Source organism: Hyella patelloides LEGE 07179 (assembly GCF_900659865.1).
Taxonomy (GTDB): domain Bacteria; phylum Cyanobacteriota; class Cyanobacteriia; order Cyanobacteriales; family Xenococcaceae; genus Hyella; species Hyella patelloides.
In genome coordinates, this window is sequence record NZ_LR213781.1 from 1 (window position 1) to 56,294 (window position 56,294).

General features: G+C 36.9%; 47 protein-coding genes and 1 pseudogene. 23 read left to right on the forward strand and 25 right to left on the reverse strand.

Features of this window, described 5'->3' with window-relative positions; genetic code table 11:
- Window positions 1-144, forward strand: a pseudogene (locus tag H1P_RS39245) (IS701 family transposase); the annotation flags it as partial.
- 190 nt (window positions 145-334) lie between these two features.
- On the opposite strand, the gene H1P_RS04225 reads toward H1P_RS39245, so the two are convergent.
- Both H1P_RS04225 and H1P_RS04230 read right to left on the reverse strand, forming a co-directional pair.
- Complete coding sequence (locus tag H1P_RS04225) at window positions 335-1,546, reverse strand: glycosyltransferase family protein (protein WP_144864470.1); 1,212 nt, start codon at window positions 1,544-1,546, stop codon at window positions 335-337.
- Between the two features lie 39 nt (window positions 1,547-1,585).
- Window positions 1,586-2,386: an HAD-IIB family hydrolase gene (locus H1P_RS04230; RefSeq protein ID WP_144864472.1), complete on the reverse strand. Its 801-nt coding sequence runs from the start codon at window positions 2,384-2,386 to the stop codon at window positions 1,586-1,588.
- Between the two features lie 142 nt (window positions 2,387-2,528).
- Here H1P_RS04230 and alr point away from each other — a divergent pair, with 142 nt between their 5' ends.
- Window positions 2,529-3,728, forward strand: a complete 1,200-nt coding sequence (gene alr / locus H1P_RS04235; RefSeq protein ID WP_186375828.1) for an alanine racemase — start codon at window positions 2,529-2,531, stop codon at window positions 3,726-3,728.
- 81 nt (window positions 3,729-3,809) lie between these two features.
- Here alr and H1P_RS04240 read toward each other — a convergent pair whose 3' ends face one another.
- The 3 genes from H1P_RS04240 to H1P_RS04250 all read right to left on the reverse strand — a co-directional run bounded on the left by H1P_RS04240 (window position 3,810) and on the right by H1P_RS04250 (window position 6,408).
- On the reverse strand, window positions 3,810-5,033 hold the full coding sequence (locus H1P_RS04240; protein WP_186375829.1) for a DUF1517 domain-containing protein: 1,224 nt from the start codon (window positions 5,031-5,033) through the stop codon (window positions 3,810-3,812).
- A 262-nt stretch (window positions 5,034-5,295) separates the two neighbouring features.
- Entirely contained in the window at window positions 5,296-5,748 is a 453-nt protein-coding gene (locus H1P_RS04245) for a GNAT family N-acetyltransferase (protein WP_144864476.1), read from the reverse strand.
- 30 nt (window positions 5,749-5,778) lie between these two features.
- Window positions 5,779-6,408 carry a class I SAM-dependent methyltransferase gene (locus H1P_RS04250; RefSeq protein ID WP_144864478.1) on the reverse strand — a complete coding sequence of 210 codons (630 nt, stop codon included), beginning with the start codon at window positions 6,406-6,408 and terminating at the stop codon, window positions 5,779-5,781.
- A gap of 193 nt (window positions 6,409-6,601) precedes the next feature.
- On the opposite strand from H1P_RS04250, the gene H1P_RS04255 reads away from it, so the two are divergent.
- The gene (locus H1P_RS04255; protein ID WP_281291086.1) at window positions 6,602-6,790 is read left to right on the forward strand and encodes a DnaB-like helicase C-terminal domain-containing protein; all 189 of its coding nucleotides are present in this window, start codon (window positions 6,602-6,604) and stop codon (window positions 6,788-6,790) included.
- Here H1P_RS04255 and H1P_RS04260 read toward each other — a convergent pair.
- Window positions 6,787-7,311 (reverse strand): hypothetical protein, encoded by a 525-nt coding sequence (locus H1P_RS04260; protein WP_144864480.1) that lies wholly within the window; start codon window positions 7,309-7,311, stop codon window positions 6,787-6,789. The two genes, H1P_RS04255 and H1P_RS04260, sit on opposite strands and share 4 nt — an antisense overlap.
- Before the next feature lie 269 nt (window positions 7,312-7,580).
- On the opposite strand from H1P_RS04260, the gene H1P_RS04265 reads away from it, so the two are divergent.
- The 6 genes from H1P_RS04265 (at window position 7,581) to H1P_RS04285 (ending at window position 13,594) form a co-directional block, all read left to right on the forward strand.
- On the forward strand, window positions 7,581-9,170 hold the full coding sequence (locus H1P_RS04265; protein WP_144864482.1) for a type I restriction-modification system subunit M: 1,590 nt from the start codon (window positions 7,581-7,583) through the stop codon (window positions 9,168-9,170).
- Window positions 9,171-9,176: 6 nt separating this feature from the next.
- Window positions 9,177-10,367: a restriction endonuclease subunit S gene (locus tag H1P_RS04270; protein ID WP_144864484.1), complete on the forward strand. Its 1,191-nt coding sequence runs from the start codon at window positions 9,177-9,179 to the stop codon at window positions 10,365-10,367.
- Window positions 10,364-10,582, forward strand: coding sequence for a DUF433 domain-containing protein (locus tag H1P_RS04275; protein WP_144864486.1), 219 nt, complete (start codon window positions 10,364-10,366; stop codon window positions 10,580-10,582). Before H1P_RS04270 ends, H1P_RS04275 begins: the two co-directional genes overlap by 4 nt.
- A complete protein-coding gene (locus tag H1P_RS35750) occupies window positions 10,554-10,718 on the forward strand; it encodes a hypothetical protein (RefSeq protein WP_186375830.1) in 165 nt (54 codons plus the stop codon). Before H1P_RS04275 ends, H1P_RS35750 begins: the two co-directional genes overlap by 29 nt.
- 28 nt (window positions 10,719-10,746) lie before the next feature.
- On the forward strand, window positions 10,747-11,307 hold the full coding sequence (locus tag H1P_RS04280) for a transposase (RefSeq protein ID WP_144864488.1): 561 nt from the start codon (window positions 10,747-10,749) through the stop codon (window positions 11,305-11,307).
- Window positions 11,308-11,389: 82 nt separating this feature from the next.
- Window positions 11,390-13,594, forward strand: a complete 2,205-nt coding sequence (locus H1P_RS04285) for a type I restriction enzyme endonuclease domain-containing protein (RefSeq protein ID WP_144864490.1) — start codon at window positions 11,390-11,392, stop codon at window positions 13,592-13,594.
- Between the two features lie 189 nt (window positions 13,595-13,783).
- Here the strand turns inward: H1P_RS04285 and H1P_RS04290 are convergent, their stop codons facing one another.
- A complete protein-coding gene (locus tag H1P_RS04290; RefSeq protein ID WP_144864492.1) occupies window positions 13,784-14,344 on the reverse strand; it encodes a hypothetical protein in 561 nt (186 codons plus the stop codon).
- 106 nt (window positions 14,345-14,450) lie between these two features.
- Window positions 14,451-15,593 (reverse strand): alpha-D-ribose 1-methylphosphonate 5-triphosphate diphosphatase, encoded by a 1,143-nt coding sequence (locus H1P_RS04295; RefSeq protein ID WP_144864494.1) that lies wholly within the window; start codon window positions 15,591-15,593, stop codon window positions 14,451-14,453.
- A gap of 227 nt (window positions 15,594-15,820) precedes the next feature.
- Here H1P_RS04295 and H1P_RS04300 point away from each other — a divergent pair, with 227 nt between their 5' ends.
- Window positions 15,821-17,002 (forward strand): aldo/keto reductase, encoded by a 1,182-nt coding sequence (locus tag H1P_RS04300; protein ID WP_144864496.1) that lies wholly within the window; start codon window positions 15,821-15,823, stop codon window positions 17,000-17,002.
- Window positions 17,003-17,046: 44 nt separating this feature from the next.
- Here the strand turns inward: H1P_RS04300 and H1P_RS04305 are convergent, their stop codons facing one another.
- Window positions 17,047-17,466 (reverse strand): hypothetical protein, encoded by a 420-nt coding sequence (locus H1P_RS04305; RefSeq protein WP_144864498.1) that lies wholly within the window; start codon window positions 17,464-17,466, stop codon window positions 17,047-17,049.
- Between the two features lie 192 nt (window positions 17,467-17,658).
- Entirely contained in the window at window positions 17,659-18,213 is a 555-nt protein-coding gene (locus tag H1P_RS04310) for a hypothetical protein (RefSeq protein WP_144864500.1), read from the reverse strand.
- A 382-nt stretch (window positions 18,214-18,595) separates the two neighbouring features.
- On the opposite strand from H1P_RS04310, the gene H1P_RS04315 reads away from it, so the two are divergent.
- A complete protein-coding gene (locus tag H1P_RS04315) occupies window positions 18,596-20,794 on the forward strand; it encodes a phosphoketolase family protein (protein ID WP_144864502.1) in 2,199 nt (732 codons plus the stop codon).
- A 294-nt stretch (window positions 20,795-21,088) separates the two neighbouring features.
- Here the strand turns inward: H1P_RS04315 and H1P_RS04320 are convergent, their stop codons facing one another.
- The 9 genes from H1P_RS04320 to H1P_RS04360 all read right to left on the reverse strand — a co-directional run bounded on the left by H1P_RS04320 (window position 21,089) and on the right by H1P_RS04360 (window position 31,720).
- Complete coding sequence (locus tag H1P_RS04320; RefSeq protein ID WP_144864504.1) at window positions 21,089-21,277, reverse strand: hypothetical protein; 189 nt, start codon at window positions 21,275-21,277, stop codon at window positions 21,089-21,091.
- A gap of 194 nt (window positions 21,278-21,471) precedes the next feature.
- Window positions 21,472-24,441 carry a translation initiation factor IF-2 gene (gene infB, locus H1P_RS04325; RefSeq protein ID WP_144864506.1) on the reverse strand — a complete coding sequence of 990 codons (2,970 nt, stop codon included), beginning with the start codon at window positions 24,439-24,441 and terminating at the stop codon, window positions 21,472-21,474.
- Window positions 24,442-24,713: 272 nt separating this feature from the next.
- Window positions 24,714-24,971: a YlxR family protein gene (locus H1P_RS04330; protein ID WP_144864508.1), complete on the reverse strand. Its 258-nt coding sequence runs from the start codon at window positions 24,969-24,971 to the stop codon at window positions 24,714-24,716.
- Between the two features lie 130 nt (window positions 24,972-25,101).
- Complete coding sequence (gene nusA / locus H1P_RS04335) at window positions 25,102-26,469, reverse strand: transcription termination factor NusA (protein ID WP_144864510.1); 1,368 nt, start codon at window positions 26,467-26,469, stop codon at window positions 25,102-25,104.
- Window positions 26,470-26,544: 75 nt separating this feature from the next.
- Entirely contained in the window at window positions 26,545-27,006 is a 462-nt protein-coding gene (rimP, locus tag H1P_RS04340; protein WP_144864550.1) for a ribosome maturation factor RimP, read from the reverse strand.
- A gap of 365 nt (window positions 27,007-27,371) precedes the next feature.
- Window positions 27,372-28,310, reverse strand: coding sequence for a GDP-L-fucose synthase family protein (locus tag H1P_RS04345; protein ID WP_144864512.1), 939 nt, complete (start codon window positions 28,308-28,310; stop codon window positions 27,372-27,374).
- Between the two features lie 63 nt (window positions 28,311-28,373).
- A complete protein-coding gene (gene gmd, locus H1P_RS04350; protein WP_144864514.1) occupies window positions 28,374-29,453 on the reverse strand; it encodes a GDP-mannose 4,6-dehydratase in 1,080 nt (359 codons plus the stop codon).
- Window positions 29,454-29,704: 251 nt separating this feature from the next.
- The gene (locus H1P_RS04355; protein WP_144864516.1) at window positions 29,705-30,442 is read right to left on the reverse strand and encodes an undecaprenyl-phosphate galactose phosphotransferase family protein; all 738 of its coding nucleotides are present in this window, start codon (window positions 30,440-30,442) and stop codon (window positions 29,705-29,707) included.
- An 84-nt stretch (window positions 30,443-30,526) separates the two neighbouring features.
- The gene (locus tag H1P_RS04360) at window positions 30,527-31,720 is read right to left on the reverse strand and encodes a glycosyltransferase (protein ID WP_186375832.1); all 1,194 of its coding nucleotides are present in this window, start codon (window positions 31,718-31,720) and stop codon (window positions 30,527-30,529) included.
- Between the two features lie 690 nt (window positions 31,721-32,410).
- On the opposite strand from H1P_RS04360, the gene H1P_RS04365 reads away from it, so the two are divergent.
- Window positions 32,411-33,781 carry an alanine/glycine:cation symporter family protein gene (locus H1P_RS04365; protein ID WP_144864518.1) on the forward strand — a complete coding sequence of 457 codons (1,371 nt, stop codon included), beginning with the start codon at window positions 32,411-32,413 and terminating at the stop codon, window positions 33,779-33,781.
- A 124-nt stretch (window positions 33,782-33,905) separates the two neighbouring features.
- Here the strand turns inward: H1P_RS04365 and carB are convergent, their stop codons facing one another.
- Both carB and H1P_RS04375 read right to left on the reverse strand, forming a co-directional pair.
- On the reverse strand, window positions 33,906-37,166 hold the full coding sequence (gene carB / locus H1P_RS04370; protein WP_144864520.1) for a carbamoyl-phosphate synthase large subunit: 3,261 nt from the start codon (window positions 37,164-37,166) through the stop codon (window positions 33,906-33,908).
- Between the two features lie 464 nt (window positions 37,167-37,630).
- Window positions 37,631-38,404, reverse strand: coding sequence for a PFE-CTERM domain-containing protein (locus H1P_RS04375; RefSeq protein WP_144864522.1), 774 nt, complete (start codon window positions 38,402-38,404; stop codon window positions 37,631-37,633).
- A 374-nt stretch (window positions 38,405-38,778) separates the two neighbouring features.
- Between H1P_RS04375 and H1P_RS04380 the strand changes: the two genes are divergently transcribed.
- Entirely contained in the window at window positions 38,779-39,264 is a 486-nt protein-coding gene (locus H1P_RS04380) for a GNAT family N-acetyltransferase (protein WP_222426923.1), read from the forward strand.
- A 445-nt stretch (window positions 39,265-39,709) separates the two neighbouring features.
- Here the strand turns inward: H1P_RS04380 and H1P_RS04385 are convergent, their stop codons facing one another.
- Together H1P_RS04385 and H1P_RS04390 are read right to left on the reverse strand one after the other, a co-directional pair.
- Complete coding sequence (locus H1P_RS04385; RefSeq protein ID WP_144864524.1) at window positions 39,710-40,369, reverse strand: glycoside hydrolase family 24 protein; 660 nt, start codon at window positions 40,367-40,369, stop codon at window positions 39,710-39,712.
- A gap of 189 nt (window positions 40,370-40,558) precedes the next feature.
- Window positions 40,559-42,148: a TM0106 family RecB-like putative nuclease gene (locus H1P_RS04390; RefSeq protein WP_246141464.1), complete on the reverse strand. Its 1,590-nt coding sequence runs from the start codon at window positions 42,146-42,148 to the stop codon at window positions 40,559-40,561.
- Between the two features lie 151 nt (window positions 42,149-42,299).
- On the opposite strand from H1P_RS04390, the gene H1P_RS04395 reads away from it, so the two are divergent.
- The 4 genes from H1P_RS04395 to H1P_RS04410 all read left to right on the forward strand — a co-directional run bounded on the left by H1P_RS04395 (window position 42,300) and on the right by H1P_RS04410 (window position 46,800).
- Window positions 42,300-43,496, forward strand: coding sequence for an aminotransferase class V-fold PLP-dependent enzyme (locus tag H1P_RS04395; protein WP_144864526.1), 1,197 nt, complete (start codon window positions 42,300-42,302; stop codon window positions 43,494-43,496).
- 112 nt (window positions 43,497-43,608) lie between these two features.
- Window positions 43,609-44,202, forward strand: a complete 594-nt coding sequence (locus tag H1P_RS04400; RefSeq protein WP_144864528.1) for a GDSL-type esterase/lipase family protein — start codon at window positions 43,609-43,611, stop codon at window positions 44,200-44,202.
- A 250-nt stretch (window positions 44,203-44,452) separates the two neighbouring features.
- On the forward strand, window positions 44,453-45,304 hold the full coding sequence (gene recO, locus H1P_RS04405) for a DNA repair protein RecO (protein ID WP_144864530.1): 852 nt from the start codon (window positions 44,453-44,455) through the stop codon (window positions 45,302-45,304).
- A gap of 95 nt (window positions 45,305-45,399) precedes the next feature.
- Window positions 45,400-46,800, forward strand: coding sequence for an MFS transporter (locus H1P_RS04410; protein WP_144864532.1), 1,401 nt, complete (start codon window positions 45,400-45,402; stop codon window positions 46,798-46,800).
- A gap of 14 nt (window positions 46,801-46,814) precedes the next feature.
- Here the strand turns inward: H1P_RS04410 and miaA are convergent, their stop codons facing one another.
- Window positions 46,815-47,717, reverse strand: a complete 903-nt coding sequence (gene miaA / locus H1P_RS04415; RefSeq protein WP_144864534.1) for a tRNA (adenosine(37)-N6)-dimethylallyltransferase MiaA — start codon at window positions 47,715-47,717, stop codon at window positions 46,815-46,817.
- 76 nt (window positions 47,718-47,793) lie between these two features.
- Between miaA and H1P_RS04420 the strand changes: the two genes are divergently transcribed.
- From H1P_RS04420 to H1P_RS04430, 3 genes are all read left to right on the forward strand, one after another.
- A complete protein-coding gene (locus tag H1P_RS04420; RefSeq protein WP_144864536.1) occupies window positions 47,794-48,228 on the forward strand; it encodes a universal stress protein in 435 nt (144 codons plus the stop codon).
- A gap of 77 nt (window positions 48,229-48,305) precedes the next feature.
- Window positions 48,306-48,464 (forward strand): DUF2256 domain-containing protein, encoded by a 159-nt coding sequence (locus tag H1P_RS04425; protein WP_144864538.1) that lies wholly within the window; start codon window positions 48,306-48,308, stop codon window positions 48,462-48,464.
- 73 nt (window positions 48,465-48,537) lie between these two features.
- Window positions 48,538-50,073: a phosphomannomutase/phosphoglucomutase gene (locus tag H1P_RS04430; protein WP_144864540.1), complete on the forward strand. Its 1,536-nt coding sequence runs from the start codon at window positions 48,538-48,540 to the stop codon at window positions 50,071-50,073.
- A 90-nt stretch (window positions 50,074-50,163) separates the two neighbouring features.
- Here H1P_RS04430 and H1P_RS04435 read toward each other — a convergent pair whose 3' ends face one another.
- Window positions 50,164-51,099, reverse strand: a complete 936-nt coding sequence (locus tag H1P_RS04435) for an FTR1 family iron permease (RefSeq protein WP_144864542.1) — start codon at window positions 51,097-51,099, stop codon at window positions 50,164-50,166.
- Between the two features lie 820 nt (window positions 51,100-51,919).
- Here H1P_RS04435 and H1P_RS04440 point away from each other — a divergent pair.
- From H1P_RS04440 to H1P_RS04445, 3 genes are all read left to right on the forward strand, one after another.
- Entirely contained in the window at window positions 51,920-54,322 is a 2,403-nt protein-coding gene (locus tag H1P_RS04440; protein ID WP_144864544.1) for a response regulator, read from the forward strand.
- Window positions 54,323-54,522: 200 nt separating this feature from the next.
- On the forward strand, window positions 54,523-54,690 hold the full coding sequence (locus H1P_RS35755) for a hypothetical protein (RefSeq protein ID WP_186375831.1): 168 nt from the start codon (window positions 54,523-54,525) through the stop codon (window positions 54,688-54,690).
- 262 nt (window positions 54,691-54,952) lie between these two features.
- On the forward strand, window positions 54,953-56,294 hold a 1,342-nt coding region (locus H1P_RS04445; RefSeq protein WP_144864546.1), incomplete at its 3' end, for a HEAT repeat domain-containing protein.

Below are 56,294 nucleotides of genomic sequence, written 5' to 3' on the forward strand. Positions count from 1 at the left end.
TTTCGTTTAATTATTCAACCTGCTATTTTATTTTGGGCTATTATTCCCTGGTTAGACATCTTTCCTAACCGTTCTTTACTACTTGGTTTTCATCGATTGATTGCTGCAATGAATCAATTTTCTTTTTATTTGCCTGATGGATAAACTCTGTTTCTGCTACTCCTCTGTTTCGGAAAGTGACAAAAGAGGGTTAGCCAGAAGCATCGGGAAGCATTCCCTTGCGCCTTACGGCGACGCGGGGTCTTCCCTCATTTCCTCCCGTCAGTTCGGGTTCAGGCTATTTTGCTGCTCATTCGACTAAAGAATAGGGGTTGTAGCTTATCCCGAACTCAGGTTAACTATTATCTGCTTCTACTGCATCATAGATTTTCTGTAAAATATTAGAATCAGCACTCATAACTCGATTCCAACTAGGAATAACAGGAGTCATGTGAGGATTTTGCAAGAATGCATTACCAGCAAGAATAATGGATTGGGCAAAAAGTTCGATCGCTTTTTCTTCATTATGGCGATCTAAAGTTAAGCCATTCATTATTGCATCACTATGATAGCGTTCTATATAATCAAGAGCAGTGCGATAGTAAGTTGCTTTAATGGTTCTAAAAATTTCTTGAGAAAATACTTGACCACTAGCAGCCATTTTACGAAATAATGCTTTGCAAATATCAATGGACATTTTAGATAGACCTTGTTCGCGATTCTCAAGAGAAAGGTCTTGATGTTTATGATCGTAGGCATTAGCGATATCCGCCTGACAGATTTTATTCAAGTTATAGTTGCGGTAAACATCGTAAAGCACACCAACTTCCAAACCCCAATCATAGGGAATCCGAATTGTATTAACTACATCTACCATCATGGAAAATTCTCCTGATAGCGGGTAGCGAAAACTGTCAATATAATCTAAAAAGGTGTTATCTCGAACAACTTTTTTGAGCGACCGCAATAAAGGACTTACCAGTAATCGCGTCACTCGACCATTCAACTTATTATTCGCCTGGCGATAATAGTAGCCTTTGCAAAATTTGAACTCAAATGTGGGATTAGCTACAGGATAAAGCAATTTTGCGAGTAATCCTTTTTCATAGGTCAAAATATCGCAATCATGGAGAGCCAGAATCTGGGATGTGCCACAAGAGAGGAAGTAGCCCATACAATACCAGACATTGTATCCTTTACCTCGTTCGCTAGGAGCTAACCTTTCTTTTTTTAATAACTGATGAACGGTTTGCAGTCGATAGCCATCATTCCACAAGATTTTATGGTTTTGCGGTAAGCGAGCAAAGTATTTTTTGGCATATTCAAATTGCGCTTCCGATGCTCGATCTAAACCGATAATAATTTGGTCTAGATACTTGACCTGAGCTAGCTCATCGACAATTTTAGCCAAGGCTGAGCCTTCCAATTCTGAGAATAAGCAAGGAAGTATTAAGGTCATGGGAGAAGTTCGAGAAAAATCTAATAGTTCTTCTTCCAACGATTCCACGGTACGGTTGTGTAAATCGTGTAGGGTGGTTATTTCACCATTTTGAAAAAAGTCAGCTATTTTGCACCTCCTGATATTTCCTTATATTTATAAGTGTATTTAAAATGTAGTTTTTAAAAAATACTCGATTCCTTCTTGCCAACCATCGGGTGCAGTTTCAGTCGCAAAAAAGACATCATCACGATTAGGCTCGATTTTAATTCCTTTATCAGAGGGGATCACAATAGAAATGTCTGCTTCTTCTAACATCGGTAGATCGTTTTGACTATCTCCTAGAGCAACTATTCCTACTTCTTCTTGCCAACGAGAGGAGTAATATTCTTTCAATTTAGGGAAACAACTCGCCTTATTAAAAGTACCCATTACATGATGGAATCGCCCGCCTTTGACACACTGCAATTGCAAAGGTTGGAGTTTCCGCCTAAATTTATCTAATGCTTGTTCTGTATCGTGCCACAGTAAAGGTTCTGTAGCTTCTCGCTCCATTGCTTTTTGAGCATCTAAAGGAGCAAGTCCTGTCCATCTTACCACATCTTCCACTGTAGCATTTTCAAAGCTTTCGTAATTGAGATGCAATTCTTGTTTAAGCAAAAATAAACTCTCCAGAAATTGAACCCTGGGAGTACCTAAATATTCAATGTGTAACTGCTGGTTTTGCTGTGAGATATCTGGTGCGGAATTGAGAGTGCAAAGAACCCCGCCATTTTCACAAACAAAAGGCTCTTGATTATTTAATTGCTGCCGAATGTTTAAAATCTCTGCTTTAGTTTTACTGGAATTTAGAATAAGGGGAATCTCTCGCTTTTCGAGTTCTGAGATCGCACCTTGAGCAGCAGTATATTCGTAAGTTTGATGGTTTAGTAATGTTCCATCTAAATCAGTTACAACAATATACCTCATTGGGGAATTAGGGCTTAATTTCTTAAGGCAATTATAATATGAAAGCCATCATAAATATTATCTTCTGACATCACGACTCGGCGAAACTATGGCTATGGTGTAAGATAGAGCCGAAAATATGCATGGGTAAGGTGGGGAGATTATGGTGCGTTGGCAACAACAGAATCAAATATTGTCTCAAACAAAAACGATAGAGAATCAACCGTACTTAGCAACCAAGATTGACCGTCAACGAGCTTGGGTAGAAATTGATGTCAACGCCTTAGCTCATAATGTCAGAGAAATTAAAACACTACTGTCTCCCCAAACTGCTTTAATGGCAGTAGTCAAAGCAGATGCTTATGGTCATGGTGCAGAGATAGTCGCTAAAACTGTTTTAGAACATGGTGCAAGTTGGTTAGCAGTAGCTACGGTGACGGAAGGGATCGATTTACGCCAAGCGGGGATCGACTGCGGAATCTTGATTTTAGGGGCGATTAACTCCCCAGAAGAGATTATCGAGATTGCTAAATGGCAACTACAACCGACTATTTGTAACTCCCAACAAGCCCTGATTTTTTCTGATGTCCTCAGTAAAATGAGAACTACTTTACCCGTTCATCTTAAATTAGATACGGGAATGTCTCGTTTAGGTACTAATTGGCAAAATAGCTCAGAATTCGTCAAATTAGTGTACCAGTTACCTTATCTAAAAGTAAAAAGCATTTATTCTCATTTAGCTACCGCAGACGACCCCGACCCGACAATAATGCTACTTCAGCAACAAAGATTTGAGGATGCTATTAGCCATCTGAAAACCCAAGGTATTGTTTCTCCATGTTTGCATTTAGCTAATTCGGCTGCAACTTTGAGTGACGAATCTTTTCATTACGATTTAGTTAGGGTGGGTTTGGCTCTTTATGGCTTATATCCCGCACCTCATTTGAAATCTAAAATTAATCTCAAACCAGTTTTGCAAGTCAAAGCAAGGGTAACTCAAGTCAAAACTTTAGCACCTGGTACGGGAGTTAGCTATAGTCATAAGTATATCAGCGATCGCGATTTAACAGTGGCAGTAGTTAGCATTGGTTATGCTGATGGGGTAGTCAGAAATTTATCTAACAATTTGCCAGCAATAATTCGTGGTCAATTAGTACCTCAAATTGGGGCAATTACTATGGATCAATTAGTAGTAGATGTTAGTAGTATTTCTAACTTACAACCAGGAGAAATTGTTACTTTTTTAGGTCAAGATGGCGATCGATCTATTACCGCAGATGATTGGGCAGCTAGTTTAAATACTATTTCTTGGGAAATTCTTTGCGGTTTTAAACATCGTTTACCAAGAATTATTAAATGTTAGCTTTGAGTTTCTTGACTTGCATATTTTTTATATGGGTGAGGAATAAAATTTGTTACAGCAATGGAGAAGAAGTGATTGTTTCTAGACTAAAGGAATCATTTCTGTGTACTTCATTAACAGTTCTTCATCAGTAAGGTATATGCCTTCAGTTTGAGGACTCCAAAGTAATTCAAATTTAATTAAATAATCTGCTCTCATAGCAGCTAATTTTAGTAAAGTGGCTTCTAATTGTTGCTCATTATTAATTTTCTCAAATAATGGTTTATCATCAACAGTACCAAAAATGAGTGTAACTACTAGATAGTCGGCAAACTCATCTTGACCAACGGTCACAGCAGGCTCCGTCGTTTTATTTATCCTCGAATGGGGACGGCGGAGTAATCTGTGACTATTACTAACTTGCTCCCTAATTTTAATATTGCCATTAACATTACTCAGACTTTCTCCATCATATTTACTTCTTTCCGCTACCGACAATGAGTCAAAAGCTGATTCTGCTTTATTAATAGCCATCGATATAGAATTAGATAATACATGAGTCCAGGCTTGAGAGTGTCGTACAATTATTAATGAAGAATCACGCATCAATTCTAATAAGCCTTCTGGAGTATCAGTGTTGGCGGTTAAGCTTAATTCTGATAAGTCTTGTTGGATTTCTACAGCTTCAGAAGATAAGGCTATTTGTATTTTTGATACTGTTACCTTGTCGTTATTAATTTCTTTTTGAACTTGTCTAGTTTCTCTACTATCTTTGCTAAAATATTTGCTTAGGAATTTGAATAAAATAAATAGAGGAATAAAAATTATCGCGCCAACAATCGATAATAAAAGAGTTATAAGAATGAATCTGAAAATAGGATGCATTGGCTTCTGTTGTCTACTATAAGAAGACCCTCTAGTAGAAGTGCGATCATAATTTGGAGTGTAATTTTTTTGATTATTATAAGTAGGATTGGGTTCATAATCATCTCGATAGTCACGGCGAGGAGAATGGTTATTTGTGGAATCGCGCCGAGAATTAGAAGGGCGAGATTGATTTCTTATAGACCTTTTTTTACTACTAGAACCTGATGAACGAGATTTACTTTTACTTTTGAAAGAGCCTCCTCCGCTACGTCCTCCACTCTTCCTAGTTCTGCTAGTTTTACTTTTTTTAGCAACTAATTCACTACTATAGGTATTCTTTTGAATTGTTTCTTGGGCTGATACTTGAGAAGTAAAATAATTATTACTACTATGAATACCTGTAATAGTTAATAAAGTAGCTAAAAATAGTTTTAAGTAAATACTTTTAAGTTTAAACACGGTAGCAATGATAGATAACAAATAGAAAGTAAAAAAACTGTCTTTAATGATAAAGTTCCCTAAAATTGACTTCTAAATATCATTTACCTGCATATAATATAGCTTTTCTCATTCTACTGAGGTAGATTAATACCTTGATTTTTGTTGATTGTTCATCATTGATTGTTTATTGGGTGTAACTTATAGCTCTGGGAATTGCTATATTTGTCTTTTTTACAGCAGAAAAGTTTTGATTACTATAAATATTGATATATTTATGTTATTAAACTTGCTGAAGCTGATAACTAAAACTCCAACCATGTTGCTGAAAACCTAAATATTTATAGAAATTGTGAGTGCGTTTTCTAGTAATGTTAGAAGAAAGAGTTACCTTATAACAACCAGCATTGGTACTAAGATTTAAAGCTTCTTTAATCATTTTTGTTCCCCAACCCTGACTCCGATAAGCTGAAGCAATTGCCACAGAATCAAGAATAGCTGATTTATGAAAGCCTCGATGCATCATAGTCGGCACAAATAATAAACTAAAAGTACCGATCGCTTTATTTTCAAGATAAGCTAGATATATATAGTAGTTAGTAAATTGCTGTATTTCATTCCAAATTTCTGCTATTTTTTCCTCAGACATTAATTGTTTATTATCCATATCTGCGTATAAACAATTCAAAATAGGCAAGTCTTTGCTTGTCGCAATATCAATAGTAAGGTCATTCATCGTTATTATACTTACTTAACTTAGATACTTTTAAAAAGCTGTAATAGCCATTAATTCCCAAATGGTGCCAAAACGAGCTTTACTATTTTTGGTAACTTTAAAATCGCTAGCTATTAATAGTTGATTTAATTCTTTTTGCGTGTAGCATTTTTGATGGGCTGAATCGGTAATTTTTAACCACTTATTTAATATTTTACAAAAAATATAATCTCGACACCAATCAAGAATAATAACGTTTCCACCTAACTTAAGAACTCTTTTTATTTCGGTTAATGCTAGTTGAGGAAATTCAAAATAGTGAAAAGCATTCGCACAAATAACTATATCGAAAGATTTATCAGTAAAAGGTAATGATGTTACCGAAGTGTTGTGTAAATTAATATTAGGATAAGTCTGTAATTTATTTTTTGCTATTTCTAACATTTTCTCGGAAATATCAACCCCAGTAATGTGTTGTTGGGGATTTTTAGCTAGTAATAATTTGGCTAATTCTCCTGTACCACAAGCTAAATCTAAAATAGATGCTTCTGAGGAAATATCTGCCCAGTTTTGCAAAAAAGATAAACTATTATTAATGTAATTATACCAACGGCGATCGTAAATAGGCGCAAGTCGATTATATTCATTACGAGCTGCTGTTTCAATCCTAGATTGTGGCATACTTTAGATTAACGATTTACTAATGCGATCGCTATACCATCATAACCTTTTATACCAATAGTTTGAAGAATAGTTGCTATACTTACCTATTTTTATTAATAATTAATAATATAGGCAAATACTTTTGACAATATATAATCATTTGCTTTTATAGTTAAACTTATAACAACAAAATTAATTAGATTATTTCGACATTGAGCAAGATATGGATTTAAGGTTACTGCTTTATCGCGATGAATATTACAAGTTAGATACCAATGATAAAGGCATTATGGAGATTATTGTGGGTAAAAATCGTAATAGAGCTACTGGAACTTGTAAAGTGATGTTTGACCCTATTATTGGGAATTTCAACAGCTTAAACACTGAGAATGAAAGCTAAATCTTTAACCAAGATATAATGAAAAATCCTATCAGCAAACCAATAAGAGTTCCTATCATTATTTCCAATCTAGATATTCTTTTCTCCAGAGATTCTATTTTAATATTATGAACAGATTCACTGACTAAAGGTTTTTTATCTGCTATTGATTTATCAGTTTTTTCTTGAGCAGTTACTTGGTTATTTTGTGTTTGCCCTAAAACTAAAAGCTGTTTCTCTTCTATTAATTTATTATCTTTCTCTTTAGCAGTCAAAACACTATTTTGTGATTGCTCGAAAGCTCTATATTTTTTCAAATCATCTCGAACATTGCTAGTACTTAATTTAAAATATTTTAGATGTATAGATATGGGAGTAATTAATTCTAAATAAGTATCAGGATTATCTAGGTCAAAATTATCAGCAATCGATAGCCTCGATTCACAAACTTCTTTTAAAGTATTAAAGGCAAATTCCATTGAATTTAATGACTGATAAAGGTTCATGAAAAGCCTTTTCTTTTTAAGCTCTTGTTCTTCCATAGATTATTCAACTCATTTTAGAGCCATAACTAGCGTTGAAATTTCTTCTTTTTATTGTAGCTTTATATAGAACGCTTCAATTACTCAAGATTTTTCGTCAAACAAGACCAGATAAATTAATTATTGATGTTATTCAGAGATAAATCCTAAATCGGTAATGGAGGATAATAAGTTCATAACAGATTTCTAAAGTTCGTTGAAATATCTGATGTCATTAGCTTGAATAAGACATACAATTCATTAAGCTTGATGATTGTAGTAAATGCTTTATGCCAGCCAACACCACTGATTTAGAAAAACGTTTATGGGATGCTGCCGATGAGTTGAGGGCAAACTCAAAGCTAAAGTCTTCAGAGTATTCTGTACCCGTATTGGGGTTAATTTTCCTGCGCTACGCTGATTATCGGTTTACCAAAGCAGAACAGGAATTAAACCGTACAGACGTTCCGACGGAACGTCTCCACCAAAAATCGGAACGTCTCAGAAGACGCAAAATATCCAAAGCAGACTATCAAGCCAAAGGGGTAATGTATTTACCCGATATAGCTCGTTTTTCCTATCTAGTTAATCTCCCAGAGAGTGAGGATACAGGGAAAGCGATAAATGAATCAATGAAAGCTATTGAGGCTGAAAATGAGGAATTAAGTAATATTCTGCCTCAGACTTATAATCGCTTTGAGAACAGCTTATTAGTCGAACTGCTCAAAAGCTTTAACAAGATAGATATAGATACAGATTTAGAAGGTGATGCTTTCGGGAAAATATATGAATACTTCCTCGGTAAGTTTGCCATGAGTGAGGGGCAAAAGGGAGGAGAGTTTTTCACCCCCACTTCTATAGTTAAATTAATTGTAGAAATCCTAGAACCCTATCACGGACGTATTTATGACCCTGCCTGTGGTTCGGGTGGTATGTTTGTTCAAAGTGCTTCTTTTGTAGCTAGACATCAGAAGAATCCTAGTGCTGAGATAAGTATCTACAGACAGGAAAAGGTAAACGAGACTGTACGGCTTTGCAAGATGAACTTAGCAGTTAATGGTTTATCTGGAGATATCAGAGAAGGCAATAGTTACTACGAAGATATTCACAAGGGAATAAATAAGTTTGACTTTGTAATGGCAAATCCACCCTTCAATGTGGGCAAGGTGGATAAGGAAAAGATGAAGGGGGATTTACGGGTAGATAATTTTGGAATGCCCAGAGCCGATAATGCTAACTATCTCTGGATTCATTTTTTCTACAGTGCCTTAAATGATAAAGGTAGAGCGGGGTTTGTTATGGCTAACTCTGCTAGTGATGCCAGAAGTTCGGAGTTAGAAATCAGACAAAAGCTCATTGAAGCTGGCGTAGTCGATGTAATGATAGCGGTGGGTTCTAACTTCTTCTATACAGTTACCCTACCCTGTACTCTCTGGTTTTTGGATAAAGGTAAAACCGATACCATCAGGAAAAATAAGGTTTTATTTATTGATGCCAGACATATTTATAACCAGATAGATAGAGCGCATCGAGAGTTTACCCCAGAACAGATTGAGTTTATTTCTAATATTGTTAGGCTGTACCGAGGGGAAGCAGTAGAAACTGTTTATAATTCTCCTTTGCTTAAAGAGAATTTCCCAGAAGGTCAATATATAGATGTAGCTGGTTTATGTAATGTGGCTACAGTTGATGAGATTAAAGAGCAGGGATGGAGTCTGAACCCTGGAAGATATGTAGGGGTTGCGGAGAAAGAAGAGGAAGATTTTGATTTTGCTGAAAGGTTAGAAGAATTTAATGAAGAGTTGGAGATTTTGAATAGTGAGGCGAGGGAATTGGAAAAAAGAATTGCTGAGAATGTAGCGATGTTATTAGAGGAGTAACGCTTGATGAGTCGAACAAACAACTGGCAAGAATTTAAAATCAAAGACGTTCTTCAAAAAATTATTGGTGGAGGAACACCATCAAAATCTAAACCTGAATACTGGAATGGGTCAATTTCTTGGGCTAGCGTCAAAGATATGGCAGATGGTGTTTACAAATTAAATTCTACTGTTGATAAAATAACTGAACTTGGATTGAAAAAAAGTTCATCTAATCTTATAGAAAAAGGGAATGTTATTATCTCAACTAGAATGGGTCTAGGACGTTGCTTTATACCTAGTATTGATGTTGCCATAAATCAAGATTTAAAAGCTCTAATTCCTCAAGAAAAGCTTTTGGATAAAAAATATTTATTGTGGTTGATGGTTTTTTTATCAGAGAGAATAAAACTTTTGGGAACAGGAACAACAGTTAAAGGTATTACAGTTGATACTTTGAAAAACTTGGATGTTCATCTTCCTCATTTACTGACACAACATAAAATATCCTCAATACTCTCAGCCTATGATGACCTAATCGAAAACAACACCAGACGCATCAAAATATTAGAATCAATGGCACAAACTCTCTATCAAGAGTGGTTTGTTAAATTCCGTTTTCCTGGTCCCGAACAGGTAAAAATGGTTGAGTCTGATTTAGGTTTAATTCCTGAAGGTTGGGAAGTTATTGGATTTACAGATATTGCAGATATTTTAAATGGTGGAACTCCTAAAACAAAAATAGAAGAGTATTGGAATGGAAATATTCCGTTTTTCACTCCTAAAGACTCGCCTGATTCTTTCTATGTTACTCATACTGGCAAAAGTATTACAGAGTTGGGATTGAAGAAATGTAATAGTAAATTGTATTCCAGAAATACTATTTTCATAACAGCAAGAGGAAAAGAAAATATCTCTCAATATTTTGTTTTCTTAATGCTTAGAAGTTACGTAGAGCATTTGAGAAAAACTGCTACTGGAGCAACCTTTAATTCAATTGTTATGGATACCTTTAAGAGACTGCAAATTATAGAACCACCAGTTGCTTTGATAGATGAGTTCAGTAATTTAGTTTCACCAATATTTGAGCAAATGCTTAATCTTATCAATAAAAACATCAACCTCCGCAAAACCCGTGACTTACTATTACCCAAACTAATTTCAGGACAAATAGATGTAGAAAACCTAGATATAGATACAGGAGAACTAGCAGCATGACAAATTTAGATAGAATTACTTTCAATCCCGAAGTAATGGGTGGTAAACCCTGTATTAGAGGAATGCGAGTTACTGTAGGAACGATAGTAGGTTTAATGGCTTCAGGTCATACCCCAGAAGAAATCCTCAAAGCCTACCCCTACTTAGAAAAAGATGACATATATCAGGCTAGGGATTTTTCGGCGAGTGGAGACATTCCGTCGGAACGTCTCTAATGCTGCATGGCGTACAGAAGAAATTGACGATTTAATTCTGGCTGAAACAGCCGAAAAAATGCTATCTCAATCAAAAATGGTAGGCAATAAAATGTTTGCAGCTACTTTAGAAAAACTGGCAAATTGGGAAAACTAATGTATAGATAGCTATTTTTTCCTAATCAATGACCCTATACAAAAATAAATATCGTATCGAATCAGCACGTTGTCCAAATTGGGACTATACCTCGGATGGGTATTATTTCGTTACTATTTGTACCCATAAACGTCAATGTTTTTTCGGTAACGTAAATGCGGGAAAAATGGAACTGTCCGATATTGGATTCATAATTGCCCAGGAATGGCAGAAAACACCACAGATTCGATCTAACGTTCAATTAGATGAATGGGTTGTGATGCCAAATCATTTACACGGAATCATTATCATCAACAAACCCGTAGAGACGTTTCGCCGAAACGTCTCTACCATCAATGAAAACGTCCCCAACAATAATCAAAACAAATCGCGATTAAAACCTAATTCCCTGGGTTCAATTATCGGTCAATTCAAATCTGTCTGTACCAAACAAATTCGGAAAATGGGATTTACTGATTTTCGCTGGCAAACCAGATTTCACGACCATATTATTCGAGATGAAGAATCTTTATCTCGAATTCGACAATACATAATCAACAATCCTGCCAAATGGGAACTAGATAAAAATAATCCTAGAATATATTCGTAAAGACGTTGCGCCTAATTGTAAAGACGTTCCGACGGAACGTCTCTAACCCAATAAATAACTACAACACAATCATTATCGCTCCATGAAAAAACCTCATCCTGATTCTGAAGATGCCCTAGAACTACGTACAATTGAACTATTCAAAGAAATAGGGTGGAACAAAACAGCTAATTGTTACCACGAATGGCAAGACGACAAGAGTACGTTAGGCAGAAACAGCAGAAAAGAGGTTGTTTTAGTACCCCAGTTGAGAAAAGCATTAACTAGATTAAATCCTGATTTATCAACAGCAGCAATTGATTTAGCCATAGAAGAATTAACCCGCAGTCGCAGCACCTTAAGTTTAGAAAATGCTAACCGTGAGATATACAGGTTGCTTAAGGATGGAGTTAAGGTAAAGACGTTTCGGCGAAACGTCTCTCAAGATGCCAATGATGAAGAGGTATTAGAAACAGTTAAGGTCATTGACTGGAATAACCCTAGTAATAACGATTTCTTCCTTGCTTCCCAATTCTGGATATCAGGGGAAATATACACCAGACGGTACGAAAATCGCATTCCCGAACTACAGCTTACTAACGATGACCTAAACGAGAATGTACGGGACATCATTGAGAATGCCATGCTGGATGAATCACAAGAGAATAAATTAGAACGTCAATGTAGCAGGGAATATAACCTAATAGTTAGAGATGACCGTTTAGATAAAATTGCTGCGGATATAGTAACCCACTTCTTAGCTAGAGGATTTCAAGGTAAAGCAATGGTCATTTCTATCGATAGGTTTACCGCAATCAAGATGTACGACAAAGTACAGCATTACTGGCAACAACATTTAAACCAACTCAGAAGACAATTACAAGTATCTAGATTTACTGAATTTGGACTAAAGAAAATACAAAAGGAAATTCGGTATCTAGAATCAACAGACATGGCGGTAATTATTTCTTCTTCCCAGAATGAGGTAGAAGATTTTCAGAACAAAGGCTTAGATATTACTCACCACCGTCATAGATTAGCTAACGAGTCACCAGGACTAGATGAGAAGTTCAAAGATACTAATAACCCTTTAAGAATAGTATTTGTCTGTGCCATGTGGATAACTGGGTTTGATGCCCCTAGTTGCTCTACGGTGTACTTAGACAAACCGATGAAGAATCATACCCTGATGCAAACTATAGCTAGGGCTAACCGAGTCTTCAAAGAGAAAGTAAACGGGTTAATAGTTGACTACATCGGCGTATTCCGTAACTTACAGGAAGCCTTAGCTATCTATGGTTCGGCTTCTGGTGGTGGTGTGGAAGAGGGAGATACACCAGTTAATCCTAAAACGGTATTAGTTCAAGAATTAAGAGAAGCTATCACCGAAGCTAAAGACTTCTGTAAGCAAAAAGGAATTGATTTAAACAAACTGGATACAACCCAAGATGCTTTTGAACGAGCAAAAGTATGGGATGAAGCAGTAGAAGCTGTAGTAGTTAGAGAGGAAGTCAAAAAGCTTTATTTCGCTCTCTCAGCTAATGTTACCCGCCTGTACAAAGCCATCCTGCCAGATACTACTGCTAATGAGTTTTCTAAGACTCAGATGTTACTAGAGAAACTAGCAATTAAGATTCGTCAGGAATTACCAGAGACGGATATTTCAGAGGTAATGGAAGAGGTAGAGGAGTTACTAGACGAATCAATCATAGCGGGTGAATTTATCATTCCCGACACTCCCAGACAGCTAGTAGATTTAAGCCAGTTAGATTTAGAACAGCTAAAACAGAAATTCCAAACTGGCTACAAACATACAGAAGCAGAAAAACTGAAAGGCACAGTTCACCGTAAGCTACAGCAAATGGTGGAGTTCAACAAAACCCGTCTTAACTATTTTGAGAAGTACCAGAAGATGATAGAAGAATATAACTCTGGTTCTCGCAATGTAGATTGGTTCTTTACTGAGTTACTAGGATTTGCCCAAGAGTTAAACGAAGAAGAGAAAAGAGCCATATCCCAAAAGTTAACCGAAGAAGAGTTAGCTATATTTGACCTCTTAACCAAACCCAATATCAATCTCAGCAAGCAGGAAGAAAAAGAAGTAAAGCAGATAGCCCAAGAATTATTGGCAACCCTCAAACAAGAAAAGTTAGTAATTGATTGGCGTAAGCGTCAGCAGACTAGAGCCTCTGTTGAAGTGGCAATTAAGGATGTGTTGGATAGACTACCTCAGTCTTATTCTGATGAAATGTATGAAAGGAAGTGTAATGAGGTTTATCAGCACATTTATGATTCTTATGCTGGGTAAGAAAGATCGAGAAAAGCTAAAATATGTTTTCAAAGACTTACTTTGTGTAAGTTTAAATAATAAATCTATATTCAGCAGGCATTCCACATCGTAGAATCAACATAACTCAAATTACATATCAATGTTGGAAAACTCCAGATTTAACTGAAATTACTTTTACTACTAGGGAAAATATAACAGAACAACAATTTAAACTATTGACCAAGATTTTAAGCAATTCCATGTCCAATTGGGATTTTTTTGGTAAAAACGCAATTCCCAGTTTACACTAGCTTGTATATCAATTATTTCCGTGGCTAAATGCTTTAGTTTCTCTGCATCTTCGGAATTAAAACCATAAGCTAAACTGAGATGTAACCAATCTTTTAACCTTATTTTTTCTTGGCGAGTTGGAGATTTCTCTATTTGAGAAAAGTTAGTAATTATTTTTTTCAAGCCTTCTGCTTGTAATTCTAAACCATGCCAGTTTTTATTAAAAGTTAGTTTACTGATTTCTATATCTAGAGTTCTATTATTATTTTTTGCTTTAGTGTAAGCCTTATTTAAGGCTTTAATATAAAAAGAAACTGAACTTAATTCGTCTGTAAAAAATCCTGTCAAAGTGCAGTGAGGCATATAGTTATGGGCTTGGTTTTTGCCACACAATTCAATGGTTTTATTTAAATAATCTTCTATCTGGCTATTTAAGTCCCCAATTGGACAAGCATAAATTATGAATTGCTTTTGATTATTGATTGTTTCATGGTTCATTATTAACTTATATCTATTGATTTATTTGTGGTTATTGAGTTTAAATATGATCTTATCCAACCTCAGAAATTTGTTATTTGATTCTCCACCATCCATTATTCATTATTTAAGCTACTCTTTTACCTTCTTTAAATACCTCTAAAATTCTGGGAACGACACCATCATTATGTACGGTTATAAAGTCAGCTTTTTTGCCTACTTCTAAACTACCAATTTCGCTGTCTAAATTAATAGCTTTAGCTGAATTGAGGGTAACTAATTTAATTGCTTCGTGTAAAGGTTTATTAGCTTGTTGACTAACAATAAATACTGATTGCAATAAACTTCTAGGTACATAATCAGAAGAGATAATATCCACTAAATCTAATTTCACTAATTCCATCGCCGAAACATTACCAGAATGCGAACCTCCTAACACGATGTTGGGCGCGCCCATCAGCACTTGTAAACCATTATTATGGGCTTCTTTAGCAGCATCAATAGTAGTAGGAAACTCTGCTAAAATCACTCCTTCTGCGATCGCTTGTCTGATATGATTAATAGTGGCATCATCATGACTGGCTAAAGATATTGCTTTTTCTTGAGACATCTTCACTAATGCTTGACGGTTTTCTTCTGCGTGTTGTCGCTGGCTTTCTAAACGCATACTGATAAACTCTTCCATTTTGGATTTTGGTACGCCATGCTTTTCTATATAGTATTGTTTGTATTTCTCTGTATCGACAAACTGACGTTGACCAGGAGTATGATCCATTAAAGAGATTAACGCTAATAAAGAATGCTGTGAGTATGGTTCAACAATATCGTAAAGATGTTCGTAACCTAATTCGCAACGTAAATGTAGTAAATGATTTGTACTAAATCTTCCTGCTGCTTGTCCTTTCACAACCGCATCTATCATCGATGCATAATGGTGTAAACGCAAAAAATCTTCTTTTGGAGTAACATCTCCAATTGAGATCGCATCACAGACTGTAGTAATACCAGAACTTATTAAATCGCGGTCATGATTAACTGCTGCTGCATCGAGATTCCATCTTACCCCAGGACGAGGAGAGAAACATTTTTCCAGGTTGTCAGTGTGAAGTTCGATTAATCCTGGCAAAAGATAATTACCTTCGCCATCTTGCCCCCTAGATACGATTCCTGGTTGAATATCGGTTATGATGCCATTATAAGTTGCGATCGTGCCTAAGATCTCTTCCGTAGGTAACAGCAAGCGATAATTAGTATATATTCGTTCTTGCATCTGTCTGTAGTTTTTTTAATACTACTTCGCAGTTTATGACATTTGTTGCGAAATATAAATTAAGGAATATTTAGCTTTAAATTAAAAACTTGTTTCTAAAAGCAAGATTACAATCTGTATGACTCTGTATAACATAGTGCTATAAAATTCACGTTGTCCGAATTTAACCAAACGTTACATAATAATTTGTATAGTAACGTGAAATAATAAATAATTAAGCTTTGATTATGCAATATCGGCGGTTTGGTCGCACTGAATTACAAATGCCTGTGTTTTCCTGCGGAGGAATGAGGTATCAATATAAGTGGCAAGATGTACCACCATCGCAAATCCCTGAAGCTAATCAACGGAATTTAGAAGCCACAATTTTACGTTCTTTAGAATTGGGTATTAACCATATTGAAACAGCAAGGGGTTATGGTAGTTCGGAGATGCAATTGGGTAAAATTTTACCCACTATACCTAGAGAAAAACTGATCTTCCAAACTAAGATAGCACCCAAACCAGACCCGAAGGAATTTCGCCGTCAGTTTAAACAGTCTTTTCAATTTCTTGGTTTGGAGTACATTGATTTACTGGGTATTCACGGCATTAATAATGAAGAAACGCTACACAATACTATCAGACCTGGCGGTTGCTTGGATGAAGCGAGAAAGTTACAAAAAGAAGGAAAAGTACGCTTTATTGGTTTTTCTACCCACGGTTCAACGGAAATTATTACTAAAGCTATCAATACTGGAGAATTCGACTACGTAAATCTCCATTGGTACTATATCAATCAAGAAAATTGGTCAGCTATCGAAGCAGCTACAAAACAAGATATGGGAGTGTTTATTATTAGCCCTTCTGACAAAGGAGGAAAATTATATGAACCCCCGCAAAAGCTGGTAGATTTATGTCAGCCTCTCAGTCCGATGGTGTTTAACGATTTGTTTTGTTTATCCCATCCCCAAGTCCATACTCTCAGTTTAGGTGCTGCTAAACCATCAGACTTTGATGAGCATCTCAAGGTATTACCCTTGTTAGACAAAGCAGAGGAAATATTACCCCCAATTATAGAACGTTTAGAACAGGCTGCGATCGCTACTCTGGGAGAAAATTGGTTCAAAACTTGGCGTGAAGGTTTACCCAGCTATCAAAAAACTCCTGGTAACATCAATATTCCTGTTATTCTATGGCTACGAAATCTGGCTCTTGCTTACGATATGACCGAATATAGTCAAGGACGCTATAACCTATTGGAAAGTGGTGGACATTGGTTTCCTGGCGCAACAGCGAAAAATGTTAATCAGTATAATCTAAAAGACTGTTTAAAAAATAGCCCCCATAAAGATAAAATAACCGATCTCTTACAAGAAAGCGATCGGCTTTTAGGAGGCGCAGCAGTTAAAAGATTATCTCAAAGCTAGAGACGTTTTTTCATAAAGTCTGTACAATTGTTGATGGTTAACAGTTAATTTAATTCAGGGCAAAGATAATCTTTAGCAGTGTTATAAATCATTACTATTTGATCTTCTGTTAATGATTGTCCTTGCTGCTCAAGTATACTATTAGATACTTGAGCAATATTAGTAATTTCTTGGTCAATTAGAGTTTGACTACTTATACCTTCATTATTTGCCATTTTAATACCATCACAGATAGTGTAACCTCCAGTAAGCATTAGTTCAGTACTTGGAGATTTGATACTATATTGTTCTTCCAAATATTGGGCGACATCGGGAGTAACTGCACCATAAAAATTCTCAAAAGAAGCTTCTAAAAACTGAAGTTCTAAAGTTCTTGGTGCTTTAGGATAAGCCATTGTAGCTTGTGGAATTAAAACACTACCAATTACAATGGCTGAAGTTACTATAGACTTTAAAGTAAACATTATTATAGAAAGTAGATAATTTACTCTAAAGTTTAGTTTGATATGTTTTAATTACTTGTGATTTCGATCGTTATTGTAAGTGATTTGAGTAAGGTGCGATCGCTTTTTTAAGGTATTGATCGAACAATGTAGGGTGGGCATTGCCCACCTTACTAAAATCATATATATACAAAGCTTCTAGTTAATTTCATTTTAAGTCTCTGTAATCAATGTTTGAGCTTTTCTTATAGCAGATAAAGCTTGTTTTTTGAATTTTACACTATTGAATAAAGCCAATTTGAGAGCAAAATTGACAATGGTAGTACATAAGACACTAAAACCTATTCCGAAATAATCAGGAAAATTATCTATTATATCTTTGGTTGACATACCTAAAATGAATTGAAAATACCATAAAAATAACAAGAACAATAAAATAGATAAAGGAATGATTGCTATATTTCGCGAAGATTCATGCTCTTCTATATCTTTTTTTAAATCTTCTTCTTGAAATTTTAATTCTAGTAAATTATATTGTTCATCCAAATAAAGAGCAAATTCATTAATGGTTACAGATTTTTGATTGCTTTTTGGATTAAGATATTTATATAAATTAGATGCTTCTTTATTATTTTTAATAGTTCTATTTGATGATTTATCTTTATAGTATAGCGGTGCTGAAATTATACTTATTAGCGCAAATGTAATAGAATAAGAAGTAGATAATAAAAATAAACTTAGTAAGGCATCGGTAATAGTAGATGTCATACTTATTGGTTCTGGTTTTTGAGAAAAATGCCCTAATAACTTCAGAGAATATAGCGAAGAACTATATGAGATTGAAAAAACAAGAAAGCAAATTATAGTATATGCATTGAATAAAGCTTGTATTATATCTATAATTAATTTTTTAGATAAGCTAAAGAATTAAATTGCTTTTGATTTCTCAAAATAAAATTTTCAATATCTTCTTGTAATCGATATAAATTTTCTACTTTTATACTTTTAAAATCATTACTCATAATACATACTTTTAACTAACAATAAAATCTTTTAATAACAACCATAGATAGATCAATCGTTTTTAAACCACAGAAGATTGTAAGATTATCTTAACTATTGCAATTATTGAATTGAGGCATCTATATATATGACTGTTAGCACTAATGTTCCTGAATTTTGTCAAGGAATCGATTATTTTGCCGATAAATTGCCTAATTTTGCTGAATATGGACAAAAACCAGCCATTGCAGAAGGAGATAAAGCAATATCGTCCCCTACAGACAAAAATGCAGTTTATCAAACAATCTTAGCTGCGGATGCCTTACGTTATCTGACATTACAAATCACTGCAAGTAAACAGTCAGGACATCCAGGAGGTTTTGCTAGTATTGCCGATGGTATCGCCTCTTTAGTGATGCTGGGTTATAAAAATATTGTTACCGAAGTCGGACATCACGCACCAGGATTTTATAGTAATGTATTCTTGGATGGTTCTCTAGAAGCGATGGAAATTAAAAACGTGCAAAATATGCGCGATCGCTTTAGAGAAATGCATGGACTATTAGGACATCTTTCTGGTCAAATTCCAGGTTTACTTAGTCCCGCAGGGCCATTGGGACAGGGACAACACTTTGCAATGGCAGGTGCTAAACTTCATCCTGGGGTACTCTTTCCTGTAACTATCGGGGATGGTGGTTTAGGTGAACCCTACATCATGAGTAGTTTTGGTCACTTCAATACTGCCTATCCTAATGTGACTAACTTCTTACCTATCCTAGTGTGGAATGGCTACTCTCAAGAACACCACAGTATGGTGTCCACTAAAACCAACGAAGAGATGACAGCTTACTGGAAGGGTAATGGGTTTGCAGAAGTTATATTAGTCAATGCTAAAGACTACGACGACAGCAACCAAGAAGGACAATATGTAGATAGTACTAAATTCTCTTTTGAAGCTCGAATGAAGTTTACCCAAGCATTATTAGAAGCAACTGATAAAGCTGCTAAATCCGCATTAGGTGGTAAGCTAACAGTCTTAATCGTTAAACAACTTAAAGGCGCAGGAGTCCATAAACGGGGTTCTCAATCCCACAACCTCTATCCAGGAGATACCGTAGAAAAAGATTATATTGCTTCGGCACTGAAAGAAAGAGCCTTAACCCCCGAAGCTTGGGATTTGGTCAGAACCAATTATACTCGCGCCAACGGTGGTGCAGCAGCAGATACCGCAGTTACCGAAAAAGAATTACCTCTACCAGACTTAGGCAAAATTCCCCTAGAGGAATACAAAGTAGGAGGAGAGAAAAAAGTTGCGACTACCGCAATGGGTGAAATGGTTGCTTACGTAGGAAAACAAGATTCTAACTTTATAGTTGCTAATGCTGATGGGAATGCTGCATCGGGAGTCAACAACATCAATATCGCTTTAAAAATTCTGCACCCCACCACTGATGCTACCTACTACCAACAACCACAAGGACAAGTATACGAACCCCTTAGCGAAGATGCTTGTTCGGGTTTAGCAGCAGCACAGGCTTTATTTGGGGCGCGTAGTTTGTGGTGTTCTTACGAATCATTTGCAATCAATGGTTTACCAATCTGGCAAACTGTTACTCAAGCAATGGCAGAATTACGCCGTTCTACTCCTTCTACTATAACTCTCTTCACCGCAGGAGCATTAGAACAAGGACGTAACGGCTGGACACATCAACGTCCCGAAATTGAAAACTACTTTGCAGGAATGATGCGTAACGGTAATATTTTCCCCCTCTTTCCCTGCGATGCTAATAGTATTCAAGTTTGTTATGAATGGGCATTAGGAACTAAAAATAAAGGCGTTACTATTACTGCTAGTAAATCTCCTCTACCTATCCGTACCACTTTCGAGCAAACCAGAGAAGGTTTAGCAAAAGGCGCAGTAGTTTTACAAGAAACCCCTGGAGACAAACAAGTTGTCTTTGCTGTTATCGGTGATATGACTTTAATTCCTACTTTTGAGGCAGCAGAAACCCTAAAATCTCAAGGAATTGGCTCTAAAATTGTCTCTGTAATGAACCCTCGTCGTCTCTATCGTCCCTCTGATGTTGCTTGGGATACTTGTGCAGAAAAAGATGGTAAATTCCTCAGCGATGATGAGTTTGCGGATATCTTTGATGGTGATGCTTTAATTGGGGTAACTGGTGGCTCTAGCGCGATGTTAGAACCCATGATGTTACGTAGCAATAGCAAGCGAGATACCTTTGCTTGGAAGCGTGGCGAAACTGGCAATAGTGCTGGTCAAATCATGGAATTTAATGGAATTACCGCCAAAAATTTCGTTAACAGAGCGATGGAATTAATCGGTTAGTAAAATTCTGCAAGATCGATTAGCCACAAAAATACCGTAAATAACACTTGTAGGGGTGTTTTGCCCTAAAGGACTAGCTCCGCGTCGCAAAACGCCCTTCAACAGGTGTGCTAAACTATTTTTTCAAATTGATATCTTTTTAACGTCAGAAATTTATCGATTTTGACAAATAAAGTTGAAAAACCCAAAACAATGAGAGTAGAAATCAAGATACTTAAGTGCTAGTACTGTATCTTTACTTTTTACTCTCTTCATAGTATTTATCTATAGCCAAAGTTTTTGCTATTTGTTGCTCTAGTAAGCCAAAGTTTCTAAAGTTTCTTCTAAATAACGACGTACAGTTAAATCTAGATTAGTGACCGACTCCAGGTTTTGTTCTTTTTGCCAACGCTGGAAACCAGAGCTTTTTGCGATCGCTTGACGTAAATTGAGCCAGATGGCTCGATCTTGGCTTTCATCTTTAGCTATAGTTGAATTTGTCATATTTACTTTACTTAATTTTTTTGTGATCCTCATACTTTTAAGATAGCTTAACTACCAGATTACGTTGTAGTGGTAATTACACAACTTCCAAGAACGGGTCGAAAATCTCGATTATTCCCTAAAAAAAGTGTAGGACAAAAGATTTGCCCTACACTATTAATCTTGAAGAAAGAATCTTACCGATTTAATAATGTTTACTTAGTAGCTAAAGTGCGACGCTTGAAGACCATTTCGTAGGCTTCGATAATGTCACCTTCTTGCCAATCATTAAATTTAGCAGAGCCAATACCGCATTCATAACCAGCACTGACTTCTCTAGAATCTTCTTTCATCCGTTTGAGAGAGTCTAAATTACCTTCATAAATTACTTTATTGCCACGACGAACTCTCATTTGGCAATTACGAATGACCTTACCAGACTGGACATAACAACCAGCAACAGCACCACGACCCACATTAAAGACGGCTCTTACTTCTACCTGACCGAGAGCTTCTTCCACTTCTTCAGGATCGAGTAAACCTTCCATTGCACCTTGAATATCATCAAGGAGTTTGTAGATAATGTTGTACTGACGAATATCTACTCCTTCGTTGTCCGCAGCCTGACGAGAACCACTAGCCAAAGTAGTGTTAAACCCGATAATAACCGCACCACTAGCAGCAGCTAAATCGACATCTGTTTCTGTAACTTCCCCAGGAGAAGCGAGTAAGACTCTAATTTGGACTTCATTTTGAGGTAATTGTTGTAGAGAGCCTAAAATTGCTTCTACTGAGCCTTGAACATCCGCTTTGAGAATTAAGTTTAACTCTTTGAGTTCTCCTTCTTGAGCCTGAGCCGAAAGAGTACTCAAACTAACTCGGCGAGAAGACATCGCCTGTTGCAGACGAGAATCTCTTTGTATTTCAGCATTGGCATCGGCTACTGCACGAGCTTCTTTTTCACTGAGGTAAACATCAAACTCGTCTCCCGCTTCAGGTACTTCACCAAGACCCAAGATCTCCACTGCAAAAGAAGGACTAGCTGCTTCAACTTTATGCCCGCGATCGTCGACCATGGCGCGAATTTTACCAAATACAGAACCAGCAACAATGCTGTCACCAACTCGTAAAGTACCATTTTGGACTAGTAAAGTTGCTACAGGTCCTCTAGTGCGGTCTAAGTGAGCTTCAATAACCGTTCCTTTCGCGGTACGGTTGGGGTTGGCAGAAAGTTCTTCGATTTCAGACACGAGAACAATCATCTCTAGCAATTCATCAAGATTTTCCCCTTTTAAAGCACTTACAGGAACCATTGTGGTATCTCCACCCCAATCTTCAGGAACTAGACCCTGTTCAGTTAATTCTTGCTTGATGCGATCGGGATTAGCTTCTGGTTTATCTACCTTATTGATTGCCACAATTAAAGGTACTTCTGCTGCTTTAGCGTGGCTAATAGCTTCTTTAGTTTGGGGTTGTACCCCATCATCTGCTGCCACTACCAAGACCGCAATATCGGTAACTCTAGTACCTCTAGCACGCATAGCGGTAAATGCTTCGTGACCAGGAGTATCTAAGAAGACAATTTGCTGTTCTTTGCCTTCGTGTTCAATATCTACATGATAAGCACCGATATGTTGGGTGATCCCTCCAGCTTCTCCTTGAGCAACCTTACTTTTTCTGATAGAGTCTAGCAAAGTAGTTTTTCCGTGGTCTACGTGACCCATAATAGTAACTACAGGAGGACGTAATACTAAATTGTCTAAGTCCTCTTCGTTAAGCATTTCAGTTTCTTTGGTTGCTGCGGATTTCGCTTCAGGAGTATCCACTGCTACACCAAGTTCTTCTGCTACAAGACGAGCCGTATCAAGATCGAGAGTTTGGGTAATATTAACTGCAATGCCTTTAAAGAATAGACTACGAATAATATCTGTTTCTGGGGTATTTAATAAATCTGAGAGTTCTCTAACCGTTAGGCTACCAGTTAATTCAATCATCTCTGGAGTAGTTTCTTCTACTTGGCGATTACGACGCTCTGCTTTAGAAGTTTTTTCTGCTCTAGGTGAGGATTTTTTGGGTTTTTTCTTGGCGGTAGCTGCTGCTGGTTTTTGTGTTTGTAAAGCTTGTGGTTTTGGTGGACGAGCAATAGATAAACTAATCGCAGTAGATGTTGCAGCTGTTTCAAAGGCGGTATCAAATTCATCGTCATCATCATCCACAATTGGTTTGGGACGACGTTTCCCTTTGGTGCCAGCTTTATTTTTTTGTTCTAAGGTATCTTCATCTCCATCTTCCCAAGTTTTTGCTTTTACTTTTCGAGGAGGATTAGGACGTTTGAGTTTTTCTTTTTTGGGTTTTCTTTTACTGACATCTAGATCGATCTCGTCGTTGTCTAAAATTGCGGCATCTTCTTGATCGTCAGGTAAGACTTCTTGTTCTGGTTCAGAATTTTGAATTTTTGGTGGTTTTTGTAGCTTTGGTAATGGAGGCGCAGCCAAAGTTTTTGGCTTTTTCGGAGCAGCAAAATTACCTTTGTCGGGAGATTTTCCTTCTTGAGATGTAGTTTCTGTTGATTTACTTCTATTTTCTACTTTTGCTGGCTTCTTGCTAAGTTGTAAAACTTTATTAGATTTGGCAGCAGGTTTGCTTAATTGAGGTCGGGGAGGAGGAGCAACCAGTTGTTTTGTTTCTGCGACAGCTTTTTCTGAACTAGAAGATTCGGGAGCAGAAGAATCAGCAGAGATGCTTTGAGAAGACGACGTTTTTGCAGTTACCTTTGGTGGTGCTGCCAATTGAGCTTTTGGTGACACAGAAGTTTTTTTCGGTGGAGCAGAAGGAGTTTGAGTTGGCAATTTGGGTGGCCCTGCTAGGGTAGGAGTAGAATTTGCTTCGGTTTGAATTTTCTTTTTAGCTTCGGGTGAATTATTTCTGTGATGAATCGCTAAAATTTGTGGTTTTCTCTTTCCTTTGTTTCGAGAATTGTTCTGATGTTTAACGCTATTTTTCGCTGCTGTTTCAGGAGTATATTTCACTGCAATAGCTCTGACTCTTTCTGCTTGAGAATCAGTAATGGTACTACTATGACTTTTTACTGCGATATTGAGTTGTTCGCAAATGTCTTTAATATCTTTATTTTCCAAATTAAGCTCTTTTGATAATTCGTAAATTCTAATTTTGCCGTTGTTCATCCACTATTCCCCCTAATGCCGATACTACTATAAGGTGTTTGTTTTTCGGGTTTTTTTTGCTTTGTTTTCGCTTCTCATAATTGTTACTACAGTAATGGTGGTTATCAACCATTGAGTATAGTCTGTTGGTGATAGAGAAAGTGCTAGTTATGTTTGATTTTTGATTTTTGCCTCCTAGTTTTCTATTTTAGAGAAAAATCTCACGGTGTTTTTTGAATTTTTGGTTTTTTGCGAACAAAATGTCTCAATCTCACTATTGTCTTAATTATGAGTTATTTCGGCTGTGTAATGAGACGATTTTCCAATACTTGATATATTTGCTCAGAAACTGCTGTTTTTAGGGTTTTTTGCAGACGCTTTTTTTGTTTAGCTTTTACTAAGCAATCAATCTGAGGACAGAGATAAGCAGATCGACCCATTCCTCGATCCAACTGAATTTTGCGATCGGGATAAGTTCTGACAATTCGCCAAAAATATTCTTTGGACGCTACGTGACGGCAGCTTACACAGCGTCGGTAGTTTTTTTTCATTGCCTTTTTTCAGAGTTGATCGAATCAGAAAAATTGAGCTTGATGGCAATCTGGTCGCTTCCTTGCCGATTTATGTTTAACAAAGTTAACGTAAGCTTTGTCGTAATAAAGGCAGAGTATAGTTTACCTATTACATAGGTGCTTCTTCTTCCACAGGTTTTTCTTCGGTTTCTGCTGGAGAATTATCCGCAACTAAATTGGTTTGAGGTTCTTTAATTTCTGTGTTTTCTATGGGTTCTCTGGTTTCTGTCGTTTCCTCCTCTTCTGCTATGATTTCAGTACTAACAATATCTGAAGTATCTTCTTCTGTGGTTTTACTTTTAATTAGCTGTTCTTCTGCGCCTTCTTCATAAAGAGCAATATCTTTAATATCGATTTTCCAACCTGTAAGACGGGCTGCCAAACGAACATTTTGTCCTTCTTTCCCGATCGCTAAACTTAGCTGATCTTGAGCCACTAAGACCAAAGATTGTTTTTCTTCTGTTGTATCTACTAATAATACTTTATCTACTCTGGCTGGACTAAGGGAATTAGCGATGTAGGCAGCAGGGTCGGGCGACCAACGAATAACATCTATTTTTTCACCCTTTAGTTCGTTGACTACTTCTCGAATCCGCGAACCTCTAGCCCCAATACAAGCACCTACAGGATCGACATCTCGCTCTGTGGTATCTACAGCAATTTTGGTTCTGACTCCCACATAACGGGATGGGGGATTTGCTTCTCTAGCTACTGCGACAATACGAACAATTTCTTCTTCAATTTCAGGAACTTCATTGCTAAACAATTCGACAACTAAACCCGCAGCAGAACGAGATACTATCAGTTGAGGACCTCTATGGGGAGTTTCCCGTACTTTCTTCAAATACACTTTAAATGTGGTATTGGAGCGATAGGTATCATTGGGTAGTTGTTCCCGCTTGGGTAACTCGGCTTCTACTTCTGGTTGTCCGACGCCACTACTCACTGCTACGATCGCCGATTGTCTTTCAAATCTCAAGACTTTAGCTTGTAAAACTGTGCCTTCAAGGTCTTTAAATTCTTCTTGAATCAGAGTTCTCTGGCGATCGCGAAGTTTTTGCAATAGCACTTGTTTGGTTTGAATAGCTGCCATGCGTCCAAAGTCGCTTTGTTCTGGAGTTACATCTACTGTAACGGTATCCCCCACTGTAATTTGCAAGTCTTCTGCTGACTCGCGAATATCTTCAAAGGCGATTTCGCGATCGGGATCGAGAATTTCTTCTTTGGGCAGATCCACAATAGTTTTAGTAGTAATGACTTGAAAACCCTCTTCTTCTGTATCCAGATGAATCATAAAGTCTTCAAAATGCTCTTCATTATACTTATAACGATTGGTTTCTCTTGTCCGACGAAAACGCTCGTAACCTTTGATTAAAGCTTCTTTGAGAGCTTCTTCCACATCTTCAGTGGATAAATTATACTGTTGGCTAATCTGTTCGATCATACTCCCTAAACCAGGAAGACTAACTATAGTCATAAATCTGCTCTCCGAATAAAAATTTTGTTACCAGTAAAAATATATTAAGGTTTAATTTGTAAGCTATTCAAGGATTTAGCTCTGGTCATCAAACTGTACTATCTTGACTAAATTTCTGGGAATAGCGGTTTTTTTGCCTTTTTGATGGATATAGACGGCATTTTCATCTCTACCCTGCAATGTTCCTTCCCATTGAGTTCGCTTTTTGTAGGGTTCAGCAGTTTTGACAATCACGGCAAACCCTTTAAAAGAGATAAATTCTCGATCGCTGGTCAAAGTATGAGAAATCCCAGGACTCGATACTTCCAAAACATAAGCACTAGGGATAACTCCTGTGGCATCTAATTGAGTTTCTAAGTCACGACTCATTTGCTCGCAATCTTCTAGACCCGTATCTTGTAGCAAGTTACGAACGTCTATTCTCAGGACTGGGGGATTTTTGTTGGTCTGAAACACCACATCAACTAATTCTAAATTCAGCTTCTCGGCTATGGGAGATGCCAAATCAACTATTTGAGGAATAAGAGGATGGGTCATATACTTGAATAAGTTACGAATAGGAGTTCTAAAATTATTAAGTTTCGCAACAACTAAATCAATAGTGCGATCGCAATTAAATTGCTTAACCTTAACTTCAGTAATTGTCAGTAATTGGTTGTAATGAAGAACTAAACTTAGGCAATAAAAAAAGCGGGTCAAACCCACTCTCTATCTGTTTTAGATGCTAAAGGTAGGTGGTAAGTAAAATCAGCTACTTACTTTCCTCCTCCTATGGTATCAAAAATTAGTAAGTGTGTGCCGATTCTCCTTTGGCGATTTTTATGGGAGACCAAAGCATTTTGAGGAAACACCTAGCCCTACCCTTATTGAAAGCACTTTCTTCGTTGCCTTTGTAATGACAATTAAGAACCATGATTGCGATACCAATCAATAGTATTCTTCAAGCCTTGGCGAAATTCTGTTTCTGCAATAAAACCAAATTTCTCTGTGGCGCGAGATGTGTCCAGACAACGACGGGGCTGACCATTGGGTTTATCAGTTTCCCAGACAATTTCTCCTTTAAATTCCATCAGTTCGCAAATTAATTCTACTAAATCGCGAATAGAAATTTCGTAATTAGTTCCTAAATTAACTGGCTCTGATTCTTCGTATTTCTGAGTTGCCATGACAATACCTCTGGCTGCATCAGTAGAGTAGAGAAACTCTCTGGTAGGGCTACCATCGCCCCATACAGGTAAAGTTCGGTCTCCTCTTTGCTGGGCTTCATGAACTTTGCGAATTAAAGCGGGAATCACGTGAGAGCTTTCAGGATTAAAATTATCTTCAGGACCATATAGGTTGACTGGCAAAAGATAAATACCATCAAACCCATATTGCAGACGGTAAGACTGTAACTGCACCAATAAAGCTTTTTTGGCAATCCCATAGGGAGCATTGGTTTCTTCGGGGTATCCTGCCCATAAATCATCTTCTTTAAAGGGTACAGGAGTAAATTTAGGATAGGCACAAATTGTACCCACGCACACAAATTTAGAAACTCCTGCTTGATGGGCAGCATGGATTAGTTGCGCCCCCATCATCAGGTTGTCATAAAACAGTTCGGCTGGTTTTTCCCGATTGAGTCCAATGCCTCCGACATGGGCAGCCAAATGAATGATGACGTCTTGATTTTTAACGGCTTCGGTACAACTATGTAAGTCCCGCAGGTCACATACGCGAGATCGTGGGATGTTAATGTTGTCGGGATTCGCTCCAGCCTGAATAAGTTGCTCTACTACTTGCTTACCCAGAAATCCTGCGCCACCAGTGACCAGAATTTGCTTATCCCCTAGACTTAGCATGATAGTTGAATCCTTTGATTAGTTATATTTTCAGCTTTGATACAAAAGAGATCATATCCTAGCTCAGTCTACAGTCAATGCCAAATTGGTTCTTTCTCTTACTCGGTCGTCAATTGTTGAGGTATTATCACCATTGGGAGTAGGTTCACCGATAGCTGCCAAATCAGCATCTACCATCAGTTTTACCAATCCTTCAAAGGTAACAGAAGGTTCCCAGTTGAGTTGTTTTTTAGCTTTTGCAGGATCGCCAATGAGTAAATCTACTTCGGCTGGGCGTAAATAGCGGGGATCGAATTTTACATAGTCATTCCAGTCGAGATTGACGTAATTAAATGCCACATCAAGAAATTCTTTAATTGAATGAGTTTCTCCTGTAGCAACTACATAATCATCGGGATTATCCTGTTGTAGCATGAGCCACATTGCTCTAACATAGTCTTTGGCATAACCCCAATCTCTTTTCGAGTCAAGATTACCCAAATAAAGGTCTTTCTGTGTTCCTGCGACAATTCTAGCTACGGCTCTAGTAATTTTACGGGTGACAAAGGTTTCTCCACGACGGGGAGATTCATGGTTAAAGAGAATGCCATTACAAGCGAACAGATCGTAAGATTCCCGATAATTGATTGTTTGCCAGTGTCCGTAAACTTTAGCGCAGGCGTAAGGACTACGAGGATAAAAAGGAGTGGTTTCACTTTGGGGTACATCTTGCACTTTACCAAACATTTCGGAAGAACCTGCTTGATAAAAACGAACTTCAATCCCTGTTCTTTTTTGGTAATCACGAATCGCTTCAAGTAAACGCAAGACTCCCATGCCTACTGCATCTACTGTATATTCGGGAGAGTCAAAACTTACTCTGACGTGAGATTGCGCTCCTAAGTTGTAAATTTCTACTGGCTTAACTTCTTCCAAAATCCGTCGCAGGGTTGTGCCATCAGTTAAGTCTCCATAGTGCAGAAACAGTTTTGCTTGGGGACTATGGGGATCGACATACATATGATCGATTCTGTCAGTATTAAAAGTAGAAGTTCGGCGAATAATGCCATGAACTTCGTAACCTTTTTCTAAAAGTAATTCACTTAAATAAGAACCATCTTGACCTGTAATACCTGTGATTAAAGCCCTTTTGGATTCAGTCATAGTCAGCTTTTCCCAATAATGTTGAACTTTGGCGATCGCCTTTGTGAGCGGAATTCCAGATTTCAACGATACCCCGTTACTCAAGTATCTTGATAGTTAATACTAAAATACTTAGGTGTTGGGTATTCTTCTGGATTAAGGCGATCCGATCTTTCCTAAAATAACTCAAATTTTGACGGATCGTTGATGCTCAAAACATCAAGATTTAATGAAGAGTCGAGATCGTTCACCTCAAATTTACGAAGAACAATTTAGTAAGCACCATTGTTATTAGGTGAAATTACTACACCAATGGTTTTAAAAATCACCCAAATATCTAACAACCAGTTGCGACTGGTAGCGTAATAAACGTCAATTTGAACTCTTTTAGGATAGGGTATATCATTTCTACCAGACACTTGCCATAATCCTGTAATTCCAGGTTTGATAGTGAGTACGGTATTGATTCGGCGACCATACTTGTATAGTTCTTCAGGAACTAAAGGACGAGGTCCAACAACGCTCATATCTCCTTTCAGAACATTCCAGAATTGCGGAAATTCATCTAGACTGGTTAAGCGTAGAAAATGACCTATCCTAGTAATTCGAGGATCTCGTTTTAGTTTGAAGTTATCATCAAATTCTGTTTGCATCTGGGGAGATTCGGCGATGATAGTTTCTAGCATTTCATCGGCTTTATCTACCATAGTGCGAAACTTAATACAGTTAAAAGGCTGAAAATCTTTACCAACTCTTTGTTGAACGTAAAATATTGGACCAGGAGAGCTAATTGCAATCAAAATTGCCAAAATTAGATAAAGAGGGGAAAAGAAAATTAAAACAAATAGTGAAAACAAAATATCAAACAAACGTTTCGCAATATCACCGTCGAGAGCTACTACTAAAGATAAACTTTGAGATTTTTTCGTTTTTGTTAAAGGTGGTTTGCCTTTTTTAAAAAACCCAGGTAATAACTTGACGGAGCGAGGTTGGCTGTTAGTAGCAGTCATCTTACTCCTTACACATCACACACACCACATAATCCAGATTGTATAATCTGGGAAGAGCGATCCCAGCTTTCTCAAAGACAGTTTTTAGATTTGCTGAGTTTGAGATAGTTGTTTGCTCTTGAATTTCAATTTCAAGGAAAATTCTTGACCGCATTGGTCAATAAATTCCAGATAGGACTTTTTAAAGATTGTCGGGCTAAATTTACTTGCTTGCAAGTAACATTGTTCCATACTAATTTGACTTTGATATTTTTCAAATGTTTCTACCGCTTCGACGATCGCATTTACTGTTTGTTCGGCAAACAATAAACCTGTACCTGTTTGAGTACAGTCTCGAATGTCTCGAACGGTTTCGCTGGCACCTCCTTGTTGATAAGCAATTACTGGTGTCCCACAAGCTTGTGCTTCTACTAGGGCAATACCAAAATCTTCACAAGCAGCATAAACGAAAGCTTTAGCTTTTGCCATATATTCTTCTACTACACTATGGGGTTGCCAACCTAAAATACGCACATTAGATTGAGCTAAAGCTCGAATTTGCTTGATTTGAGAGCCTTCACCAATGACTATCAAGGGTTTTTGTAATTTATTGAATGCTTGGACTATCAGAGCGATTTTTTTGTAGCTGACTAAACGACAAACAGTTAGATAGAAGTCACTTTTTTGCGATCGCTGAATGGTGAGTTTTTGAAAGCGATCTATATTTACAGGAGGATAAATAACTTTGGCTTCTCGGCGGTAACAACGCCAAATACGACGAGCGGTATGATGAGAATTAGCAATAAAGTAGTCTACCCGATTAGCGGAGGTAACATCCCATTGCCGAAGACGATGCAAAATATATCTTGTCACAATACCACTAATTCCTTGGCCTTTGCGATCTCCTTCTAAATAATCCCAAGTCAAGTCCCAAGCATAACGCATTGGAGTATGACAATAGCAAATATGCAATTGGTGGGGACTGGTGAGAATTCCTTTAGCTACTGCATGGGAAGAAGAGAGAATCACATCGTATGGTCTTAAATCTAATTGTTCGATCGCTATAGGAAGTAAAGGTAAATATTTCTGTACCCCATTACGAGCCAAAGGGAAGTGTTGTAAAAAGGTAGTACCGATGGTTCGTTTGTAGAGATAACTGTCAGGGTTTGTTGATTGAAAGTCAATTAGGGCATAAAGTTCCGCATCAATGTATTTCAGAATTTCTTGGACTACTAATTCTGATCCTCCCTTAGCTTTGGGAGTGAGCCATTCATGTACTAGAGCGTACTTTAATTCCACAGTAATATTACTAAGATAAATTCTTGTGGATTCTACCACAGAAAAATCAGTATCTTCTGAAAATTACTGAGTGAAATTACTGATAATCTAGCTAATTCGATCTGACATTTTCTTGCTCTTAGAAGATACTTGGAGAAACCACAGACCAATTCAAGTATGACCGAGAAACAGAGAAGAAAAAAAAAATTTAGATGGTTAAGAAGAATAAAACGCCGACTCTTAACTTTCATGTTCCCGAAAAAAACAGCAGGGAAAGAGCAACCAAGAAGAAAGAGAAGGATCAAAAAAAGAAGACGCAAAAGCCAGCCTCAAGTACCCTCTTTCTCAGAAATCAGAAACATTTTTGTCTTGCTGTTGAATCCAAAAAAGCGTAGAAGACGTAGAAAGAAAAGATCATTAGGTAAGAGGATTTATCGCAGTTGGCTCAAATTTGCGCAAAATGTTGCCCAATGGAATCAAAAACTTCTGGCACCCAGGAAACGGAGAAGAAGACGCAGAAGAAAGCAATACTCTGTATATGTAATGTCAAATCAAAAAAAAGTTGATTAAACCAACTCCCTTTTTTACTTTATAGAAAAGGTTTACGATCGAAAATTAAGATATATTAACTAGAGATGATTTTTGTTAAGATATCGAACATTGCATATTTTATTTAGTCTCGATAGAGTTTTTACACAGATAGTAAGCCTGATGGAACAAGTGCTGTTTGTTTCCATTGCAGGGATTCCTTTAATTATTCTGTGGTTAGTTTTGGGAAGTATCTTTTTTACCATACGTTTCGGCTTTATTGGTATTCGCGGATTTAAACACGCTCTTGATATTGCTAGGGGTAAGTATGATACAGAAGAAGGTACAGGAGAGGTATCGGCATTTGAAGCTTTAGCAACTGCTTTATCAAGCACAGTCGGTTTGGGTAACATTGCTGGAGTGGCGATCGCAATTCAGATGGGTGGTACAGGGGCAGTTTTTTGGATGAGTATGGCTGCTTTTTTTGGGATGGCTAGTAAGTTTATCGAATGTACCCTAGGACAGCAATATCGCCAAATTAATCCTGATGGTACAGTTTCAGGAGGGCCAATGTATTATTTGTCTGAGGGCTTACAAGAATTAGGTTTTGCTAAATTAGGCAAGATCATGGGGCTGGTGTTTGCTATTTTCTGCACTGGTGCTTCTTTTGGCGGAGGCAATATGTTTCAGGTTAATCAATCTTTCGCTGCTATAACGGCTTTATTTCCTAGTTGGGAGAGTTATAACTGGTTATTTGGCATCTTAGCTGCAATTTTTGTAGGTTTAGTTATTCTTGGCGGTATTAATCGTATCGGGATAGTAACAAGCAAGTTAGTGCCGTTGATGATTGGGATTTATTTGGCTGCTTGTCTATGGGTTATTGCCGTGAATATTACAGAAGTCCCCCAAGCAATTAATACTATATGGCAGCAGGCTTTTTCGGCAAATGCCATCGAAGGGGGTTTTGTGGGAATGCTGGTGTTAGGAATACGTCGTAGTGCTTTTTCTAATGGTGCGGGTATGGGAACTGCTGCGATCGCTCATTCGGCTGCGAAAACTGATGAACCCATTAAAGAGGGGATTGTGGCAATTTTAGAACCTTTTATCGATACAATTATAATTTGTAATTTGACTGCTTTAGTTATTATCTTAACTGGCACTTATGGCAATAATGTTGCAGCCGATATTAGTGGTTCAGAATTAACAGCGTTAGCTTTTTCTCAAATAATTGATTGGTTTCCCTATGTTTTAGCCGTAGTAATTTTACTGTTTGGTTTTTCTACTACGGTTGCTTGGAGTTATTATGGTGAAAAATCTTGGGCTTATTTATTTGGAAAAGATTATATTTTTATTTATAAAGGTCTGTTTTTAATTTGTATTTTTTTAGGGGCAATTATTGATTTAGGAGTAGTAGTAGACTTTAGCGATATGATGTTAATTGCTATGGCTGTGCCGAATATTTTGGGTTGTTTATTATTATCTAACAAAGTAGCTAAAAGTCTAAGTAATTATTGGTTCAAACTTAATCTTAAATCAATAATTAGTAATCAGTAACTTTTAAGGGATGAAAAAAGTAGTAGTTAACAATTAGTTAACTAAAGGATAAATAAAACGAACGGGGAGCTTATCCCCATTCGAGGACAATGTAAACTCAAGGGGCTTCCTCTGACTTCATCAATTAGTCAATATAATCTTGTAAAGCTTTCACTGTTAAAGGTTCAGACCTCAAAGATTTAATAGCTGCTACGGTGGCTTTTGCTCCTGCAATAGTTGTCACAATAGGCAATTTATAATTTAATGCCATTCGCCGAATTAATCGCGCATCAGTTTGAGATTCTTCTCCTGTGGGAGTGTTAATAATTAATTGAATTTGCTTATTTTTAATCCAATCAATTACATGGGGACGACCTTCATGAACTTTTAAGACTAAATCCACATCGGGAATACCATTTTCTTGTAGTACTTTTCTGGTACCTGAAGTAGCTACAATTTTAAAGCCAAGATCGATAAATTCTTTAATTACTGGCACCGATAAAGCTTTATCTCGTTCATTCATAGAGACAAAAACTGTACCCTCTAACTCCAGGTTAACCCCTGCTGCTATTTCTGCTTTAGCAAAGGCCTTACCGAAGTCACCATCAATACCCATGACTTCCCCTGTTGATCGCATTTCAGGCCCTAATAGGGTATCACTGCCAGGAAATTTGTTAAAGGGTAATACTGCTTCTTTGACCGCAATATGTTTGGGTACTACTTCTTTGCTAATTCCCAAAGATTCTATGGTTTTTCCTGACATTATTAAGGAAGCTAGCTTAGCTAAGGGTACACCAGTGGCTTTAGAAACATAGGGTATAGTGCGGGAAGCGCGGGGATTGGCTTCTAGAATATACACCTGTTCCCCTTGTACTGCATACTGAATATTCATTAAGCCCACTACGTTGAGGGCTTTGGCTAATTTGTCTGTCCAGGTGCGAATAGTTGCAACAGCTTTATCAGGAAGGGATTGGAAGGGAATAGAACAAGCAGAATCACCAGAGTGAATACCAGCCTGTTCGATGTGTTCCATAATGCCACCAATTACAACATTTCCTATAGCATCACACAAGGCATCCACATCTACTTCGATCGCATTTTCTAGGAATTTATCAATTAAGATGGGATGATCTGGTTCTACCTGGACTGCGTATTTCATGTAGCGTTCTAAATCTTCATCAGAATAAACAATTTCCATTGCTCTCCCTCCCAACACATAGGAAGGACGCACTACTACAGGATAGTTAATACGATTAGCTATAGCTAGAGATTCTTGATAACTGCGGGCAATACCGTTAGGGGGCTGTAAAATATCTAATTCTCTCAGAATTTTCTCGAATCTTTCTCTATTTTCAGCAGTATCAATCGAATCAGGCGATGTCCCCCAAATTTTGGTTTGTAATTCGGATAGGGGCGAATCGCTCTTCGCCCCTACGAGGTATTCTTGTAATGGTATGGCTAACTTTAATGGTGTTTGTCCGCCAAATTGCACGATAATACCTTCAGGGTTTTCGGCTTCAATAATGTTTAAAACATCTTCTCTGGTAAGGGGTTCAAAGTAAAGGCGATCGCTTGTATCATAATCTGTGGATACGGTTTCGGGGTTGGAATTGACCATAATGGTTTCGTATCCTGCATTACTAAGGGAAAAAGCAGCATGACAGCAACAGTAATCAAATTCTATCCCCTGTCCAATACGGTTGGGACCTCCCCCCAGAATCATGACTTTCTTCTTATTTGAAGGTTCGATCTCAGTTTCTCCCTCTTCATAGGTAGAGTAATAGTAAGGAGTAGAAGATTCAAATTCCGCAGCGCAGGTATCTACTGATTTATAGACAGGAATAATACCGAGAGACTTGCGATGTTGTCTGACTCGATCTTCTGTAGTTTTGGTGGCAAAGGCAATTTGATAGTCGCTAAATCCTTGTTGTTTGACTTCTCGCATTTCCGCAGCAGAAATCTCATTGAGAGACTTGCGTTTAATAATTTTCTCGGCTTCGAGAATCTCCTGAAACTTATCTAAAAACCACATATCCATCGCAGTTAATTCGTGAATTTCTTCAGGACTCATCCCCAGTTTTAAACCGTGATAAACACTAAAAATTCTTTCAGGGTGGGGATTCCTTAAACTAGAACGTACTTGAGGAATGGTGGGTAAAGTTTCTTTTTTGTCACAACCAAAGCCATAACGCCCTGTTTCCAGCGATCGCAATGCTTTTTGAAAAGATTCGCAAAAAGTTCTGCCAATCGCCATTGCTTCCCCTACAGACTTCATTTGCGTGGTTAAAATTGGTTTTGTCCCAGGGAATTTTTCAAAAGCAAAACGGGGAATTTTAGTAACTACATAATCAATTGTGGGTTCAAAAGAGGCAGGAGTTTTCTTCGTAATATCGTTAGGAATTTCATCGAGGGTATAACCCACCGCCAATTTAGCTGCAAACTTGGCAATAGGGAAGCCTGTAGCCTTAGAAGCCAAAGCCGAAGAACGAGATACACGAGGATTCATTTCAATGACAATTACGTCCCCACTCACGGGGTTAACCGCAAATTGAATATTAGAACCTCCTGTTTCCACACCAATTTCACGAATGATCGCTAAAGAATAATCTCTGAGACGTTGGTACTCTTTATCCGTCAAAGTTTGGGCTGGTGCCACAGTAATCGAATCTCCTGTATGTACCCCCATCGGGTCAATATTTTCGATGGAACAGATAATTACTACGTTATCTGCTAAATCTCGCATGACCTCTAATTCGTATTCTTTCCAGCCTAAAAGAGACTTTTCTACGAGAATTTGGTCTACAGGAGAAGCATCCAGCCCCGATTGAGCAATTTCTTCATATTCTTCCTGATTATAAGCAATTCCCCCGCCAGTACCCCCTAGAGTAAAAGCAGGACGAATAATCAAAGGATAACTCCCAATTCGATCTGCTACTACTTTGGCTTCACTCATATTGTTGACAATTCCTGAAGGACAAACAGGAACGCCAATTTTTGCCATTGCATCTTTGAACAATAACCGATCTTCTGCCTTCTCGATAGCAGGTAACTTTGCCCCAATAAGCTCTACATTGTAGCGATCTAACACCCCGTTTTTAGCCAGAGAAACTGCCACATTTAACGCGGTTTGTCCTCCCATAGTTGGTAGCAATGCATCGGGCTTTTCTTTGGCAATAATTTTTTCAACGATTTCTGGGGTTAGCGGTTCGATGTAAGTTCGATTTGCCATTTCAGGATCGGTCATAATTGAAGCAGGGTTAGAGTTGACTAACACTACTTCATATCCTTCTTCTCGCAATGCTTTACAGGCTTGAGTACCAGAGTAGTCAAATTCGCAAGCTTGCCCAATTACAATGGGACCAGAACCAAGGAGTAAGATTTTTTTGAGATCTTCGCGACGAGGCATAGACTGTATGTTTCCGCTAACAAAATATAACCAGCGCATATATTCTATAGCCTATTGACCCCATTGCTAGAAACAAAATAAGGAAAAGATAATAATTGAGTTAAGGAAGGATGAATTATGAGGGATGAAGGATGAGGGATGAAGGATGAAGGATGAAGGATGAAGGATGAAGGATGAAGGATGAAGGATGAAGGATGAAGGATGAGGGATGAAAGATGAAGGATGAAGGATGCCCTAAAGGATACCGCTTCGCATAAAGGATGAGGGATGAAGAAACAGCAAGCCTAAATACTACAATAATAGCTCTTAGGCAAAATGAACTTTTTTACCTATTGCTATGTTATTCATTATTTTTATTAATATATAGTATTAATACACTATATATTGGGATGTGAGGTGGGCATTGCCCACCCTAATCCACGATCTCTGTACGTTAGTTTTGTAAGATTAACTTTATTAAAATCCTAAGAAAGTTCTTTCGTAATTTTCTGAGTGGCTAATCTCTTACGCACACGAGATACACCCAAAACTCCGCCCACAGCTAGCAAGCCTAAAGTGGGAGAAAACTCAAAGGGTACGGACGCGCTAGAACTACTACCATAAACAACATTATCCATACCAAAACCGTCGCTTGAAGTGCCAGTCCCCTTAAACTCTACCTCAGTAAAACTACCGTCAGCAGTAAATCCAAAAAAGCTCGAAGTAAAATCAATAGTAGGAATACTATCGATCGTACCGTCATCTACAACTTCACCATCCGCTTTTATTTGAGTATTTTGTGGAGCATTTTCATTAACATTATTAAATTCTGCGCCAAAGGCTGTGATTGGGGAGTCAAAAGTTAAAGACGTGAAGAAAGAGCTACTAGAACCTCCTGCCAATCCATGAACTAATGTAGAGTTATTTACGTTTATTTCTGGAAAAGGTGAACTTAGCGGAGCGGACTCAATTCTTGGTATATCATTGGAGCTGTTAACAAAACCATCCCCATCAAGAGTAAATTCTCCAACATCTAAACCAGAAATTGTATCCTTAAATAAAGTATCAGTAGTAAAAGAATTAAAATTTTCTTCGCTAAAATTATCAGTTCCTCCTACTGCTGCTTGCCAAGTTGCGCGGTCAGTATAGGTTGTAAACATAAGCGCATTAGCGGGGAAAGATATGCCTAAAACTGTGGCTAATACTGCTATACTTCCACCGAAAATTCCATTAACTCTAAGATTTCTTGACATAATCATGATTATTTATTGAGTAACTTTATCTCAGTAACTTTTTCAGTACTTTTCTAACATTTACTTATTAAAAAAACATCAGTGTTTTTTAATAAGTATTTTCCCTGAGTAAATTCGGTCGGTAAGTAATTACATCTACTTTTGCAGCCTTAATATTTGGGAATTGACCCCATTGCGAGCAACAAGATGGGAAAAGATAACAATTGAAGTCAAAAACGAGCAATAATTGTGCTATTTTAGTCCAAAGTGCGATCGCCTTAAGAAAAAATTATTTTTATAACTCGACATTCAAAACAATCGCTATCTTAAAGACTTGATAATTAATTAAGCCCAGTTACTTAGATATATTTGTATGATAAATATTTGCAGGAGTGGATAAAATGTCATACATAATTCGCTCAATTGAGATAACTGACGAGCCTTTTTTGTGGGAAATGCTCTATCAGGCATTGTATGTTCCGCCTGAAGCCGATCCTCTGCCAAGAGATGTTATATTTCAGCCAGAATTGGCAAAGTACGTCCAAAATTGGGTACTTCATGAAGATACGGGTTTAATTGCAGTTTTAGAAGAAAGTCAGAAATTAGTTGGAGCAGCGTGGCTACGTGTGTTCAAGAGTAGCAATCCAGGGTACGGATATATCAACGATAGTACACCTGAGTTATCAATTGCGGTGTTACCAAAATATCGTGGTCAAGGCATTGGCACTAAATTACTAACTAAATTATTTTCACAAGTGAGAAATCGCTACTCAGCAGTATCATTAAGTGTTTCGTCTGACAATCCAGCATTTCGGTTATATCTTCGTTTTGGTTTTGAGATTATCAGTCAATACGATAACTCCCTAACAATGAAAAAAGACCTTTAAAGTTTCTACAGGGTTTAACAGTTTCATAGCCCATATTCCCCAGAACCAAAGTTTTAGGAGAATCAGCATTTCATAGAAGTAGCTAATACTAAATCCGTATTTGGTGATTTTTCAAAGCTCTCTCTTCATTGGAAAACTTAAATATAATTAGCAGTATATAGCAATCCTCAAATAAATATTTTGATTTGAATCAACAGGAAATAGTACTTATTTTATTGTTTTATAAAGTGCTACTAGATAATTAGGGGTGCATCCTAATCTAGTTTTGCTATGTGGTGTTGAAGAAGATAAATTTACCAGACAAACAGTATTTGGGAAACATTATCCTGAACTAATTTTTATAATTATCGGTATCATAAAAATTACCAAAATGGTTAGTTTAACTTTATTTGGATTAACTCTAATTTTTCTTGATAAAATATCTTAAAATCACTTTATTCCCCAATCAACTTAATTCTTCTTGCAACATATTCTGATAAACTTGGGGTAAATATTGGCTCATAGAATTAGTTTCAATTCCATAGCCTAAACTCGTCCAAGTTCCTGATAATAAACGCAAAACAGAGTCGATTTCTCCTGCTTTTAAGGATTCAGAAATATCGACTCCCCAAGCATTCTTGTCGCTTAACCAAGCGTGAACTACTGCATCTTGATATTCTGGTTCAAAGCTATATTTTTTCCACCATAAAACACCATTGGGATTGGGGTGATAGCGAGTTGCTTTTTCATCCCAAACAAAATTTAGCATTTGATAACGTCCTGCTGCGGTGCTACAGTTGCCTTTATTAATACCAACAGTGATAGTAATACACCGATCGGGATGGTCTGTTAAATCTGTAACTTGGCTACCACCGTATATGACATGATAAGGCTGCTTAACATTGGCTTCACTAGCGGTAATTGTCCTCATTAAAGCACGAATATAAGGGTCACCTCCTTGCATTACTAAAGGTGCTGTCCCCCTGGTACTTAAGGGGTAATTTTCGGGTTGATAAAAAGGCTTTTTTCTGACATAACCCTGCAAACTTAAAAGCAACGAAATAAAGCTAATGAAAAGTAATAACTTACCCGCTATATTTCCTTTATTATGAGCATTATTTTCCATCAGGAATTTTAAAATTATCTCGTTTTTAACAAAATTACGGAATCGTAAACAAGAATAAAGAGTTATAATTTCATCTTAGACTATTCTTTGATCTTCTTGTTGGCATTTTCTTAAAATTCTTTAAATGGTTAACTATTCACTAAAGCTACCGACTATTGATAAGGTGGTAACTGATAAGATGATAACTAATTAAAGGGCTTGATGTTTCTGTGCTTCTGAAAAAAACTTAACTAACCAATCTTTCAAATAATAAGTAGCATAACAATCATCTTCATTATAATTAAGTATAGCTTCTAGTAAAGAACGATCTTGAGTAGTTAACCAATTATCATACCAACAAACAGATTGATCGCCACTGGCTGTTTCTTCTCGCCATTCAAATCCTAACCAGTTAGCTAAAGATTTTAAAGAATAGCTTTCCACTGGTAAGATCACAGATTTTGTTACCCAATAATGTAAATCAACACAACGAGAAACTAAAGCTTTAGTGGGAATTTTTGGTGTTCCATAGAGCCTTGCTAATCGCTTAATAGTATCTACCTCATAAGCAGAAAAATGAAATATTGGTGCGTGGGGATAGTCAGTTATAAATTCAAAAAATTCTCGCCACACTCTTTCTTCTTCTTCTGCTTTCTCCGCTAAAAAAGGATAAAACTTTTTGGTATTGTTAGTATTATCCACCAATAGAATTCCCAGCAGATAATCTAAATTGCGATCTGGCTCTGCCTCAATATCAAAGTATAATTCGATCGCCGAAGAAGGTAGTTGATAGCTATGATCTAAATCGTAATTAGCTTTAATTAATGGCGTGTTTAGCAATAACGAACGAGCCTGTTGCTGGAGTTGTTTGGCAACATCTTGTCCAATTCTCCTTCCTAAAATGCGATCGCTAGATGAGGCAATTAAGTCTAAATCATCTAATCCCATCTCTTTTAAAGAATTGTAGCGTTTGGGTGTAACTCCAGGGATTAAAGACAAATGTTGCTTGTTTTTAGCAATTTGATAACAGTGGCTATACCAGTGGCATAAACTACATTTTTGCCGAGAAATAAATACTTCTGGCTCTACATCCCAAGATAACATTTCTAGACAGTTTGCTACAATTTCTTGTGTTCTATCTAACCAGTGACTTAAGTTAACGTAATATTCATTTTGTTGGCGTAAAATTAAGGAAGAATAGACAGGAAATGCATCTTGAACTATTGCTAACATCTGAGCATGATATGCTCCAATTAATTTGTATTCTGGCTTAGGACGACGACCTAACTTAATACTAATGGGAACATAAGACCAATCACCAAATACTGATTTTCCTGGTTGCTTAATTAGTAACGTTGGGTTAGCAAGCAAAGTAATTTCTTGACGATCGGGGTTTAAATTCAGGTCATGATTTATTGACTTGGTAACAATAGTATTCTCTGAGGAAATAGTAAGAGTTGGAGGACTAATCGGTTTTAACTCTTCGTTAGTAATTCCCTTTTGCCAATCTTCCCAATTAAGACATAGCACCCCTTTAAAAATACAATCGACCCCCTGTTTCATCAAAGCCAAAGTTTCTTCATACCTTGATGACCAATCTCTAAATGATGTGGTTGGTTTCTGGGGATTGAGCGATCGCTCTTGAATGAAATTTTGGATATGTTGCTGATTTTCTTTCCTGAGCTTCAATAAAAACTCTTTTTTGGGGTCTTTCTGTTCGTGAGAGCCATATACTTCCAGATAAGTACGACGGCTACAGCGTTTATAATTCAGCAACAGTTCATCAGTTAGTATTATCATGACATTCTCTGTATCGGATTTTGGATCGTTATCAATGACCAAAGAATTGTCATAAAATTACTTCTCAACAAAAGAGAAAATAAAACAGCTAAATCAGGCAGAGGTTCAAGATATACTAACAAGAGTGAGTAACTCATAGTGATTAATTTTAATGGGCAATCTGACAGAAAAAATAACTATCGAAGAACAACGTCAGCAGTTTCTCGGATTAGCTAATAAAACTTATTTTAACTTTGGTGGTCAAGGTACGATGCCTCAAGCATCCCTAGATGCTATTGTAAATACTCACCAGTACATTCAAAAAGTTGGCCCTTTTTCTGGTCAAATTAATAGTTGGTTACAATCAGAAACCGCATTGTTAAGAAAAGCGATCGCTGAAGAGTTAAAAACTACCGCCGACCGTATCACTCTCACAGAAAATGTGACTGCTGGTTGTAATATTGCTCTCTGGGGTATTCAATGGCAACCAGGAGATAGGATTTTAATGACTGATTGCGAACATCCAGGGATAATCGCTACAGTTAACGAAATTGCCCGTCGTTTTGCGGTTAAAGTCGAAATTTGTCCAATTTTAGATACTCTCAATCAAGGCGATCCTGTAGCAGTAATTCAGCAATACCTCACTCCAGAAACTCGCCTAGTCGTGATTAGTCATTTACTGTGGAATACTGGTCAAGTATTACCCCTCAAAGAGATCGTTACTGCTTGTCACAGCTATTCTCATAGTAAACAACAAGTAAAAGTATTAGTAGATGCTGCTCAATCTGTAGGCTCTTTAGACCTTAATTTACCAGAATCGGCAGTAGATTATTACGCTTTCACAGGACATAAATGGCTTTGTGGCCCTGCGGGAGTAGGAGGGCTGTATGTTAGTGAATCCGCTTTTGCTGAGTTGCACCCCACCTTTATTGGTTGGCGAGGAGTTGATATTGATACCCAAGGACAACCCCAAAACTGGAAATCAGACGGACAAAAATATGAAGTAGCCACCTCTGCTTATCCCGAATATCAAGGGTTACAAGCTGCCATATCCATTCATCAACAGTGGGGAACATCTACCCAAAGGTATCAAAGAATCCGTCAATTAAGTCAATACTTATGGTTTGCTTTAACTCAACTCCCAGAAGTTTCCTGTCTGAAAAAATCACCTCCCGAAGCTGGTTTAGTATCTTTTCAAATCCCCGATAAAAATCATCTTCAGATAGTCAATCATCTAGAAACACAAGGATTTTTCTTGAGAACAATTGCTTATCCTGACTGTATTCGTGCTTGCGTTCACTACATGAGCTTAACTCAAGAAATTGATAGTTTAGTAGCAGCAATTAGCCTGGCAATTTCTCAGGTTTGATCGGTTATTATTTCGTGTCCAGAAAAAATAATTTGCGATCGAGTATCTCTAAAATCTATGTGATTTTTCTGATTTAAAATCGATTAAGTGTTGAATTTGTCAAATCCTACTTATGCCTAAACTAATTTGTCTAGGAGATAGCATTACGGCTAAAGAAAAAGACTCTAGTGGAACAATAAAGCTTACTCTCAGACTTAAACAAGTTTTCTCAGGTTGGACTATTATCAATGCTGGCGTTGGAGGAGATAACAGCAGAGGCGCACTAAACCGATTACAAAATGATGTTTTAAATTGTTGTCCTGACTTGGTAACAGTCTTACTTGGAACTGCTGATGCTAGTGAAAATAAAGGTGTCGATATCAAAGAATATGAACAAAACTTGATATCAATCGTCGAGCAGATTACACCTCAAAAAACGCTTCTTATTAGCTCGCCACCCATCGATGAAAAGCTTCTATCTGCACGTAAAAAAGCTTTTCCTGAATCTAATTTTGTCACAATGGAAACTTTAGAACAATATATTAAGATTGTTACTAAAGTCGCATACTCAACAAATAGTCATTTTCTCGATCTATGGTCTTTAATGAGATCACAATCAAACTACTCTAGATTTCTTCAAGCCAAAGATGGTGTACATTTTAATCAGCAAGGTTATGAATTTTTAACACAAGTTTTATCCGAGAAAATTCAGTCGATTGCATATTAACTATATTTGATGCGAGAAAATACTTTTGAGAATAGCGAATTTTCGATTCTGAATTTTTATCCTAATTGTAGTCTGTGTGAATCTTTAATTGATTACTTTCGCCAATAGTATCAGAGAATGTTACTAACAATCGCGAAGGCTAAACAAGAGGGGCAAGGAAACCTCGCGACATGAGAACACACGCACCAAGAGAGCAACAAACCGTACTATTATTTACTTCCTACTTTAAATCACCAACGCTACAAATATTATGCCCGATCGCTCTAGTCAATACAAAGCCACAGGAATTATTTTAAAAGGTGCAACTCTCAAAGAAAACGATCGCCTGGTAACGATTCTAACTCCCGATTATGGCTTACTAAAGGCAGTTGCTCCAGGGGCGAAAAAGATTAAATCCAGGTTGCGGGGGAGGACAGAATTATTTGTAATTAATGAGTTATCGATCGTAAAAGGGCGCAGTCTCGATAAAATTATTCAAGCAGATACTGTTTATACCTATCCTGGTTTGAGTCAAGATATAGGGCGTTTAGCTTCTGCACAGTATTTGGGAGAATTGGCTGTTTATATCGCTGTAGATGAACAACCTCAAGCAGAATTATACGAGTTACTAAACGAACACCTCAGACGGATTGAAAAGTTACAACCACAGCAGAATGTCTATCCTAATATAGTACAGGGAGTTTTTCATTTACTAGCGATCGCGGGTATTGCACCTCAAGTACAAGCTTGTTGTGTGAGTAATAAGACTGTTTCTTTGAATGAGCTTAGTGACGGGTGGCGAGGGGGATTTAGTTTTGATAGTGGTGGGGTAGTATTTCCCAATCAGCAAATAGAGACACCAGAAGACGAAGATAGTAATGCTCCACCAATGACAATTCAATACAAAATTAACGCAGTGGAGTTAGGCATTTTGCAACATTTAAGCAAGCATACTCTACCTAATCCGAGCAAATTACTACCATCTCACCTCAAAACCTCACTTTCGATAGACTCTGCTTGGATACGAATCGAACAAATTTTGCGACAATATATAAAGCATCACCTGGGTAAATCAATTCGTTCTGCCAATTTGGTGGATAATTTATACTTGGTGGAGTTTTAGCAGTAATTAAGTAGTAGGGGCGTAAGGCTTACGCCCTTACCACAATCAATAAACCCCTCAGTTTATTGCCGAGTACCATAAGAAAATAAGTATCAATGCGTCTGTCGGAATCACAACCAGAAGAAAGAGAAGATATTACATTAAACGAAGCGAACAACAGTTTAACTATATCTATAGAAGATAAATCCGAACAAACAACCGAAAATAACGGTTTTTTACCCATATTACAGAACAGTCGCTTTCTGATTCTTTGGGGAGGACAAATATTTTCCCAATTAGCAGATAAAGTGTACTTGGTAATGGCGATCGCTATTATTGCCAGTACTTTTCAGATACCAGGAGAGCCAATTAGTTTATGGGTATCTCCTGTAACCATAGCTTTTACGATTCCTGCGGTATTATTTGGCTCATTAGCAGGGGTATATGTAGATCGTTGGTCAAAAAAGGCAGTTTTAGTCTTTTCTAACCTATTTCGAGGTATATTACTCTTAATATTGCCCTTTTTACTTTGGTTGGCTGATGGTAAAGCTATTTTAAGTAATTTATCTTGGGGCTTTGCTACCTTACTAGGTATTACCTTTCTTGTTTCTACCTTAACTCAGTTTTTTGCCCCCGCAGAGCAAGCAGTAATTCCTTTAATCGTCAAAAAACAAGATTTACTCGCAGCCAATTCTCTTTACACTACTACCATGATGGCATTACTGATTATTGGTTTTGCTGTGGGAGAGCCTTTACTAGATATCGCAGACAGTTTAGTAGGTAGCTGGGGTTTTCCTCAAAATATTGGTAAAGAAGTTTTGGTAGGAAGTGCTTATGCTGTTGCAGGTATTATTTTAATTGCATTGCAAACCAAAGAAACCAAAAAAGATCAAAGCCAAACAGAATCCCATCCGTTACAAGATATCTGGGAAGGGGTGCAATATCTGGGAAAAAATAACAAAGTTCGCAATGCTTTAATTCAATTGATAGTGTTGTTTTCTGTGTTTGCTGCTTTAGTAGTGTTAGCGGTAAGCATGGCGGATAAAATACCCCAACTAGACGCAGATGAATTTGGTATTTTACTGGCTACTACAGGGTTAGGAATGGGAGTGAGTGCTGCTATTGTGGGTAATCTCGGACAAAGATTTACTAATGCTCAATTAAGCTTTGTCGGCTCGATAGGAGTAGCATTGTCTTTAGTAGGTTTATCCCAAGCTACTCAAAACCTCTGGTTAGCTCTAGCTATGACAGCTTTAATGGGTGCTTTTGCTGCATTGATTGGAATTCCCATGCAAACCACCATTCAATCCCAAACCCCTCCTGATATGCGGGGAAAAGTCTTCGGTTTACAAAATAATGTAGTAAATATTGCGCTTTCTTTACCCTTAGTATTAGCAGCCGAAGCAGAAGCCCATTTTGGTTTAGAATCAGTGATCTTAGGTTTGGCTGTGATTGTTTTGATAGGTGGAATGTTTACTTGGTATCTGGCTTTGAGAAATACCACTGTTAAACAGTAAAACAAATCTGATGGTTAATTCTGGTGTTTTGCTAGAAAATCTTGGAGCAATTGCCAGATATCATCTAATAAACTGTCACTATTGGTATTAAACCAGTTAATATGACGATCGCCTCTAAACCAAGTTCGTTGTCTTTTAGCAAATTGACGGGTGTGTAAAATAGTCTCAAAAATCGCTTCTTGTAAATTAAGATCTCCTGCTAAGTATTGTTTAATCTCCGCGTAACCTAAAGTGTTTAGCAGGGGTAAATCTGTCCCATACTTTTGACATAATTGCTCTACTTCAATCACAAATCCTCGTTCGATCATTTGCTGGGTGCGGATTTTTATCCGATAATCTAAAGCACTGGTTTCACTGTCTAAGCCAATTTGTAAAATAGGATAAGTAGGTTTATTTTCGCCTTGTTGTGCGGATATAGGCTTTCCTGTAACGTAATAGACTTCTAAGGCTCTTAGGGTTCTCACAGCATCATTAGGATGAATTTTACTAGCTGCTACACCATCAACTTGAGATAACCAACTATGAAGTTGAGTTTGTCCTAAATTAGCTAATTGCGATCGCAATTCTGGTTGAGGAGAGACGCGAGGAATTTTTAAACCTTTGACAATGGCTTTGAGATACAATCCCGTACCACCGACTAATAAAGAGATATTTTCCTTGGCAATTAAAGCCTGAGCTTGTTCTTGGTATTCTGCTAGGGTTAGGGTTTCAGTAGGCTCGCAAATATCTATTAGGTGGTGGGGTACTAATTTTTGTTCTGCAAGAGATGGCTTTGCCGTACCAATATCAAATTCACGATACACTTGACGAGAATCAGCACTAATAATGCTTGTTGAAAGGCGTTGCGCTAATTGGAGAGCTAAGCTAGATTTTCCGCTAGCAGTTGCACCACAAATCACAATTAAAATAGGTTTCATTAACAAAAGTATCTCGAATTAGCAATACCAATTTTAAGATAGAGAAGGAAACGGAAGCGTCTGTGAGGAATTAATCTTGAAAAACATTTTAGCAGCGATCGATTTTTCTGATATTTCTCCCTTAGTAATCGATAAAGCAGCAGCAATCAGCCAATGCTTTGCTAGTAAACTGTGGTTAATTCATGTAGCTGCACCCGATCCTGATTTTATCGGTTATGGTACAGGGCCACAATCCGAAAGAGACTGGAGAGCCAAAACTCTTAAGGGAGAACACCAGTATATACAAGAGCGAGCTTTAGAATTGGAACAAAAAGGAATTGATGTCACCCCACTGTTAATTCAAGGAGCAACGGTCGAAACTATTATTAAAGAAGCAAAAAAACTGGAAGCAGATATGATTGTTATTGGTTCTCACGGTCATGGTGCTTTGTATAAAGCTTTAATGGGAAACGTCAGCGAAGGTGTGATCCGAAAAGCTTCTTGTCCCGTATTGATTGTGCCAGCTAAATAAAGTTTTATCTATTGTCTATCAACTGCTACCTAGCCTTAACCAGTAACTTTAATTTTGTCTCAATACTCACTTAACTAATGGCTCGTCAAAGAAAAAAATCCGATCTACCAACAAAGGTTTGTCCTGTATGTCAAAGACCATTTACCTGGCGTAAAAAGTGGGAAAAATGTTGGGATGAAGTAAAGTATTGTTCTGATAGATGTCGTCGCAGAAGAGCGCAAAGTGAATCAAAGTAGTAACTAGCAGGTAGAGACGTGATATATCGCGTCTCTACGGTAGCAATTAATCACCAACAACTAACAATTAACAATGAATAATTTTAACTGGAAACAATTACAAAATGGTTCTGATATTCGGGGAGTTGCTTTACCAGGAGTCCCAGGAGAAGAAGTTAATTTAACACCAGAAATTGCTGCAACTTTAGGGAAATCATTTGTTACTTGGTTGAGTAATAAATTAACCAAAGAAAGTTCAGAGTTAATCATTTCTTTAGGAAGAGACAGCCGTTTATCTGGCTCGGATTTAATGGAATTACTTGCATTAGGAATTACTGAATGTGGTTGTCAGGTTTATGATTTTGCGATCGCTTCTACTCCTGCAATGTTTATGAGTACCATTCATCCTGATTTTAACTGCGATGGGGCGATTATGTTAACTGCTAGTCATTTACCTTTTAATCGTAATGGATTAAAGTTTTTTAGTAATCAAGGTGGCTTAGAAAAAAAAGATATTACTAATATTTTAGAGTTAGCAAAAGAAAATAATTTTAATCGAGTTTCAGAGCAAAAAGAAATTATAAAAAGTGATTTTATTACTATCTATGGCTCGGATTTAGCCGATAAAGTTAGAGAAGCTGTCAATCATCCCAATAATTATGAACAACCTTTACAAGGCTTAAAAATAGTAGTTGATGCAGGTAATGGTGCAGGCGGGTTTTATGTTGATAAAGTTTTAAAACCTTTAGGTGCAGATACTACTGGTAGTCAATTTCTCGATCCTGATGGCAATTTTCCCAATCATATACCTAATCCTGAAAATACCGATGCAATGGCTTCTATTAGTCAAGCAGTGTTAGCCAATCAAGCTGATTTTGGGATTATTTTTGATACTGATGTCGATCGCGTTGCAGCAGTCGATCGTTTAGGTAATGAGTTAAATAGAAACCGTTTAATTGCTTTAATTTCTGCCATTGTCTTACAAGAACATCCAGGTTCAACTGTTGTTACAGATTCCATTACTTCTGATGGTTTGACTCAATTTATCGAGCAAGATTTAGGCGGAGTTCATCACCGTTTTAAACGGGGTTATAAGAATGTTATCAATGAAGCGATCGCTATTAATAATAATCAAGATCAAGAATCATGGTTAGCTATCGAAACATCGGGACACGCAGCGATGAAAGAAAACTATTTTCTCGACGATGGAGCATATTTAGCCACTAAACTATTAAGTGAATTAGCCAAAGCTAAACTACAAAATAAATTAATTACTGATTTAATCGCTAATTTGAAAGAGCCAGCAGAAAGCCAAGAATTTCGTTTAAAAATTAATACCAAATATTTTCAAGAATACGGCAATCAAGTAATTACTAAACTTCAAGAATTTGCAACTACTCAACCTGATTGGCAAATTGTACCTAATAATCATGAAGGCGTTAGAATTACTTGTAAATCACCGAAAGAAGATGGCTGGTTTTTATTACGTTTGTCTCTTCACGATCCTGTGATTCCTTTAAATATTGAATCTAATATTACTGCTGGTATTCATCCCATAGCAACCAGACTTTTAGCATTCTTCCAAGACTTTAAATCTCTCGATTTATCGCCACTATCATCATTTATTTGATAATTAATTAGGGATTAGGTACTGTTAACTTTTTCTAAATTATAGAAAGCAGTAGGGTGAGGCACACTCCACCCTAACTTACATTAAGGTTTAATTTTTAGGAGTATTAAACTTAAACATTGGCAATTTTACCTTGATAGATTGCCCTGTTAAACTTTGAAAATAAGCACCACCGATAATAATCAAAAAGCTAATATATGCAACTATTTGTCCTAAATAGAGGGTTTGTCGATAGCCACAAAGAGCTTTCAAAATAATCCCAGGAAATTGCCGATCGGGTAAAATATTTGCACCATTCCATACTTGCTTACCTAATAGACAAGAATCACTATTTACCAAACACCAATTATTAGTAGATATCTGAGAAAATAAAGTAATTGCTTTGTCAAAATGAAACAACGCACTTAATACTAAACCCCCAACAATTAATAGCAGAAAAATCCCCATAATTTGAAAGAAAAGGCGGATATTAATTTTGACTCCCAGAGCAAACAGTAACCAACCCAAAAATGCTGCTAAACTTAATCCTGCGATCGCTCCTATAGTAGGTAAAGTCAATTGTTGTGGGAATTTTGCCAAAATAAACAGTACAGTTTCAAAACCTTCTCTTAAAACAGCGATCGCAATTACGACAAAGATAGCTTTTCCTGCATTCTGACTGTTGAGAGCATCATCAATGGTATTTTCGACTTCTCCCTTGAGAGATTTCGCCTGTAGACTCATCCAGATTAACATCCAACTGAGCATCGCGATCGCGATTACGCCAAAACTACCAGCCAATATTTGTTTAATTACTGGTGCGTAAACGCCTCCTGCGGTTTCTAAACCTTGCATTGTATTAGCTAGCAAAATAGCTACCCCTACACTACCCAAGATACCAGCCAGAATACCCAAATAAACCCAAGAATATAGTTTTGTTTGTTGTGCTTTTTGTAAGCAAGCCATAACAATTCCTACTACTAAGGCTGCTTCAAAACCTTCCCTTAGAGTAACGATAAAAGTGGGAAAAGCGGGAGTTAAATCCATACGTCAATATGTTGCTCTATAATAATCTGAAACTTGCTCCAAATCTAATATATAATATTTCTTCAATTAATAAGTATATATAATTAAATATATAAATTGTGAAAAAGTTTTATCCTCTTTTGTGATAAATGTTACCAAACAATCCTGATTAATTATATTAATTATCTACAGAAATTGACTCTTCCGTTATTACTATGCTATGTTTTGTTGACAATGATGACCGAGTAATGATTTGAGCTATTTTTTCTCTTAAGTATTTCTATTAGTTTGAAAAATCACTAAAGTATCGGGTTTATTTTCGTTCGGGTTAATAGTTTGACATCACAATTAATGGAGAGTCCAAAAATTTAATATTTCAATATTCAATTAACTAGAAAACAATTTTTACTAAATAGAAAAGCTGACTGAATTTGACCAAAGGTTTGTGCTGTCTCTGTCACTCTTGGGTGCGGAATCCCGTCCCATCTTCGTCCCAAACTAAACGGGACTTGTACCCATCGCATCTTCGTATAAATGGGATAATATAAAGTGGAATCGAGATCATCTGTGACTTATGTTCTCTTAAAGACTAAAATAACTTGTTGTTGAATACTTTGATGCTATCAATTAAAGCCACTTAAACTATTACAATATGTCACGCTGCAAATTAGTAGCAAACAAGTTTAGCCTATACCTAACTAAAATCAGGTACAACGAAGAAAAAACAATTATTAATTTATTTATTAGCGAATAATTTACTTTTTGCTTTTAGCCTTGAGTGATTAAGGCTACTATATAAAGTAAATATTTAAAGTAAATGTTTTCTTGTGTTATTTAAACTATGAAAATTCTGCTAATAGAAGATGATGAAGGTCTAGCAGACTTGATTGTAGACAAACTAACTAGACAAAAGCAGTACATCATAGAATGTTCTAATAATGGTTGTGAAGGGCTAGAATTAGCAGAATCTTATGAATACGACATTATTTTACTAGATGTAGCATTACCAGAATTAGATGGCATTCAAGTTTGCCAGCAGTTAAGGGATCGAGGAAATCGTACTCCCATCTTATTATTGACGGCCCATAACAACATCACGAAAAAGGTTGCAGGTTTAGATGCTGGTGCTGACGATTATTTAGTAAAACCTTTTGATGTCAGAGAATTATTAGCTCGTATTAGAGCCTTATCTCGCAGAGGGAATGATATTTTACTTCCTGTACTACAATGGGGAGTACTAACTCTTGACCCCAATAATTGTCAAGTAAACCACAAGCAAAAACCGCTTAAACTAACCGCCAAAGAATACTCACTATTAGAATTATTTTTACGCCATCCTCAACGCATTTTCAGTCAGAGTTCTCTAATTGAAAAAATTTGGTCTTGGGAAGAGTCTCCCTCAGAAAATGCAGTACGGACTCAAATTAAAGGTTTGAGACAAAAGCTCAGAAAAGCAGGAATCGATCCCAACATGATAGAAACTATATATGGTTTGGGATATCGCTTAAAAAAAGAACCATTGCCTCTCCAGCAAGGGACAACCAAAAAACGGCACAAAACTCAATCTCTAATGATGGCGACTTCTGTATCATCATCAAAGGCAGTTAATTTTCGTAACGATACTCTGAGTGCAATATGGCAGAAGTATCAATCACAATATCGCGATCGCATAGACCTGTTACAAGAAGCAGCGATCGCAATAAAACAAGACACCCTAAGTATAGATTTACAAAAACAAGCAGTTCATACCGCACACACTTTAGTAGGCTCTTTAGGTAGTTTTGGGTATACACAAAGTTCACAAATTTGCTCTGAAATCGAAACTATACTACAATCCTATAACCATAAAGATTACAAAGTTATCGATCGATTAGACAAACTATTAACTATACTATTAACTCAAATTAATTCTCCTCCTGAACCTATTCTTGATTCAGATCGCGAAAGTATGACCTTTGGTAACGATGAGGAACATATGCCCTATTCGGCTCTTCCCCCCCAATATAAATTATTGATTGTCGATGATGACTTTCCTTTGACTCAAGCTTTGGTTTCCGAAGCAATAACCTGGGGGATTGAAGCTCAAGTAGCGGGAAATTTATCTCAAGCCAGAGAAGCGATCGCTGAGAACCTACCTGATGCCATCTTATTGGATTTATCTTTTCCTGAAGCCCATAATGGAGGCTTAGAACTACTACAAGAATTAAACGCAAAACAGCTCAATATTCCCGTAATTGCCTTAACAGCGAGAGAAAGCTTTGCCGATAGAGTAGAAGTAGCTCGTTTGGGGGGAAAAGGATTTTTGACCAAGCCAGTATCGCCTACTCAAGCGATGGAAACAGTGGCTTCGATTTTAGAACAGTCAAATCTTCCTGATGCCAAAATTTTAGTAGTTGATAACCAAAAAGAAAATCTAAATGCGATCGCAGATTTGCTATTACCTTGGGGTTTTGATGTCGTCTCGTTACAAGATGCTGGTCAATTTTGGGATGTTTTAGAACAATCAAATCCCGATCTAATTATTGCTCAACTAGAAATGGAAGGTGTCAGTGGAATTGAACTGTGTCAGGTAGTACGTAACGATCCTCGTTGGTGTCACTTACCAGTATTAATCATCTCTCCCCATGATGATATTCAAACCATCCAGCAAATTTGTTCTGTGGGAGTAGACGATCACATTTCATTTCCCATTATTCAAGAAGAACTCTTAGCTCGTATTTTTAACCGTTTAGATAAAGAGCGTTACCGTCGTCAGCTAGCAGACACTGACCCCTTAACAGGAATTGCCAACAGACGTGCTTCTTTACAAAGGCTCACCAGATTATTACGCATTGCCCAGCGTCAAGATAAACATTGGTGCTTTGTAATGATCGATCTCGATGATTTTAAACAAATTAATGATAATTTTGGTCATGAGACAGGCGATCGGGTTTTACGTAGATTGGGACAATTGCTTAAGCAAGAATTTCGTAGTGAAGATGTAATTGCTCGTTGGGGCGGAGAAGAATTTATTCTTGGTTTATATGATATGAATAAAGATGCTGTAATTTCTCGTCTCAGAGAGTTTTTAGCAGCTTTTCGCCAACAAGAGTTTACTACTGTGCAAGAAGAAGATTGTCAGGTTACTTTTAGTGCAGGAGTAGCAGAATATCCTGTAGACGGCAATAGTTTAGAAATTCTATATCAATTTGCAGACATGGCATTGTATCGAGCTAAAGCAGAAGGAAAGAATCAAATCATTTGATTGCTTGGTTGTGAATAATTAATTGACTCCAAGAAAATCTCTAAAGTTTAAGCCTCAGATAAAAACAAGCCCATATATTCCTTATATGAAATCTATAAATGTTTGCTACAAATGAGTGACGTGGGGAATTAGGGAATTAGGGAATTAGGGATTTGGGGAATATTTATCTGTAGCATTTTTATTTGTATTTCATATTACATATGGCAAGAGAAAATCACAAAAATAATTCTCAAAAGCAGGATAGGAAAGAGAATAAATATTGCTATAGGCTTTTATTTTGGATAATTTCTTATTTCTTAGCAAAAGACTGTAATCGTTTTGTCCGAGCTACAGCAAAAGAAAGCTTAGAAAAGTATCAATCTTCTTGAAATAAGCAAAAAAATATTGCTAGTTTAAATTTTGGTGTTTTTATTAAAGCGATCTGTGAAATAGCTATTTTGCGATCGCAGAAAATCTAAAATATAATATTATATTACTGTATATCCAATTTTCACAGAAAAGCCAGATTATAATTACAAAAATAAATTATCAATATTTTTTTAATAAAGAATTATGCTTTTAATTCCGCTCTCTTTTTTTACTTCTAATTAGCTAATAATTTTTTACAATAAGCTAATAATAAAATAAATCATGAATGAAGCAGATAATAATAAACTTTTTAATCTACAACAAGAAGCGCGATCGGAAACTACTTCGCCCGAACGTTTAACCAAATTAGCCTTACAAAGCGATACTTTAGCGCAAATAGTAGCAAGTAATGTTGCAGCACCACCAGAGTTATTAAAAAAATTATATTTGAATCATCGCTACGATAGAGAATTCAAAAAAGCTCTAGTTAATAATCCCAATACACCAACAAAAGTTTTGTTTCAATTAGGTGAATATTTTCCTCAAGATTTACTATTTAATCCTACTTTTAATCTTTTATATTTAGAAAACCCTAATTTTGTTCGAGAGCTACCAGTCAGGACTTTATTTAGTTTAGTTCTACAACATGATACTCCTCGATTTATCTTAGAGTATGCTGCAAAGCATGAAAACAAAGAAATAGCAGAATCATCCCAACTTCATGTTAATTTATCAGGTGAAATCAATTCACAATGGCATGAGACAGCTCATAAAATACTTAAAAAACATTTTAATCGATATACACATACAGAAAAAGATGAGCGATTTTTGGGTAATTTATATGAGTTTATCTTGCCACATATATTTCATTATAGAGAATATAAAATATGTGTAGCTTATAATCAGCAATCTCCAAATAATATTTTAGAAAAGCTGGCACTTGATAATGATAAAGAAGTTCGTTTGCTGGTAGCCAAAAACAAAAATTCATCAACAAAAATACTAGAATTACTAGCTACAGATAAAGACAATCTTATTCGTCAAACTATCGCAGAAAATTCCTATACACCAGCACATATACTTTCTCAACTTGCTATTGATGAAAATAATCTCGTTCGTCAAACTATCGCAGAAAATCCCCATACACCAGCACATATACTTTCTCAATTTGCCAATCAAAAAAAATATCTTTATTATGTGGCAAAAAATCCTAGTACATCATTAAATACATTAGAGCAAATTGCTACCGATAAAAACTATCTAGTTTGTCGAGGTTTACTCAAAAATCCCAATATACCAACTTATTTAATTAGTAAATTTGCTAATCAAGAACGTTATTCTTTTGATGAAAGTATAGCCAAAAACCCGAATACATCTTTAGTGATCTTAGAGCAACTTGCTACGGATAAAGACTCCCTAATTCGTCAAAGTGTCGCAGAAAACCTCAAGACACCAGTAACAATACTGGAACAATTTGCCACCGATCGCAATTATAGAGTTCGTGCATCTGTAGCCAAAAATCCAAATATATCAATAAAAATGTTAGAAAGACTAGCCATTGACAAAGAATATCTAGTTCGTCAAAGTGTTGCAGAAAATATCAAGACACCAGTAACAATATTAG

Coding starts and splice junctions, on each gene's coding strand:
- H1P_RS04290 (WP_144864492.1), bottom strand. CDS start 14,344: ATGAACCATGAAACAATCAATAATCAAAAGCAATTCATAATTTATGCT.
- miaA (WP_144864534.1), bottom strand. CDS start 47,717: ATGAAACCTATTTTAATTGTGATTTGTGGTGCAACTGCTAGCGGAAAA.
- H1P_RS04310 (WP_144864500.1), bottom strand. CDS start 18,213: ATGACATCTACTATTACCGATGCCTTACTAAGTTTATTTTTATTATCT.
- H1P_RS04425 (WP_144864538.1), top strand. CDS start 48,306: ATGGCTCGTCAAAGAAAAAAATCCGATCTACCAACAAAGGTTTGTCCT.
- H1P_RS04330 (WP_144864508.1), bottom strand. CDS start 24,971: ATGAAAAAAAACTACCGACGCTGTGTAAGCTGCCGTCACGTAGCGTCC.
- H1P_RS04320 (WP_144864504.1), bottom strand. CDS start 21,277: ATGACAAATTCAACTATAGCTAAAGATGAAAGCCAAGATCGAGCCATC.
- infB (WP_144864506.1), bottom strand. CDS start 24,441: ATGAACAACGGCAAAATTAGAATTTACGAATTATCAAAAGAGCTTAAT.
- H1P_RS04270 (WP_144864484.1), top strand. CDS start 9,177: ATGAGTCGAACAAACAACTGGCAAGAATTTAAAATCAAAGACGTTCTT.
- H1P_RS04230 (WP_144864472.1), bottom strand. CDS start 2,386: ATGAGGTATATTGTTGTAACTGATTTAGATGGAACATTACTAAACCAT.
- H1P_RS04250 (WP_144864478.1), bottom strand. CDS start 6,408: ATGCCACAATCTAGGATTGAAACAGCAGCTCGTAATGAATATAATCGA.
- H1P_RS04430 (WP_144864540.1), top strand. CDS start 48,538: ATGAATAATTTTAACTGGAAACAATTACAAAATGGTTCTGATATTCGG.
- H1P_RS04380 (WP_222426923.1), top strand. CDS start 38,779: ATGTCATACATAATTCGCTCAATTGAGATAACTGACGAGCCTTTTTTG.
- H1P_RS04265 (WP_144864482.1), top strand. CDS start 7,581: ATGCCAGCCAACACCACTGATTTAGAAAAACGTTTATGGGATGCTGCC.
- H1P_RS04285 (WP_144864490.1), top strand. CDS start 11,390: ATGAAAAAACCTCATCCTGATTCTGAAGATGCCCTAGAACTACGTACA.
- H1P_RS04300 (WP_144864496.1), top strand. CDS start 15,821: ATGCAATATCGGCGGTTTGGTCGCACTGAATTACAAATGCCTGTGTTT.
- gmd (WP_144864514.1), bottom strand. CDS start 29,453: ATGACTGAATCCAAAAGGGCTTTAATCACAGGTATTACAGGTCAAGAT.
- H1P_RS04390 (WP_246141464.1), bottom strand. CDS start 42,148: ATGATAATACTAACTGATGAACTGTTGCTGAATTATAAACGCTGTAGC.
- H1P_RS04295 (WP_144864494.1), bottom strand. CDS start 15,593: ATGCAAGAACGAATATATACTAATTATCGCTTGCTGTTACCTACGGAA.
- H1P_RS04410 (WP_144864532.1), top strand. CDS start 45,400: ATGCGTCTGTCGGAATCACAACCAGAAGAAAGAGAAGATATTACATTA.
- recO (WP_144864530.1), top strand. CDS start 44,453: ATGCCCGATCGCTCTAGTCAATACAAAGCCACAGGAATTATTTTAAAA.
- H1P_RS04245 (WP_144864476.1), bottom strand. CDS start 5,748: ATGAATGACCTTACTATTGATATTGCGACAAGCAAAGACTTGCCTATT.
- H1P_RS04440 (WP_144864544.1), top strand. CDS start 51,920: ATGAAAATTCTGCTAATAGAAGATGATGAAGGTCTAGCAGACTTGATT.
- H1P_RS04375 (WP_144864522.1), bottom strand. CDS start 38,404: ATGATTATGTCAAGAAATCTTAGAGTTAATGGAATTTTCGGTGGAAGT.
- H1P_RS04355 (WP_144864516.1), bottom strand. CDS start 30,442: ATGACTGCTACTAACAGCCAACCTCGCTCCGTCAAGTTATTACCTGGG.
- alr (WP_186375828.1), top strand. CDS start 2,529: ATGGTGCGTTGGCAACAACAGAATCAAATATTGTCTCAAACAAAAACG.
- H1P_RS35755 (WP_186375831.1), top strand. CDS start 54,523: ATGGCAAGAGAAAATCACAAAAATAATTCTCAAAAGCAGGATAGGAAA.
- H1P_RS04280 (WP_144864488.1), top strand. CDS start 10,747: ATGACCCTATACAAAAATAAATATCGTATCGAATCAGCACGTTGTCCA.
- H1P_RS04305 (WP_144864498.1), bottom strand. CDS start 17,466: ATGTTTACTTTAAAGTCTATAGTAACTTCAGCCATTGTAATTGGTAGT.
- H1P_RS04435 (WP_144864542.1), bottom strand. CDS start 51,099: ATGGATTTAACTCCCGCTTTTCCCACTTTTATCGTTACTCTAAGGGAA.
- H1P_RS04385 (WP_144864524.1), bottom strand. CDS start 40,369: ATGGAAAATAATGCTCATAATAAAGGAAATATAGCGGGTAAGTTATTA.
- H1P_RS04365 (WP_144864518.1), top strand. CDS start 32,411: ATGGAACAAGTGCTGTTTGTTTCCATTGCAGGGATTCCTTTAATTATT.
- H1P_RS04315 (WP_144864502.1), top strand. CDS start 18,596: ATGACTGTTAGCACTAATGTTCCTGAATTTTGTCAAGGAATCGATTAT.
- H1P_RS04345 (WP_144864512.1), bottom strand. CDS start 28,310: ATGCTAAGTCTAGGGGATAAGCAAATTCTGGTCACTGGTGGCGCAGGA.
- H1P_RS04260 (WP_144864480.1), bottom strand. CDS start 7,311: ATGGAAGAACAAGAGCTTAAAAAGAAAAGGCTTTTCATGAACCTTTAT.
- H1P_RS04400 (WP_144864528.1), top strand. CDS start 43,609: ATGCCTAAACTAATTTGTCTAGGAGATAGCATTACGGCTAAAGAAAAA.
- nusA (WP_144864510.1), bottom strand. CDS start 26,469: ATGACTATAGTTAGTCTTCCTGGTTTAGGGAGTATGATCGAACAGATT.
- carB (WP_144864520.1), bottom strand. CDS start 37,166: ATGCCTCGTCGCGAAGATCTCAAAAAAATCTTACTCCTTGGTTCTGGT.
- rimP (WP_144864550.1), bottom strand. CDS start 27,006: ATGACCCATCCTCTTATTCCTCAAATAGTTGATTTGGCATCTCCCATA.
- H1P_RS04395 (WP_144864526.1), top strand. CDS start 42,300: ATGGGCAATCTGACAGAAAAAATAACTATCGAAGAACAACGTCAGCAG.
- H1P_RS04275 (WP_144864486.1), top strand. CDS start 10,364: ATGACAAATTTAGATAGAATTACTTTCAATCCCGAAGTAATGGGTGGT.